Genomic DNA, 57,671 nt, shown 5'->3' with positions numbered 1-57,671 from the left:
TAATGATTCTCGACGGCCTTTTGGCGGCCTTGGGCATCAGCGGCCCCGAGATTCCCTTCGCCATCGACCATGATCAAGACGCTGGTAACGCCGTGGTCGCTGCATCGTTTTTTCAGGTCCGACAAATACTTCTCGTCGCGAGCCTTGTCCTTGAAGAACTGATTGACGTACTCGACCGCTTCGATGCCAAACTTTTCCCGAGTGATTCGTGGGAAGTCCAAGTTGGTAATTTCAGCGTCCTTGGCACGAAGAGCGCGGTGCAACGACCACTCCGCCAACGAAATCTTGAACGGCATGTCCGAGCCAGCTTTCGCCGCATCGGAAGCTTCGGCGGCTTGAGACGAACGACCGCTCACTGCGCTGGCCGATGCAATTGCTCCGGCGGCGGCGACGGTCTGTAGAAAATTTCGGCGGGACGGGGTAGGCATAGGTGGGTTCACTACTAGAAATCAGGTGGGGTAGATTGACTCGACGACCCATTCAGTCGCCCCGATATCTTACTTCGGAGCGGGCCGGTTTGCGACTAGCGAAGGAGGATCGACCCCACATTGTTGCAGTAGAGCATCGCGTCGAGACAGCAATTTTACCTGGGCTTCGGTAAGCGGCTTGCCGGACTTTTGGCTTGGACCGGCAAACTGGACACGCCCTAACGTCTTGATGGCCTCCCCCGGCTGATGAAGCACCTTCAACTGAATTTGAGCAATCCGGATGCGAGCATCCATCGCCATCGGGTCACCATGGGCGACAATCAGTTTCAGTGGGGCGAGGGCAGGAAGCCACTGTTGGTTGCTGGCGAGCAACGACACGTACTCGAAGAGTGTCTTGTCCGATAAGCCGATCGCGATTTCAGATTCCTTTAATCGAGTGAAATGCTGGCCCGCCATGACTAAGCTTTTCTGACCAATTGACTGTCGTAGCAGCATGGCTAAACGATTGAACTCCGGATGTGATTGAGCTGGCCGCTGCGGAGCATCTGCAACAGGCTCACCAGCTGACTTAGCAACCCTTCGCCGAGTCGCCTTCTTGTTCTTTTTCGCCGCGGCCAAGGTACCCGGCCGCGACGCCCCGTACGCTGATCCACTTGATGCCGAACCGCTTGCCTTCCGAGGACTCGAACTGGCCAGCGCCGCAGCGACCGGATCGTGCTTGACGTCTTCCTTCTCGGACAAGTGCGAACGACGTTCACGACTGCATAGCAACGGATAACTCTGCAGCCACGGGTTTCTCGAAACGATGTCCCAGTCCTCACAATCAACCCAGTTCAAGCGAAGCATCACCATCGCCAACGTGGCGCCCATCAACATCGAAAGCAGATGCAGACCAGCCTGCCAAATCACCAATCCAAGCAAGAAAAACATCACCATTTCGATAAACAGAAATCCTGTTGCCAGAGTCGCAATTTTGATTTCCGTGGTGATCATGGCGCCCATCTTGCCTATCCGCGGCACGATCACCAACAACACACAACTCATCTCGTTTTCAGGTGCCCAAATCATCGCCATCGCCAACAGAGCAAAGATCGCGTTGTTTGCACCGACGGCACTGAACTCGCCGTCCGCGATCATTTCGCCCACTGCGGGGATCCAGTGGCCCAGAGACACGAAGATTGTCTGTGCCAATGCAGCACAAATGACATGGGTGCCGAAATAGATGCCGATGAACCACCATGGACCCACCTTGCCTTCAATGACCATCCCAAAGCTCCATAAAAAGAGCATGTTGATGACAAGGTCCAAGGGATTGATATGCAGGAAGCTGTACGTGATCCACTGCAACGGATCGATCGCCTCAAAAGTCAGCGTCAGCCAGGCGAGCTGCTCCGTGTCCAGGTTCCCCATGTAAACCTGAAGAAACGAGCCACAGAACCCAACGATATTCAAGACGATCAGCACCACCGTCGCGAACGGCCAGTGGTAAATCGGAGCATCGGTCGAGTAAGGAAAGAAGAACAACAGCAAGTTCCCGACGAATGGTCAAAGCAAACCAACAAGTCGGCACCGCCACGTTGGTACCACCAGTCTAGCCGGGCAGGCTCAGCAACGGGACGTCATTCAGAAGGCTAAGTGTCGCCGTACTTAAGTGTCGCCATACTGAGGCGAGGTAGATTGGCTGCCAAGATGCGTAGGTGCTGGGATGCTAGGCGGTGGGATGCTAGGCGGTGGGATGCTAGGCGGTGGGATGCTGAGCATTGGGTTGCGAAGTAGCTGCCGAGTCCTCCGACTCGCTAGCGGGGGCAGAACTGGACCGCTGGGACGACAACCTGGCTGACGAAAGGCGGCCCGAATTCATCGAGGGTATCTCGGCAAGATCCAGAAGCTGTCGAAGCGACGTGCAGTGCGCGGTGCAGACCAAACGTCGCCGCAGCGTATTGGAAACTGCCCGCCCCCCGACTAACAGCGTGACATCATCCGAAAGTGATTCCGCCATTTCGTTTTGTGCCGCAATGAACGCGTCTGGATCTGACAACGTAGACACACTCAACCAAACCAACTGAGGAGCGTAGTCGTGAGCGGCGAGCTGAATGCTGTCCATCGGCAAACCGCATCCCAAACTGGTCGCATTCCAGCCCGCTTCGTGCAACACCAGTTCGACCATCGCGGTTGGCAACTGATAGGGATCACCCTCGGGTGCGGCACCGATCGCAATGGGAGCACAAACGTCCGGCTGGGGAAGGGATTGCCGAAGCTCATGGATCAACCCCAACACAATGTCACATCCCCGCCGCTCTTGATAAATGTCGATCTGATTGCACGCCCAAGCCTCGCCAAAGCCGTGCATCGTGCTAGTGATCATCGACTCGGCCACCTCACATCGAGTCTGTCCATTTTCGACCGACTCGAACACCAATTGGCGGCATTTCGACTCATCGCCTCGAACCAGAGCATCACAGAATTCTTGATTCCGGGGATTTTCCGAACTGCAAACACAGTGGGTGCGGGCGGGCGACAAATTTGGCAAACCAAGCAATTCGGGGTGTTCCATGCACTTTCCCGACTCGTGCAAGAACTGTTGAAGAGCCACCAGAGATATTTTTCGATGCCCACCATCAGTTTTGCTCATCACGATGGCACCAGAATCGCACCATCGCTTGACGGTTGACTCACCGACCGCCATGGCGCGGGCAACCTGCTTCGGCGAAAACTGGAGTTGTCGTGCTGCCACAAGTCGGTTCGTTGGGTTGAGAAGCGAAATTAAGTGAAAACGAAGTGGATTTGGAGCCGTCCAAAGGAACTCTACCTAGATGTCGAGCACAGCTCGGATTTTGGCAAATCTTTTGTGTCCAGAGTCTGGGAACTTGTATCGGTCCCAGGTGTTCAATCCAGACCAATCCCTTTGGCCTGAAACGCATGAACGTTTTCACCATTTTAATCAACCACAAAAGCCACCTAATGTGGGCGGACTTGAGAAACAAGAAGTAAATCGCTTGCCTTGTTTGGCTGACACCGATATACCTTGCAGAGCAAGTGGACGTTTTTTAAGAAAAAAACGTCCACGCGGATCAGAGGTAGTTTTGGCCATTCATTCAAGTGATTCCATCGTTTGACTTCAGTGGGCCTGATTTTTTCGGCGTTTCCCGCACTTAGGTATATCCATGAGTTCTTCAATCAAGGCCAAGAATCGCAAAGCGTCCATCGAGCGTGAGCCAGTTCTAGAGGGCGCGACCGCGTCCTCGATCCCACCTCGCCGTCCGGCTTGGCTGAGCTGCTCCGAGCTCGAATTGCCGCTCGCCGAGGTTTCCACTGTGTTATCGGACTGGTCGGCGATTCCCAATGAAGATTTGCGGGCCCTAACCCGTCGACGCTTGCGAGAAGAATTGGACTTCATTGGGAACGAGCTTTTCGTCTCTGCTCGAGAAGGCAAACGGATCTTCTCACAACCATTGGGGCTGGCCGAACGGCAGTCCGCGTTGGGGATCGCAGCGATTCGCCGCAGCGGTGTCGACTTGCCGATTCACCTGGGAAGGCTTTGTGAAGCACCGCTGCTCAAGCCCGAACAAGAAAAGATGCTTTTCGAGCGGATGAACTACCTGCGGCAACAAGCAGCGATCCACCGCAGCGTGCTGAACCCTGAGCGACCTTCACGTCAGCGTCTGGAACTGATCGAGACCTACGTCGCTCTGGCCGATTGGCATCGCGACCGGATTGTCGAAGCCAACCTGCGGCTGGTCTTTTCGATCGTCAAAAAGTTCGTTAACCCCAACAACAACTTCGATGAACTTTTGAGCGACGGAATCGTGGCGTTGATCCGAGGGGTGGAGAAATTCGACTTCGATCGAGGCTTCCGTTTCAGCACCTACGCAACTCAAGTTGTCCGCCGGAACTCCTACCGGACTGTGGTCACGAAGCAACAAGAACGCCAAAAGGTTCTTGGTGGCCTTCAGGACATGGACATCGATTTCAGCGAAGAGGAACGCGGTTCAGCAATCAGCGAAAAACGATGGCACGAGTTGCGAAGTCGCCTTGGCGTTATGATGGGTGACTTGGATCGCCGAGAGAAGTTCATTATCCGTGCTCGGTTTGCATTGGGTTCGCACCGGAAAGTTCACACGTTGCAAGCACTTGCGGATCGACTGGGCGTATCCAAAGAACGAGTTCGTCAACTCGAACGCCGTGCCATGGAAAAACTACGTGCAATGGCGGGCACTAACGAACTGACTGAACTGGAACATTAATGCAACCTGCGGCGACATCGGAAAGCTCTCAACCTATGGACATTCCCAAAACGCCGCAGGGAGCTTCTCGGTTCACCGCTAGCGTGGATCTACCGGTCCCTATCGACCAAGCGTTTGCCTACCACGAGCGACCGGGTTGCTTGAATCGTTTGATCCCTCCTTGGGAATCAGTTCAGATCGAACACAGCGATAATAGTTTGCAACCTGGCAGCAAAGTTATTCTGAAGACCAGCCTCGGCGGCATGCCTTTGCGATGGCATGCAAGACACACACTGTACGAACCGCCGAACCTGTTCGCCGACGTACAGGACTCCGGTCCGTTCGCGTATTGGCATCATCGCCACCGCTTTGAATCGCTAACGAACTCGCCGCAGGAATCTTACGGCGACAATCGACTGCCGGATCTCTCTCGATTAACTGATGATGTCGAGTATCAATCGCCTGGCGGCGTGATCGGCAAGAAGCTTGGCAGCCATTTTGTTGAACAAAATCTGCAAAGCATGTTTGCCTATCGCCACCGAATCACACGTGATGACCTGGACTTAATGGCCAGCTATCCATCGGAGCCTCTGTCCATCGCGGTATCTGGAGCGACCGGGATGGTGGGCTCGTCGTTATGCGACTTGTTGCAATTACTTGGACATCGAGTCATTACGATCACTCGCGGGGCGTCGAACAAAGATTCCGAGAGCAGCGGGGACACCATCGCCGCTTGGAGCGACGACGATACGGAGCTTAAGAAGTTCAACGATGTCGATGTCGTTGTCCACCTAGCCGGTAAACCAATCGCTGCCCAGCGATGGACCGATTCTGTAAAGCAAGAGATGCGAGACAGTCGCGTGATTAAAACGCGAGAACTTTGCCAACGGCTTGCAAAACTGGATAATCCGCCGCACACACTGATATGCGCATCGGCGACAGGAATCTTTGGCGACCGTGGCGAAGAAATCCTAAATGAGAGTTCGGCACACGGCGATGATTTCCTGGCCAGCGTGGCTGAACAATGGGAAGAGGCTTGCTCACCAGCGAAAGAGGCGGGCATTCGAGTGGTCAACACTCGCTTCGGAATTGTTCTCTCACCCAACGGCGGCGCACTGCAACAGATGCTGCTGCCCGCAAAATTGATGGGTGGAAAACTCGGTAGCGGGCGTCAGTACTGGAGCTGGATCGGGCTGGATGATGCACTTGGCAGCCTCGTCCACGCCATCCACACCAAGGAACTTTCTGGGCCGGTGAATGTCGTTTCTCCCACGCCGATCACGAACCGCGACTTTGCCAAAACGCTGGGACGAGTGATCGGCCGTCCCGCTTTGTTTCCCGCCCCCAAACTCGCATTGCGGCTCGCACTGGGCGAGATGGCCGATTCGCTACTATTGGCAAGTACCCGCGTCATTCCTGACCGGCTGTTGTCGACCGGTTATCAATTTCGGTTCACCGCCCTGGATGAACTCCTACGATACTGCCTAGGCAAAACGAAGTTGCCTAGCTGAAACTTGCATCGTATTCACACCAATCACTGCGAATCAGTCCAACGTCGAGTGTCTAGTCCGACGTCGACATGCCAAGCTGACGCATCTTGCGGTATAAGTTCGAACGGTGCAAACCAAGCGTCGCCGCAGCCTCGGTCATGTTGCCATGACAAAGCGAGATTGCTTTCTCGATATGGGCGACCTGAAATAGCCGAGTGGCTTCGTTCAGGTTCACCTCATCGCCGTGTTCTAATTCAGTAGCGGCATGGCTCATGAGAGCATGACCACTTTTGGTCGATGAGGTTTGCAGCATTAGATCATCGGCACTAACCGACGGGCCGCTGGTTAGATAGCAAATGCGTTCGACCGTGTTTCGAAGTTCACGCACATTGCCCGGCCAGGGGTGGCTCATGATCGCCTTGCATGCGGAGCGTTCAAGCTTAGGGACGACGCGGCCAATTTTTTCACAGAAGTGCTTCAGGAAGTGTTCCGCGAGCAAAATGATGTCGTCACCACGATTGGCCAGCGGCGGCAAAGTCAACGAAACAATGTTGAGGCGGAAGAACAAATCTTCGCGGAAACGTTTCTTAGCGATCAATTCTTGCAACGGTTGATTGGTTGCCGCCAACACGCGAACGTCCACAGGAATGGGCTGCGATCCGCCAACTCGCACGACCAAGTGATCTTCCAATACCCGCAAAAGCTTAGCTTGACCGCCTGGGCTCATGTCGCCAACTTCGTCCAGAAACAGCGTCCCGCCGTGAGCCATTTCGAACTTACCCGGTCGTGCACCTGATGCATCGGTAAAAGCACCTTTCTCATGCCCAAACAGTTCGCTCTCAAGCAACGACTCAACCAGAGCCGCACAGTTCACGGCGACGAACGGTCCGTTTCGGCGATCACTTTGATAATGGATGTGTTGCGCAAGCACCTCTTTACCGGTGCCATTTTGCCCGAGAATCAAAACACTTAAATCCGTCGTCGCAACTTTACCCGCGTTCACCCGCAGGTCGCGAATCGTTTCATGCTGGCCGATCAACGGATTGGACTGCTCAGCCTGATTAATCAAGCGGTCGCGCGATCGGGTCAGTTGAATCCGTGTTCGTTGGGAATCGATGGCAGCGGTCGCGTGAACAGCGAGATCCGCCAGCGTCCGAACATCCGACTCATTGAACGCACCATTGCGGTGATCCGATTCATTCGCGTTGATGCCTTCGAAAACACCGATCACTTGCCCGCGAGCATTCCGCATGGGGACAGCGAGCAGCGAGCGTGTTTTGAAGTTTTGTGCTTGGTCGATCCGCCGGTTCACGCGGTTCCCATCGATCCCGCCGGTGGACCACCATCGAGGTTCGCCGCTTTGCAGCACCTCACCGACAATGCCTGCGTCGTCTTCGACTTCTAAGACGCCACCGACGATGCCAATCGCGGGTCGCCCGACTAATCGGCGGCGAGCTTTATCGGCAAGAAAAATCGTTGCTCGTTCGCACTGCAGCACTTCGCAAGCACACTGGGCGATCGATTCGAGCAACGCATCGTCATCGTCGAGTTGTTGCCACATCGCCGCATGCTGCAACATCGTTGTTGCCTGCCAAAGTTGCCGAGCGTTGTCCTGGCGATCCCGATGGAGAGTCAGAAACCGCCCCATGTTGACCGCGAGTGTTCGAATAATGGGCCGCGGGGCAGGCCGGCCACCAAGGGAAAGCACCAAGGCGAAATTGCGGATATCGGGCATGACATCCTGATTAGGCAATTCCGATTCAGATTGATCGGCGGTGTCAAACAAGCTGATTGCGGCGAATTCACCTCGTTCGACGACGTCATCCCGGTCGACCGCTTCACTAGCAAGGCTGTGATTCAGCGCTTCCTCTTCCGGCGTTTTTTCTTCACCCGTCCAGTAAACCGTTTCCCAGCGGCTATCCACCTGACTGATAATGCCGCAGCGGATCGCGGGTTCACCGCAATCGGACGAATCTTCGCGTTCAAGAGACTCGGCCGAAAACCCGCTTAGGAGCCCTAGCAGCAACGGCATTCGCCTTCTTAGCACCTCATGGTCAGACAATTGAGGACCAGGAGAACGCACTGAAAGCATATCGGGCAGTTGCGGAACGGAAGCGGGCAAGTGGTTCACGGATGATTGTATAGAAGTAGGGCCAAACACGGGAAATCCAAACGATCAAACGAGGATGGCTTGTTCGACTGCCGACGTGTGGCGATGATGCACGCCCAAGTCAGACAACCGACACAAGCAATTAGCTCGATTAGAAAAGGTAAAAGATGCAATTTGAAGGTAAAAAAGGGCTTATTATCGGCGTCGCGAACGATCGTTCGATCGCCTGGGCGATCGCTCAACAAATCCTGAATAATGGTGGCAGATGCGGATTCACGCACTTGCCAGACCGAGCTGACGACGAAAAACAGAAAAACCGACGCCGTGTATCAAAATTGACGGATCAATTTGATAACGCCGAGTTCCTGTTACCTATGGACGCGAATAACGACGACGACATCCGCAGCGTTTTTGAACACACCGAAAAAACGTTTGGAAAAATCGATTTCCTGCTGCATTCGATCGCATTCGCCGACCGGGAAGACCTGGGTCGTCAAACCATGCACACCTCGCGAAATGGCTTCAAAATCGCTATGGAAGCCAGCGTTTTCTCGTTGATGGCGGTCACCGCCGCTGCTGAACACGTCATGAACCCAGGCGGCTCGATTTTGACGATGACCTATTACGGCGGCGAAAAATGTGTGCCGGGCTACAACGTCATGGGCGTTTGCAAAGCCGCTTTGGATGCCGCGATGCGATACCTGGCCTTCGACATGGGCGCCCATGGTGTTCGCGTCAACGCCTTGTCAGCTGGCCCGGTCCAAACGCTCGCTGGACGAGCCGCGGGTGTCGAACGCATGCTGAAAATGTACGAGCACATGGCACCACTGGGCCGAAACGTGACTCACGAAGAAGTGGGCAAGACCGGCGCCTTCCTCTTGAGCGATGCTAGCAACGGTGTTTCGGGCGAAATCCTGCACGTTGACGGTGGCTACCACGCGATGGGAAGTCCCGGTCGCTTGCTCGATGAGATCGAAAACGCCCAAAAATCGTAGTGCGCTAGCACAAGTTGACGATGACGTTTGTCGGCTGGTGACCTCGGTATCCATCCGACCTAAGCATCAAAAGATCAGATCGTGAAACCGCACGGTTCCGCGATCTCACTCGCCAACTTGGAACGCCGCTTTCGCCGAAGTTCCGGTGACAAATGCCCTTGGTGAATACCCCACTTCGGGCAGTTGGCTTCGATAGCAAACACGCGTCTGGACTGGACCTGGTTTTTTGGAGCCGGGTTTTTTGGAGCCGGGTTTTTTGGAGCCGGGTTTTTTGGAGCCCGCTTTTTTAGTAGGCCGGGTTTCTCACTGTGAAGCGGCGCATCGCGTTTGCTAAGTACGGCGTTCTTAATACAGCGATCTGAAAAATGGCGGATGCTGGGTACTGCCGACCGGCAGTGGACCTGGCGTTGTTCCCGCTTCGGCGGCCTCAAGTGATCAAATAAGGCTGACTTTGCCCATTGGATCCAAGTGTTCCCTTTCCGGAAATTCTCGCAATGACTTCCCGACCCGCGTCCCCATCATCATCCGTTGCTCCTTATTACTGGGGGATCGATATTGGTGGAACCAGTATCAAGTGCGGTTTGGTCGATCATCACGGTCAGACGATCGAATACCAAACGATCCCCACGCTTGAAAGCGAGGGTCCACAGGCCGCTGCCAACCGGATCGCCCAAGTTATTGCCGAAAGCGAAACGCGGCACGGTGTAGTGGGCCAGGTAAACCGAATTGGATTGGGAGCCCCCGGACCGATGGATCTCCCACGCGGTTATTTTGTCGCTCCGCCACAACTGCCCTCATGGTGGGATTTTCCCATTTGCGATGCCATCAAAGAAAAGACCGGGCGTGAAATCTCGTTTCTCAATGACGCGAATGCTGCGGCCTATGGCGAATTCTGGATTGGCAGCGGAGCCAAGCAAACTTCAATGGTCTTGTTAACGCTAGGGACCGGCGTGGGCGGCGGCGTGATCGTCGAAAGCGAATTGATCAACGGCGTGAACAGTTTCGGCAGCGAGTGTGGGCACATCCTGGTCGATTCGCACCCCGACGCCCAACTTTGTGCATGGGGCGGTGGCCGCGGGCAATTAGAGGCGTATGCCTCCGCGTCGGGCGTCGCGGTTTGTACGCGTAAAAAATTGCATGATCACCCTGACAGCAGCCTATACGGCCTCTTGTCAGAACCGGAAAATCATCTGACCAGCAAACGGGTTTACGATGCGGCCGTCGAGGGCGATGCGTTCGCATTGTCGATGGTCGACGAAACGGCGAGATGGCTCGGGATCGGCGTAGCGACCTTGGTGCACGTAATCGATCCAGGAAGCGTCGTGCTTGGCGGCGCGATGAATTTCGGTGGAGCCGATTGCCCGATCGGACAACGTTTCCTGGCTGGCATTCGTGAAGAATTCCGCACCCGCACATTCCCCAATGTCTTTGAAGGTACCGAGCTGTCGTTTGCCACACTGGGTGGCGACGCCGGATATTTAGGTGCTGCTGGCTACGCCCAAAAACAAGACCAAGATCTCCGCAACCCGGACTCCAATTAACGACTTCGATGGCTAAAACCCCCACCGCCCAGATCCGCAACTTTTGCATCATCGCGCACATCGATCACGGCAAAAGCACGCTGGCGGACCGCTTGCTTGAACAAACCGGGACCGTGACAACCCGTGAGATGAAGTCTCAGTTGCTCGATGACTTAGCACTGGAACGTCAACGCGGGATCACGATCAAGGCTCGTGCAGTGGCCATGCAGTGCGAACGAGACGGCGTTACCTATCAACTGAATTTGATCGACACACCCGGTCACGTTGACTTTCAATACGAAGTCTCCCGTTCACTGGCTTGTTGCGAGGGAGCGTTGTTGCTGGTCGACGCTTTCCAAGGTGTTGAGGCGCAAACCGTCGCCAACGCGTTCGCGGCAATGGAACACGAACTGAAAATCATTCCGGTGATCAACAAGATCGACCTGACCCACGCGCGTCCTGACGAGGTCGCTGAGGAGATGATGAATTCACTGGGAACCGATCCCAATGAATGCATGCGGGTGAGCGCCAAAACCGGATTGGGCGTCGACGAACTGGTGAACGCCATCATCGACCATGTCCCGCCGCCGACCGGCGATCCCGAAGGCACACTGCAAGCGATGGTCTTCGATTCCAATTACGACGACTTCCGCGGCGCGATCACCTACATCCGCGTGATGGAAGGCACCGTGCGAAAGGGCCAAAAGATTCAGTTCCTAAGCACCGGCTCGACCCATGAAGTCGTCGAACTAGGCCAGTTCGCTCCGTCGCGAGTTGCGACCGAAGAATTAGGCGCAGGCCAAGTCGGCTACCTAATTTGCAATATCAAAAGCCTGGGCGACGTTCATATCGGCGATACCGTCAGCATAGCTGGCGATCACGCGGCCGAACCGTTACCAGGCTACGATCGGCCACGCCGTATGGTTTACTGCGGATTGTTCCCCAGCGATGGCCAAGACTTTTCAGAACTGCGAGATGCACTGGAGCGTCTGTCGGTGAACGATCCTAGCTTCGAGTTCGAACCTGAAACCAGCGATGCATTGGGCTTCGGCTTCCGCTGTGGTTTTCTCGGACTTCTGCACATGGAAATCGTGCAGCAGCGGCTCGAACAAGAGTCCGATGTGGACCTCGTCCAAACGGCCCCCAACGTGACTTATGAGATCACCAACAAGCGAGGCGAGACTCGCATGATCCACAAGCCGCAAGACGTTCCGGACCCCGGTGACATCGACGTTTTCAGACAGCCGATCGTGCGGTGCAACATCATCGTGCCGGAAGACTACATCGGTGCCGTGATCAAGCTATGCCAAGAACGCCGCGGAATCCAGAAGAACCAAGAGTACCTCGGCGCCGGCCGTGCCATGATCACTTATGACATCCCTTTGGCTGAGGTGATCTACGACCTGCACGATAAGCTGAAAAGCTGCACGCGAGGCTATGGCACCCTCGACTACGAGATGGTCGGTTTCGAAGAGGCGGATCTATGCCGACTGGATATCTTGGTTAACGGCAGCCGTGTCGATGCGTTAAGCGTGGTTTGCAACAAGGCGGATGCCGACCGCCGAGGCCGCGCGGTTGCCAAAAAGCTGAAACAAGAAATTGAGCGACATATGTTTGAGGTCGCTGTTCAGGCTGCGATCGGCAGTCGCGTGATCGCCCGCGAGACAGTGCCTGCGATGCGAAAGAACGTGACCGCGAAGTGCTACGGCGGCGATATTTCTCGAAAGAAAAAGCTGCTGCAAAAACAGAAAGAAGGCAAGAAGCGAATGAAGGCAATTGGCAGTGTTGAGATCAGCCAGAAAGCCTTCATGGCCGTACTAAGTGGTGGCGACGAGGGCTAGAAATCCCTTCTGCATCACTATCACACAAATCGCTCATCGCGTTAAAAACTGACGCGTTTCGGATGGCCGAGCCAAGGCCCCAGCGTACCGACCATCCGAATCGCAGTCATGGCGACTGCCCCGTCTCGCTAACACTGTTAGCAAGATCTGTCGCCAGAACTATTATTCGGCGCTCAAGGCGTTACACAGGATGTGCATTTTGAGCCTCGGCGGCAAAAACTGGCTAGTCTTCCCCGGTGCCGGTATTTGGTTAACCACTTTCCAGTTGGAAAAACCCCAAAACACTGCAATTTACGCAGTGGATTCAATTTCGCCAAATAGGTGCGAAAGAACCTACTTAGCCGCTTTGTGCAGCCAATTGGTTAACGACCGAACCATGACGCCGGTCGCACCCGCATCCCGATGAGGCTTGGGTGAATCTGCGAATGCCGGACCCGCGATGTCGATGTGGACCCACGGTGTGTCGCCGACAAAGTTTTCCAGGAATTTCGCGGCGGTGATGGCACCGCCCCAGCGGCCTTCCCCCACATTCTTGATGTCAGCGACTTTGCTTTTGACTTTTTCGTCGTACAGCGAAAACATTGGCAGCTTCCAAACGGGCTCATCTTCGGACTGTGCCGCTGCCGTGATGTCATCGCACAATGCGTCATCGTTCGTCATCAATCCGGCTACTTCATTACCCAGAGCGACCATGCATGCACCGGTCAGGGTCGCCAAATCAACAATCGCGGTTGGATTGTGCTGCACTGCTACGTCCAACGTATCGGCTAAGACGACTCGGCCTTCGGCGTCAGTATTCAAAATCTCAATCGTCTTGCCGCTCCGTGTTTCGATCACGTCACCCAGCTTGTAGGCGTCGCCGCTGATCATGTTTTCAGCGAGACCACAAAGACCGATCACATTTCGCTTAAGACCCGATTTTGCGATCGCTCGCATGACACCGACCACTGTCGCTGCACCGGCCATATCACATTTCATGTCGACCATGCCTTCGCTCGGCTTAATCGACAAGCCGCCCGAATCGAACGTCACGCCCTTACCAACCAACGCAATCGGTGGCTCGCTGCCACCGCCATTGTGTTTCAGGATGACCAAACGTGGAGGACTCGTCGACGCTCGCCCGACCGCCAAGATTGCACGACAGCCTTCTTTTTCAAGACGGGTTTCGTCCCAAATTTCGCAGCCTAGGCCTTCTTTCTTTGCCATCGCAGCCGCTTGGTTGGCAAACTCAGACGGGTTCATGATCGTTGGTGGTTCATTGACCAGTCGCCGAGTCAGGTTAACGGAACTGCCCAGTTGTTCGCCCGTCGCAGCAGCTTGTTCCGACACACCGATGAAGACGAACTTAGTTGGAACGTACGTACTTGGCTCACTTTGATAGAGGTGTTGCCCCTCGCAAGCGGTGATGGCGCCGACAACGAGTCCATCGTGGTTTTCCGGTTTGATCGCGGGCCCCACCAAGAACGAAACTTCTTGTCGAGGCTTCTTGCTTAGCACACGCACAACCGAAGCGGCGGCCTCGATGGTACGTCCACGTGTCAATTCCGCTGGATCACCCAGCCCCACCACAACCATCAGCGGAGTGGCCGAGTTCCCCGTCCCGACGGTTACGATCTCGCCCGTCTTGCCTTCAATTTCGGAGGACTCGATGAGCTGCTTCAAAACAGTGCTCAGCGACGAATCCAGGTCCGCCGCACGATCGACCTCGACTGCACCTGACGATGCTTGCGTCGAGAAAGCGACCAGGACACCTGACGTCGATACTTTCTGGCTGGTGGCGACTTCGGGTGCTGGAAACGGAGTGCATTCGATCATGAGTCAATCTGTGTAGAGGGAAGTTTGGGGGCGAAGATTGTATAAAGCAGGTGGCAGGTTGGGCCAAATCACCAGCGATGCTAGGCGTTCTCTTTCGCAAACGCTCGCAGCGACTTGGGCAGCGGGAACTTGACGTCTTCCTTGCGAATCTCGCGAGATTCTAACGTGGCGTCGAAGTTGTCTTGAAGCCACCCGATCGTTTCCTGAACCACCGACTCCGGTGCACTTGCCCCCGCGGTGATCAAGACCGTGTCGTCGGGTTCGAAGAGGTCTTTGCTTAAACCTTCGGAACCATCGACCAGATAAGCACGCTGCCCTTTTTCGGCTGCCAGTTCACGAAGTCGCTGGCTATTGCTACTGTTTTGGCTTCCCAACACGACGACAACATCCGCGACTTCGCCCAGCAACTTGACCGCTTCCTGGCGGTTTTGCGTGGCGTAGCAAATGTCCTCCTTGGGTGGGCTGTCGATTTCGGGGAACCGTTCTCGCAATCGTTTGATAACACGATTGGCGTCGTCCACACTGAGCGTGGTTTGCGTCAGATAGGCGAGCTTAGTTCCGGCGGGGAACTCCAAGCGGTCGACGTCTGCTTCGTCCTCGACCAACACGATTGCCTCGGGGGCTTCCCCCATCGTGCCAAGCACTTCGTCATGCCCTTCGTGGCCAATCAGAATAATCGTATGGCCAGACTTGGCGTACTTGATGGCTTCCAAGTGCACTTTGGTAACCAGCGGACACGTTGCATCGATCGCGTGCAACTTTCGCCCCTGAGCGGCCTGACGGATGGCCGGGGACACACCATGAGCGGAAAACAGCAGCACGCTGCCTTCGGGAACTTCGTCGATTGTGTTGACGAAAACGGCACCTCGCCCTTGGAACTCGTTGACCACAAATTGGTTGTGAACGATTTCATGGTAGACGTACACAGGCGGCCCGAATTTATCGAGCGTGAGACTTAGCGAATCGATCGCCATATGTACGCCAGCACAGAATCCGCGAGGGGCCGCCAGAATGATCTTCATGAAATGGTTCGAATTCGGTCGAGGAGAACAGAAACTTGGCTAATGCGTTAGAATAACCGGAGGCCAAGCAATTCGTCCAACGGCCTATCCAATAGAGCTGTTTACTGGTTCGCATTGCTTTTCTAGTTTTCAGGCTCCACCGTTTCCACTGACACGATTTCCTCGTGAATCCCGCATCCCCCAAAAGCCTCGAAGTCGACATCGCTTCCGATCTTGACTCGCCAGAAGCCGGTAAGCGGGGCGACGGTCTAGGGGCCCCCCGGCCTAATGGCGATGACAAACCGGTATCGCAAAGGCTGCAAGAATCTCGAAATCAGTGCCGAAAAATTGCGACCTCGCACTATGAGAACTTTCTGGTCGCCAGCGTGCTTTTGCCCCAGTTCATGCGTCAACCGTTCTATGACGTGTACGCGTTTTGCCGCACTGCGGACGACCTTGCCGACGAATCGGATTCCAAAGAAGCCGCCACCAAGGGGCTGGATAGCTACCGCCAGCAAATCGCTGAGATTTATTCATCCGAGCCGATTGCCAGCGATCACGACGGACGCTCGGGACTCTTCATAGCGTTGGCTGACACGATCGCCCGGTTGGATTTGCCTCGCGAACCGTTTGATGCGTTACTGGACGCGTTCGAACAAGACCAGGTCACCGACCGTTACGACGACGAACAACAATTACTGAGCTATTGCCAGCGTTCAGCCAACCCGGTCGGCCGATTGGTGTTGGCGATGGCGGGGTGCAGAGATGAACGAAGCGTTGCGTTGAGCGATCAAATTTGCACCGCATTACAACTGACTAATTTCTGGCAAGATGTCGCTCGCGATTTCCAGATGGGACGGATCTATTTGCCCAAGTCAGTCATGAACGAGCATGGATTCGGGGAAGAACTACTGAAACAAACCCTCCGCGATCGGGCCGCAACTCCGGTCGAAGTTCGCCAAGCGATCAGCGAACTGTGCGATCAATCCCGCCAACTGTTTGAACAGGGCCGCGAACTAACACGGAGAGTACCGAAGTGGCTCGCTGCGGATGTCGAATTGTTCGTCCAGGGTGGATTGGCGACACTGGACGCGATCGGACGAGCCAAGTTCGACGTGCTGCGTAGACGTGTGAAGGTCAGTAAAACTCGCCAACTGTGGATGATGACGAAAGTGCTTATGGCTAGCCGGTTTTCAAAATTGCAATTGGGTTCGGGGATCACTCAATGACCGGTTCGATGAGTCAAGAAGTCGCTATGAGCTACGCGGCGGTGCGCCGGATTGCCCGTCGCAGCGGCAGTAGCTTTTACCGTTCGTTTTGGTTGCTACCCAAAAACCAACGTGACGCGATGTCCGCCTTGTATGCGTTCGCCAGAATCACGGACGACCTAGGTGATTGCGACGAGCCGGTCAGCATTCGGCGGCACTGGCTAGGCCTTTGGCGACAGGCTACAGCGATGAGCTTGTTGGGGGATCCCGATCAGCCAATCCGGTTAGCGCAAGCGATTGAAGAACTTTCAGACCCCAATTGCGAGCATCTGATCCGACACGCATCCAACATCATGCCAGCGCTGCGTCATGCTTCGGATCGATATTCAATTCCGTCGCGGTACCTGCTTGAAATCGTTGACGGAGTCCTAGCGGATCAGCAAAAGAATCGGTTCGACACATTCGAACAACTGGAACATTACTGCTATCTGGTTGCGTCCGCGGTCGGGATCGCTTGCTTGCATATATGGGGATTTCGATCACCGTTGCCGATGCAGGCGGCGGTGGACTGCGGTCTCGCGTTTCAATTGACTAACATCCTGCGAGATGTCACCGAAGACGCACAGCGGGGTCGGATCTATTTGCCGCGTCAACACTACGAACAACACGGCCTCGATGAGGACGATTTATTGCATCCTCGCCGTGATGCAAGATTACGGTGTTTGATTATTGATGAAACACGTCGCGCGGCCGAACTGTTTGATTCTGGATGGCAAGTATGGGACTCACTGGAGGCCCCTGGGCGACCGATGTTTAGCATGATTTGGCGTTCGTATCGCACGCTGCTGCGACGCATAGCAGAAGACCCTGACGCGATCGTCAATCGCCGCGTTTCACTGGGAATGCGAGAGCGATTGGGGATTGTTTCAAGTCATTTTGTCAAACCGCTCTATCGCCGCCTGCCCGTGCCTCCACTGGAACTGGGCCAGGGTCAACAACCGATGAGCCATTCGTGAACACGGATGGTAAGACCGCGAACCGAAACCACACGCCCCCGACCGCACGACGAATGCGAGTGGTTATCGTTGGCGGTGGCATCGCCGGCATGTCGGCCGCGTGGTCGCTCGCTTCACACGCTCGAAACCTTGATGTCACGGTTCTTGAATCGCGGCGAAACTATGGTGGCCGTGCGGGCTCGTTTGTCGATCCAGCCACATCCGAAACGGTCGACTATTGCCAACACGTGGCGATGGGATGCTGCACCAACCTGCTGGATTGGCTAAGCCAGACGGGGACCTTGGAACACTTCACGTGCTATCCCGATTTGCAGTTCTACTGCGCCGGCAATGGGCTCTCTACATTTCGGCCCAACTTGCGGTTACCCGCGCCGTTTCATCTCCACCAAGCGTTGTCGGGATTGAAGTACCTAAGCCGGCAAGAGAAGTCGCGAATCCGCATGGGGCTCTTTCGCCTGATGCGAACACCTGAGCAAGCCCTTACCAACACCACGGCAGCAGACTGGCTCGCTGGACAGAACCAAACCCAACCAGTTCGCGAAAAGTTCTGGGACGTGATCCTCGTCAGTGCACTCGGCGATGTGCCCGAAAGGGTCTCCATGGCCGCCGCTCGAAAGGTCCTCATTGATGGTTTTGCTGGTGCTCATCACGCCAGTGACGTTTGGGTGCCCCGTCGACCACTTGCCGAAATCTTTGGAGACAAGATGCCGGAAGTTTTGGCCAGCGTGGGCAAAGAAAACGATGTCCAAGTAACACTAAAAACCGGCGTTACGGTGGAATCGCTGGTCCCCGATAAGGAAAAGAACACCGTCGACGTTCGACTGGGAAAGGGCGATCATTTCCACGCCGACCACGTCATCCTCGCCACGGCATGGCGCCCCGCAAGCCGTTTACTCGAATCAATTGACTCAGCTCCGTGTCCGCTCGCTTCGCGATGGCAAACTAGCACGGCCAAATTTCTTCATTCAGTGCAATCATCACCTATTACGGGCATTCATCTTTGGTTCGATCAACCTTTGACCACTCATGCCCAGGTGGCGATGGTGGGTACAACGGCTCAGTGGTTGTTTCGCCAACCTATCCTGCCGCAGCATGATTCGACAAATGCCGAATCGGGACGAAACGGTGTCTACCATCAAGTTGTCATTAGTGGGCAACATGCCTTGCAAGACGCCCCCAAAGAGAAACTGGTGGATGCCGTCTGCGATGAATTGGGAGTGGCATTTCCCAACACATTCCAGGGGAACCACCCAGCCCAATTATTGCGATACCGTGTTGTGTCGGACCCGAACGCGGTCTACAGCGTAAGCCCCGAGTTCCAAGCATCGCGACCGACGTCGAAAACGCCGCTACCCTGGCTATCGCTGGCTGGTGACTATGTGCAAACCGGATGGCCGGCAACCATGGAAGGTGCCGTGATCAGCGGGCGTCTCGCCGCACAATCTTGCCTTGCAGAAATACAGCCAACCACCAATCAGGTGCAATCGTTGGTTACGCCAGGGTTGCGGCGTGGAAAGATTGCTCAATGGTGCATTGCCAACTAGCTGCTGGAGCGACCCAGGATGCGTCCGCCGATTTAAACACGGCCATCCCAGCAACAAAACGGCACGGCTTGTCAAAACGATTGAAATATTCCAACCTTCGATCCTCTTTCGCACGCGCGTGGTCACCCGCGGGAACGCATGCTGATTAGCCCCATTCACGCTATCGATTTGGATTCATGAGTCAACTTATCATCAGTGTCAGCGGACTCCGCGGGATCGTCGGTCAAACCTTGACACCGGATATCGCCTGTCGCTTCGTGGCCAGCTTTGCGGCTTCCGCTCTTCCGGGGCCGATCGTCATTGGACGCGATGGACGCACCACCGGCCCGATGCTTCGCGATGCGATCGTGGCGGGCTTAGCAGCATGTGGACGCGACTGCATTGACGCCGACGTCGCGGCGACGCCGACGATTGGGGTGCTTGTTCGCGAAAGCGGTGCAGCGGGCGGGGTGCAAATTTCGGCCAGTCACAATCCGCCGCCCTACAACGGAATCAAACTGTTTGGCGCCGATGGGCGAGTGCTGGATGCCGTGTCCGGCGCCAAAATCCGCGATGGATTCCTCAATGGACAAGCCGGATGGTGTGAATTCGATAAGGTCGGAACCGTCCGGCAGGCCGAGGATCCACACACGCCTCACCTCAACAAAGTTCTCGCCACGATCGACGTCGATGCGGTTCGAAAGCTCGGCTTCGACGTCCTTCTGGATAGCAACCACGGGGCCGGCGGGGTGCTAGGCGTGCGACTGTTGGAAGCGTTGGGATGTCACGTTGAGGCCGTTGGAGTGGAACCGACCGGACATTTCGCTCACGTTCCCGAACCCACCGCCGACAATCTGACCGAAATCGCGGCCCGCGTCGCGGAAGGGAACTGCGCGGTCGGATTCTGCCAAGATCCCGACGCCGATCGCCTCGCTTTGATCGATGAAAACGGCCGCTACATCGGCGAAGAAGCCACACTGGCCCTCTGCGTTCGCCGAGCCATGGAAGTAGGCCGCACCGACGGGCCGATTGTGATCAACGGAGCGACCAGTTCGATGAGCACGCTGGTCGCTAAATCGTTTGGCGTCGAGACTTTCCGCAGTTCGGTGGGGGAGGCAAACGTGGCCGACATGATGATCGCCCGCTCAGCCGCCTACGGTGGCGAAGGAAACGGCGGCCCGATTGACCCTAGCGTTGGCTATGTCCGCGACAGCTTTGTCGGAATGGCCCAAGTCCTCGATTTGATGGCACGAACCGGTAAAACCCTTGGCCAATTGGCCGACGAATTGCCTGTCCAGCACATTTACAAAGACAAAGCCACGGTGGCGGCGGACCGATTGCCAGCATTATTTGAAAAATTAACAGCCCACTTTCAGGACGCGGACGCGGATACTGGAGACGGTTTGCGACTTCAGTGGCCGGATGCATGGCTATTGGTGCGAGGAAGCAACACGGAACCGATCATTCGTATGATCGCGGAAGCCGAAACGGTCGAAAAAGCAAAAAAACTTTGCGACCAAGCACGGAATTTGCTGGGGTAGGCGTCAGCTCCTTAGGCGAAGCTACGGTGCCTCGCCGACCGCGTTACCCTGGGGGTACTGCGTTTACGTCATGTCCCTTGAGTTGATTGCTGGCTAAGCTGAATTCCATGACAACGCTGAATCCCACCACTCCCCAGGCCGAATATCGCATCGTCCACCGGACTTCGTATCAGTACAGCGAACCGGTGGCTTTGTGCCAAAATCAGCTACGAATGCGTCCCCGCAACCTTCCGCATCTCACCTGCCACGCATGTGAAGTGGAAATCACCCCGACGCCGACGTCGGCCGACACGCACCCGGATTATTACGGCAATGTGGTCGATTCTTTCTCGATCGAAGCCCTCCATCGCTCCCTCGAAGTGATCGTGCGCAGTCACGTGACCGTTTTCGGAACCGATACAGCGATCTTGGCTGGTGCGGCTGATTGGGGCCGGTTGGCCGAGCAGGTGCGTCGCGGTGATAATCCCGAGGATTGGCGGGCACGCGAATTCACCTTCGATTCCGCCCGAATCCCTCGCAGCGCACAATTCGAACAATACGCTCGCCAGGTCATGCAGCCGGGCATGTCGGTGATCGACGCGGTGAACGCGCTGACCCGTCACATCCATCAAGATTTTCGGTACGACGGCACCGCGACAGACGTCAACACCTCAACGACGTCCGCGTTTGAGATGAAAGCAGGGGTGTGCCAAGATTTTGCCCATGTGCAGATCGCTTGCCTGCGTAGTCTGGGACTACCGGCTCGTTATGTCAGTGGCTATTTGCGAACGTTTCCGCCGCCCGGCAAGCCGCGTTTGGTGGGTTGCGATGAATCTCACGCCTGGATCAGTGTCTACGCGGGAAGTGGTATCGGCTGGGTCGATTTTGACCCCACCAATGCAGTTCGAACAGGAACTGACCATATTCCGATTTGCCATGGACGTGATTATGACGACATTAGTCCCATGCGAGGAATCGTCTTGGGTGGCGGCTCAACGGCATTAAAGGTTAGTGTAGATGTCGCCCCAGTTGAAAAGCTGTCCCAGACCGCAACGCAGTCTCAAGTTCAGGTCTAGGGCGAGACAGGCCCAAGGCTTAACAAGCCAACCCACCTGAGTCGGTTTGGCGCGAGACGCCATGCCTCCTCACCCCCCGAAAACCGCTCCCTTGTCGGGTCCGGTTCATCCGCAGCTCGAAAAAACCTTCCATTCCCTTGCCCAGAAGGCCTTGTCTTCCTAGGGGTGGGTCGAGTACGCTCTGCGATTCAATTTTTTTGATGCCTCCCCGAGAAGAAGTGACCCCCCGTGGCTGTTCAGCGAACCTACATGGCCAAGCCTGGCGAAGTCCAAAAGCAATGGCACGTTGTCGATGCTTCGGACGAAGTACTGGGCCGTTTGGCCGGCGATATTGCCGTAATTCTGATGGGCAAACATCGCCCCGAATACACTCCGCACGTCGATTGCGGTGATTTTGTTGTCGTGACCAACGTCGACAAGATTGCGATGACCGGCAATAAAATGAATGACAGGCACTACACGTGGTACACAGGTCACCCTGGGTTGCGTCTAGAAAGCTACCAAGATCGTCAGGATCGTAAGCCTGAAGACTTGTTGCTTCACGCCGTTCGGCGGATGCTTCCAAAGAACAAACTCGCTCGCCACATGCTGAGCAAACTGAAAATGTACGCCGGCCCGGAACACCCTCACACGGCACAACAGCCGGTTGAGTTGGTCCGCAAGAGCAAGAAAGTTCACGCTTAAGGTATTCGTCCCATGATGGCAGTAAAAAAAGACAAGATTAATGGTGACGCCCTGGGAACAGGTCGTCGTAAGTCCAGTGTTGCTCGCGTCCGCGTCCGTCCCGGCAGTGGCAACATCACCGTCAACGGCAAGCCGTTGAAGGAATACTTCGTTAACGATCAAGACCAGTACTCGATCGTGCAAACATTAGAAGCAGCAGGCCTGGCGGATCAGCTTGATGTTTTGGTCCGAGTCTCCGGTGGCGGAACAACCGGACAAAGTGGTGCCGTTCGCATGGGCTTGGCCCGGGCACTTTGCAGCCACGATGAAGCGCTGCATGATCCTATGCGAGAAGGCAGCTTCCTGACGCGGGATTCCCGCATGAAGGAACGAAAGAAACCTGGTCTGCGCGGTGCTCGCCGTGGCGTCCAGTTCAGCAAACGATAAACAGGTTCAAGTTTTGAGTAAGAAAGAGGAAGCATTCGAAGTCGAAGGCACCGTCACACAGGCGTTGGCTAACACGCGATTTCGCGTCCAACTAGAAACCGGCAACGATGTCTTAGCGCACGTTGCCGGACGAATGCGAAAGCACTTCATCCGTATCGTTCCAGGCGACAAAGTTCGCGTGGAATTGTCTCCTTACGATTTGACCAAAGGTCGCATCGTCTATCGAGAACGTTAGGGCTTCCAATTCGGTGCCGAGCCATTTCGATGAGCTCGGCATCAATTTCTTGCACCTTTTCAACATCAATCATTTACTCCTTTTGGGCAACTAAACGTGGCTAAACCACACCGAAAGCTTAAGAAAGCCAACCACGGGGCTCGCCCCGCCAATGCGAAGGCACGTAAGGCCAAGCGAAAGAAACTTAAGACCTAATCAGTGGTTAAGAGCGACTTCATCATCGACCCCAGCCTGCTGGATTTTGATAACCCGATCGCCGATATTGAAGCGATCCGGAAGTTCAATCCCCAGCGGCATGAGATGGAACAACTGACTGCGATTCTGCATGAGGATCGCGAGATCAATGCCTGCGCGGCATATAAAGAGATCACAGACAAGGAATTTTGGGTTCGCGGCCATATGCCCGGCATGCCCTTAATGCCCGGTGTTGTGATGCTCGAAGCGGTTGCGCAGCTATCGAGTTACTTCACTCAAAAACACGATTTGCTCGGAGCCGCAATGGTTGGCTTCGGCGGAGTCGACGAAGTTCGGTTCCGTGGTGTCGTTGTGCCTGGCGATCGATTGATCGTGATGGTGCGACTGGACAAAGCTCGTCGTGGACGCATGATCGTGGCCAGCTTCCAAGGAGTTGTGAACAACAACATCGTGCTGGAAGGGTGCCTTCGAGGGATTCCGATCCCAATCGAAGCCGTCACCAGCCAACTTGCCGGCTCACCCAAATCCCATGCAGCGAAGTAAGCGTTCTCTTTCGAGGGACCGCACTTCTATCTCAACGGTTAGCCTGGGAATGCATCTGCAATTCCAGCGGCCCACCAGTTTCAGCGGCCAGCCAACGCCATTGGTCCACCAACTCTTTTGAGTTAAGCGACGCCAGTTGGAATGACCATGGGGCGTCCGTTGACGGGATGTGGGACCACAGTGACTTCGATCCCATAGGCCTGCTGAATCAACTCAGCGGTCAACACGGTTTGGCAATCTCCAAAAGCCAGAATGCCGCCGTGGCTGATCAGTGCGACACGATCGGCGAAGGTGGCTGTTTGCTGTAAATCGTGCAGCGACAATACCACGATCAACTCCTGGGACCGAGCCAGTTCGCGTATTGTCCCAAGACACTCGTACTGATGCCGCAGGTCCAGTCCACTGGTGGGTTCGTCCAACAACAAGACAGAGGCGTCCTGCGCCAGCGAGCGTGCAAGAATCGTCCGCTGCCATTGCCCGCCAGACAGAGTCGTGACCGCGCGACTTGCGATCGATTCCAAATCCATCGATGCGATCGCCTGGTCGACACGAATCTCATCGGCATCATCCAGCGGCACCCACCAACCGCGATGGGCCGAACGGCCGAGACGCACCACGTCGCGAACCGACAATGGCGTTTGCCGCAGTTCCGATTGAGGCATCAGTGCTAATTGCCGTGCAATAGCGCACCGCGCCATCGCGTTCATCGGGCGATCATTTAGCAGCACCTCGCCGGCGGTGGGCTGAAGCTGCCCGGCCAACGTCCGCAGCAGCGTTGTCTTGCCCGCACCGTTGGCTCCTAGCAACACGGTCACTTCACCCCGCTGCGGCTCAAAGAAAAGCTCCTTGAAGACCGGCGGATCTTTCGCATAAGCGAACGAGATCGATTTGGCTGACAAACGAGTCATGTGACCACGCCCAACCCGGCGTCACGACGCTGGCTTCGAAACAGCAACCAAAGGAAAAACGGACATCCCAAGATGGCGGTCACGATTCCAACGGGAAGCTCGACCGGTGCGATTACCGTTCGAGCAATCGCATCAGCGATCAGCATCATCGCCGCTCCGATGCACACACTCATGGGGATTAGCACTGCATGCCTCGGCCCGACCAAAGTCCGGGCAAGGTGCGGCGCGATCAGCCCAACGAATCCAATAACCCCCGATGCTGCCACCGCTCCCGCGGTCGCCAAACTGGACGCCACGATAACCGACCAACGGAACCACCTCAGGTCCAAACCTAGCGAAAGCGAGGCGGTATCCCCCAACGAATAGGCGTCTAGCTGGCGGGACATCGCCCCCATCGCCAAGACACCCACTCCGCCCACAACAGCCGCCATCATCGCAGTTCCCCAGTGGCTGCCCGCAAGAGACCCCATCAACCACGACATGATCACGATCGCCTTTTGATCGAACAAAAACATCAGTGCCGACACAATGGCGTTAACCAGGCTACCGATGACCACCCCCGCCAAAAGCAATGAGGTGGTCGAAATGGATTGCGACAACGAGCCGATCGCGAGCACGACCATGACAACGCAAAGCGATCCGATGATCGCTGCTAAAGTCGTCGCCCCCAACGACACAAACGAGAACTGCAGTCCGGCCACGATTGCAATCGCGACTCCCAAAGCGGCACCGCTAGATGCACCGATCACATAAGGCTCGGCAAGCGGATTGCGAAACAGGCTTTGAAACCCGACCCCGGCAGCGGCCAACGCACCACCGACTATCATGCCCGCAAACATTCTGGGCAAACGAAGTTCTACCAAGATCGTTCGCTCAACAGGATCGAGCGGCGTTTGGCCGGTCAAAAAAGACACCACCGTTTGAAACGAAATCGATGTCGCACCGCAAAGACTGCTGCCGATCGCCACCAGCACTAAGCCGCCAAACGCGATTGCGATGCGAGTGGTATTCGAAGTCACCGAGCCACGTCCTGGGGCGAGACTTCGGGATAGGCCGCTAGGATGACTTCCGCTAACGCATCGAGAAGCCGAGGCCCGCATCGCGATACTTCGTCGCCGGACAACAAGTGGACACGCTGGTTGCGCACCGCCGCGACTTGATCCCATCCGGGACGAGCCTCAATCGATTCCATGTCTAATTCAGAAAAGTCCGTCGTCGGCGCGAGAATCAAATCAGGATTTCCCCTCAAAACCGTTTCCGCACTGATCCGTGGATAACGAGTCGAGGAGTCCGGCAGGATGTTTTGCAGCCCCGCCAAACGCAGGATTTCGCCGATAAATGAATCCGGACCTGCCGACATCAATGGGTCGCTCCAGACCTCATAAAACACCTTCAGTTTGGGCCGTTTCTGACCATCGTCCGACTCTCGTGCTGAATCGACGACAGCAACCAAGTGATCCCGTCTCGCTTCCATTGATTCAACAAAGCGTTCGGCCTCGGCTTCGCGCCCCGTCATCTTGCCAAGCCAGCGTGCCTCTTCGAAAAGTTCGGAAAGACTCTGGGCACCGACGGCCATCGAACGCACATTCAAACGATCCAGCGAATCCACCAGCGGGGCATGGGCGTCCCACTTGCACAGGACCAGATCCGGCTGGGTGGCGATAATCGCTTCCGTACTAAGGCTTTCCATAATCCCGCCACCGACCCGCGGTATCGCGAGCGCCGCTTCGGGGTAATCACAATACTGGGTTGCACCGACAAGAAGCGGGCCCAGATCTAACGCAAAAAGCAATTCCGTCGTTTCAGGCGACAAACTCACAATCCGGGTCGCCTTCGGTTCCGCATCAACCACCCGGTCGAGCCGGTCCGTGATTGTGGCCGAACCGCTCGGTGTTTGGTGTACTGCCGAAAATGTCGTCGTCTTAGCTGTTGCTGGCTCAGCATCAATTGGCGAGGACCGTTCGCAGCCTCCCCAAAGGCATACCATCGCGATCAGCACACCACACGACCGAAGCCGAAAAGCCAAGCGACCGCGTTGATTGACTGGGCTCGCCGAGAGACCTTCGGGCATCGATTGCTTTCGTAAGTGGGGAATGGGCGGAGTCGAACGTGGGACGCCGGTGTCACAGGCTACCAGCGACTGCTCTTCAGCGAGTCTTTTTGCCAGCTGATCAAAGCATCTATTTTCCGGCGGCGGGCTGGATCGTACCAAACAAGCTTCCGCCTTTTTCATCGTGCTGCCAGGTGCCCGCGTACCGATTCTGATGGATCAGAACCCGCGACGAGAATGTTCCCAAGCCCGGGATCCAAACGGAATCGAGAGTAATCACCGGAGTCGCCCCCGCCCATAGGATTCTGAGATCCATCGGGAATTCGCCGTCCACGTTCCCGTAGCGAATCTTGACTTTCAAACGGTACAAGTCCTTGCCGTCGATCGGCTCGCACGAGCTGATCGTGTAGGACTCCGTCTTCAACTGGGGCTGCTTTGAATCAGTATCCTTCGGCTTGGCACCCTGATCGCTAGCACCTCGATCACTGGAAAATTGCCCCGTAAAAGTCGCTCCCGTCAGGTAGCGAGCGATTCGGGTTTGCCGCGAGGGCTCCTCATCTTCACCAGCGTCGGGTGAACCAGCCTGACCTTCCGCGTCGGTTGCCGGGGCCTCAATGGGGTCGGCAGTCGATCCATCCGCCCCACGCTCGTCTGCCAAAATACGGACCGGAACCCCGAGGGACGAAACGCTTGTCAGGGCGAAGCAGGCGGACAACAAGTAGGCGGGCCAGGCGGATCGAATTGAAATTTGCATCTTTTGTCTACCGGTGGGAAGTAGCGACGGGACGTTGAGGCTGATACAACGCCCGTTATGACAGTCCACGCCAGTTCCGAAAACCGCATTTCCGATTCAAGCGACGATCCCTTGCTGGAAGTTGCCGCAAAACAGTTGCCCTACCAGAGCAAAACGCTGCAGGTGGGGCCTCACCGTTTGCGGTACCTCGACGAGGGTTCGGCCGACGGTGGCCGGCCGACGATCCTGTGCATTCACGGCAACCCGACATGGAGTTTTTATTATCGCAAGGTCGTCGAGCGGTTTTCGCCGCACGCCCGCGTGGTCGCCATCGACCATATCGGTTGCGGGCGCAGCGAGAAACCAAGCAAGGACGATTTCGCGTACACGCTTGCCGCCCATCGTGACAATTTGATCGCCTTAATCGATCATCTCGATTTGAACAACATTGTGTTACTCGCTCACGACTGGGGTGGGGCAATCGGCCTGTCCGCCGCTCACGCCCGGCTGGAAAAACTCGCTGGCGTCGTGCTACTGAACACTGCCGCCTTCCCGCCTCCCTACATGCCACAGCGGATTGCCGCCTGCCGATGGCCAATCGTCGGCACGCCCGCAGTGCGTGGACTGAATCTGTTTGCGAAAGCCGCGATCACTATGGCGATGTCGCGAACGAAGCTATCAAACGATGCCAAGGCGGGACTACTGGCACCGTACGACAGTTGGGAAAACCGTGTTGCGATCGATCGGTTTGTCCGCGACATCCCGCTCCATCCAAGCCACCCGACCCACCAAACGCTCGTCGACTTAGAAGCCGGGCTGAAGGACTTTGCCGACCTGCCGATTCAATTGATCTGGGGCATGAAGGACTGGTGCTTCCGCCCGGAGTGTTTGCGTCGGTTCGAACAAGTTTGGCCCAACGCAAACGTGCTGGAATTGCCAACGACCGGGCACTATGTGCTGGAGGATTCTCCGGAAGAAACATTGGCGGCGATCGAAGCTTTCTTACCAAGCACGTCACGCTAAATCGGATGACGGACGCCTCGACCGACCAAGTCTGGCAGCAGACGATCCGCCCCCTTACAAGCCGCGCCGACTTCATTCGAGCGGCCTGTGTTCTGGAAGCCACCGCACCGAAGGTTGGCAACGTGCATCCCGGTGCCCGCTTTGATGACTTGACGTATGACCATTTTGTACAAGCGGCTGACTGCACGGCCAACGAACTAGCGAACATTCACAACTCGGATCAATTGGGGCCATCGATACTCTCGGCCGTTCGGGCCACTCGAGTCGCCACCCAAACGAATGTGAATCTGGGAATCGTCCTACTGCTCGGTCCACTGATCGCTAGCGAGCCTGTCAGCATCGACCCGAGTCAAACGCCAGTCCTTGATCTCAGTATTTGGCAATCGAAGCTCACACAGGTGCTCAATCGATTGACGCCAGTGCATGGTGGCTGGATCGCCGAAGCGATTGCGTTGGCGGATGCTGGCGGCTTGGATTCACCGGACGTCGCCCAGGAAGATCCGCTAAACCTAAACCAGTTGAACTCACCCCAGTTGGATCCCGAACTCGAAGACTCGGAAACCCCGCCTTCCGTTCCTGACGCCCCCGTTCCTTACGACATCATGACCGCGATGCAGCAAGCATCCGACCGTGATCGCATCGCCAAACAGTACGCGACTAGCTTCTCGGAATTGTTTGAAGTCGTCGTGCCTACGATCCAGACGAGCGTTCGAGATGCCGGCACAATCCTTCCCGGGATCGCCCTCGCTCACGTTCAACTACTTGCCCGATGGGGTGACAGCTTGATCGCTCGCAAGTGCGGCGCGGCCAAGTCGAAAGAGGTTCAAGACCGGGCCGCGGATTGCCTAAGGACTTACTCGCCCGATGCCATCAAGCGTCTCGACGATTTCCTACGCAGTGATGGCAACCGTCTGAACCCCGGCACGACAGCCGATCTGCTTGCCGCAGGGCTGTATGTTTGCTTGCGGTCGCAGCGACGCCAGACCGCTTAACCGCGAAACGTCGACTCAAGTCGCATGCAGCGGCTATTTGACCGACTGCAGGATCTCGATGCTTTTAAAATCGATTTCCATATCTTGGTTGCCATGTAGTTGAAGAGCAATCACGCCAGAATCAGCCAAGTCATCGACAACGCAATCCGCCGCCAAGCAATCGTTCAGGTGAGTGACGATGCGATTGCCTTTGACGTTCACAATCATCGTTTGCCAAGGTGCGTCTTCGATACTCGCTGGTTCTTCAGCGGCGTCCTTATCGGCGGGCTCCAGCTTGCCATTCAAGGAAATTCCTTTGCGGGCCTTTTCCCAACGCTTGCGAACGACATCGCGGCGGTCGGGTGGGAAGTTACTTTCCAGATAGTTCAGCGGCTGCGCAACCCAGCCCTTTCCGCCGGTCTGATACAGGCCACCCACTTGATCCGAGCCATCGATCTCGCACTGCACTCCTCGAATGAATGGATTCGATTTCGTGATGGTACTGCGGACGAACAACCCGCTGTCACCTTTGCGGCATCGGTAGACGACTCGGTAGGTACCGTCCGTGTATCGTTTGTTTGAATACAGCAAGCCGTTAGGCTCATTCGCTTCACTGCTGGCACGACCTTGCAGGATGCCATCCACAACAGCCCATGTACCGCCGCCGACCGATTTGAAACCGGGGATAATTTCGCCGTCCGAAACTTCTTGTTTCGCAATCTCACTATCGAACAAAGGCGTCCATTCATGCCGGCCAAGTTCTTTCACCGTCATGTTACGAAAGCGATACGTCTGGCCTTTTTCACCATGATGCTGGATTCCGATTCGACCTTTCATGTCGACGGGATCAAAGTAGTCGGTTGTTGGCACGTCGTTAACGAAGAACTGCAAGTGATGCCCTACACAACGAATGCGATAGCGGTTCCAGCGGTTGCGGTCAAACGCGTCTTGAGCCTCGGACGCCTTCCAAAGCGGGTTGAGCCATTGACGTCGTCCCTCGTCGTAAAGTCCGCCTGACCAGCGGCGGTCGGTGGGGTCCGCTTCCGCTTGATAACCAAACACTCGGTTTGGCTCGACTTGCCCCCGGGCCATGAAGCCACTGTTGGACATGCCTTCGGGAAGCTTCACTTCGCCTTCAAATTCGTAGTCATGAAATTCCTGCTCGGTCACCAGAAAGAACTTCTTGTCCGCGGTCAGATGAACCTCACCTTCAATAACTTCAACCTTGCCCCATTCATAAGGGTTGGTCCAACCGGCTAGTGACTTGCCGTCAAAAATCAGCCGTGCCTTTTCAGGAGCCTTCGCTTTGCCAGCGTCAGCGGGCGTGCCTGAGGGAGTTTCAACGGCAGCCTTTTCCGCTGCGGTGGTTTCGGCGGCTGGCTTTTCCGAAGCTGGCTTCGCGACGTTTTCCGGTTTGGCATCCGTCGCGGCGGAGCCAGCAGTTTCTGACTGAATCGTGGCGGTCGCCGCATCTGCCGGCGCCGCTGGCTGAGTCGTTGCTGGGGCACCGTCTTCGCCCATTGCGTTGGGAGCAGTCGCTGAAATCGAGCCTCCCAAACAGAGCACAGCCAACACGGTCATCGCCGAAAAACGTCGCCGATCGCGGCAGCGGCTCAGCTCAGATAATGGAACGGCCATAGGCAGCACACGCGGGCAAGCTAAAGCGGTAGGAGCAACACGAGACAACAGTGTATTCATATTTCGCGTAAGGCAGAGAACGGGTCATTCGGTCGGCTATTAGGGTGGCGACGCCGCCGCTTATCACTGAGCACGAAATGGACTGCCGGCGAACCTTTCACCCATCATGTGCACGAGGCTGTAGTATACTCGCAACGGCGATCAATTCCGAACGCCCCTCGCAATCACAGCCGAGATCCAACGCTGATTTGTCATCGTTCATGCCCGCATACTCCCATCTCATTGCCCGCCTAGTCAAAACGGCTGCCATCCATGCGGTTAAAGAACTACAAAAGCCATCCAGTACCAACTCCGAATCGCGGTCTGAACGAACCGACAAAACGTCGAGCCAAGCCTCACACGGATCGCAACCGTCCACCGCGCGTCCACTGCATCACCAGCCTGCCGATCGTCAACCAACAGCAAGAACCGGAGCCACCAGCCGTCACGATCAGCCAAACTACCGCCGCCTAACCGCTGGTGTGCTGGCGGCGTTGCTGTTAACCATCGCGGCGATCGGTGCGATGACGCCCTGGATGGAAAACTGGTTCGGTTCCCAATCGACTCGAGATTTTGCCATCGCCGCCATGACGCGAATCGGCCTGGTCCTTGGCGCGATTTGGTTGGCCTGGGACTCGATGAAGCGTCCCGCAAGATGGTTCCCGCCTGGACTGGCGATGGCCGGTGTCGTCGGCATCATCGTTGTTGCAGCCCAACCCAAATTGATCTTTGCCGTCATTCCTCTGCTCGGTGGATTAGCCGTGCTTAGCTCAGTGCTGAGGGCTTTTCGGGGTCGATAACGTGGGTCTGCATGCACCCCACGCCAAGCTGTATAATCGTCCACTCGATTTTACCTTGGTGCCTCGGGTGGTTCCGTCCTTGGTGCTGTTTTCAAAAACTTGCAAAAGGAAGTTCGATGCCGGATTATCTCGACAACGTTAAGAAGTACGTCGATTCGCCAAACGAAAACGCGATTGAAGCACTCGTCGGTCATCTCGGATTGGCTCTCCAGAGTCGCGACTCAGCAGTCGTCGCAGCAACCGACCCAGAAGAACTAGCAAGTATCAAAAGCGGATATTGTTCCAAGACCCTCGACTTGAATGACGACGAAGCAGACAAGGCACTTGCTTCGGTGTGCGAGATCATGAAGGGCGATCGAGCCAAATGCCGCGTCACTTTCTACTACTTGCTCGCACAAGAAAGCGGGTCTATGGATCGTTTGGCAGCCGAATAGTTTCGGGCCAACATCCCATTGCAACTGTCTTACGCGAGACTGGCTTAATAAGCGGCAGTGCACACGCTTCGCGAGGTCAGCGTTGACTGACCTAAGCGAATTAAATATCGCTGCAATCGATATCAGTTGCCTGATCCGACGCTACCAGCAAGAAAAGGCAACAGATTGTATCGATGGCATCGATTAACAACCACTTGAGTCGTTAAGCGGTCAACGACAACCGATAACAGGGGGGATTGGTCTCTATTGTCGGTTTTCCTCAGGACGCTCATCGATGCAACCCAGGTCCCAAGCTTCGCCGCGTCAGACTGAATTCTCCGGTGCGCGGCCTCACCGCGTTGGTGCAATCACCTCGCCGGGATTCCGTTCCAAAACCTTGGCGACCACCCAAGCCAACAGTGTTGCGCAGCGAGTCGACCAACTTGACGAGCGGGCACAAACGGTATCGCCATCCGCGACCACCCAATCAGCCTCGCCTCCCGCGATCCAGTCCGAAGTCGAAACGGCGGTCCGGCTGATCAGTGAAACCGCTCACGACTTACGTTCACCGTTGGCGAGCGTGGTGGCAACCCTGGAAATTGTCAGCGATGGTGAACTGGGGGTGGTTTCTGACGTTCAGGCCGATTGCCTGAAAGCTGCCCTGCGGCAATGCGAGTACCTCAACACACTCGTGGGCGAAATGCTGCACGCCGATGGCTTACTGCACGGCATGACCCGACTGCGACGCCGCTCGGTCACCTGCGAATCAGTGCAACGAATGGTTATCGACGCGACTTCCGCGGTCCTGGCCAGCAAACGGATCGAATTGCTCTTCGACGAAAGTGGACTGCGCAACCAGATTCTCTATGTCGATCCGGCGCTGCTGTGCAGATTGCTGGTGAATCTAATCGTCAATTCGTATCGAGCCAGTGCTGAAGGCAGTCACATTTTGGTCCGGATTTGGGATGATCCGGATGTCGGAGTTGCCCGCTGGTCGGTTAGCGATTGCGGAGCGGGCATGTCGGCTAGCCAAATCAAGGCACTCAGCAATCTAGGGCAACAACGTGTGTGCGATGGCGCCAACGGCACCGGACTGGGCCTGATGATCTGTCGCCAATTGGCGACGTTACAATTTTCCTGTCTCAATATTCAGTCACGCCAAGGCAGCGGAACCGACATCACTTTCGAAACCCCCTTGGCCCAGCCGACCGCGATCGCGACGGCATACGCTCACTTCCGCAGTCGCATTGCTCATCCGGAGTCCATCACGGATTCGGGTTCCCAAACTGCCCCCATTCGTCGTCCTGAATCCGCAACTTGGAATTCGGCAGCGTTGGGCTACGCGGGCGCAGGTCCAAGCCGACTCACTCAGGTGGCGATTGGCACCCTGCACATTGGCGATGACCTTTCCGCCGAGCAATCCGACGCAATTGACACGCTGATCCAGAGTCGACTGGGACGATTTGAGCTGAGCTACCGTTCCACTCGCAGTGGGTGGATTTGGGTTTTTGATGCCGACCACGACAGTCTCGAAAATCGAATCGCACAACTCGACAACATCATCCGAAACCAGTTCGGTCCGCTGGACGTCCGCTGGGGCGAAACCTCGATCGTGCCCGTCAACAATCGCACTTTGCAACGAACCTTGGTTGATCGCATCACCAAGCAGTCCCTCGCCGCGGCAACCGCGGCGGCGGGTGCGAGTGTGGATCACGATGAAGTTCGCCTTGGAACCCAACCGCTGTCGGATTCTCCGGTGGCGTCGATGCGTCTCGACCAGCAATTGCAAAGTCTCTCGTCACGGCTGAGAAGACAATCCAACCAACTGCAAGGAAACGCCCATTCTCTACGCCCACCGACAAGTATTCCTACGGCTCAATAGGTACAGTGACCTCTTCTCGGGTTGCTGTGGCGGATCTCGCAACCCAAACCAAAATTCTAAATTGGAGAATGGACATGGGTCGGGCATTGTTGGTCATTGATGTGCAACGCGAATATTTCGATGGCGCGTTACCTATTTCCTATCCGGTAGGTCACTTGGAAAAGATCCTTCAGGTAATGGACGAGGCGGCCAAGGCCGACGTGCCTACCGCCGTGGTTCGACATCATCAGGCTGATCCTGAATCACCCATCTTCCGACTGAACTCGGATATGTGGCAACTCCACAAGGAAGTCGAAGACCGCCCGCGAGACCTTTTGATCGACAAGCAACTGCCCGGAACGTTCACCGGCACCGATCTGGACAAGTGGCTCAAATCCATTGAAGCCGATACGGTTTGCGTCGCGGGCTACATGACCCACATGTGCTGTGACACAACGGCACGGCAAGCATTCCATCGGGGCTACAAAGTGGAATTCTTGAATGATGCGACGGGGACACTCGACGTGCAAAACGAGGCTGGATCGGCCAAAGCGGAAGAACTACAGAACTCGATTCTGGTTGCCCAGCAAATGTTCATCAGCGAAGTGATTGGCACCGATGATTGGCTAACGCGGATCAGGTAGCCGGACGAAGGGCTGCAGCACGCGATGCGTAGTGAATTGCGCGGTGAATATTGTTTCACGATTGATATGGATCTATCACCGACTGCGACACTACAAGAACGACTCGGTTGACGCCGACGATCTCGGTCGAGTTTTCGAGTTTCACTTGACCTCGCACGTTGTTGGCCGAGTCCAATCCCAGTTTCACGCTAGCATCGCATTGGTTCATGCAGATCGCACTTGCATTTTCAGGCGGCGGAGTCCGCGCCACGGTGTTTCACCTGGGCGTGCTCGCTCGATTGGCCCGCCAGAACCTGCTGGGTAATGTCAAGATTGTGTCGAGCGTGTCAGGCGGCAGCCTAGCTGCAGGCCTCGTTTTTGCAGCCGGTGGCTATCGATGGCCTGGTAGCGAAGAATACCTCCGTGAAATTGTGCCACGGTGCCAGTCCTTGCTAACCAAGCGGAACGTGCAGTCAACGTACGTCATGAAATCGCTACTACTGCCGTGGCGACTCGCTTCGGGCCGTGCCAGCGTATTGGGTGACGCGATCGAACGTGACTGGGGCATCCAGGGTTCGCTTGCCGATCTTCCCATCTCACCCCGCTGGATCATCAATGCGACCTGCTACCAAACGGGTAAAAACTGGCGATTTCAACGCGACTTGATGGGCGATTATCAAACCAAATACATCACCGATCCCGACTTTCGTTTGTCGCAAGCCTTGGCCGCATCCGCAGCGGTCCCAGGACTGATTGGACCGCTGCTGCTTCGGTCTCGTCACTACCGCTGGAGCGAGCATCACAACGACCAATGGCAATCCATTTCACCCAAGTACAAACGACTGCATTTGTGGGATGGCGGTGTGTACGACAACTTAGGTGTGGAATCCCTGTTCAAACCCGGTGAAGGGTTACGAGACGGAACCGACTTTTTAATCGTGTGTGACGCATCGCGTGCCCTATCAAGCGAAGCAAGACAATCCCGCTGGCGTCCCGGTTACTTGAAAGCGTCGATGCGATTGGTCGATGTCGCCACTGATCAAGTCCGCAGCTTACGAGCCCGGATGCTGATGGAATATTTCAAACAGAATCCCGGTACCGGCGCCTATTTGCGACTAGGACGCTCGACCAAGAAGGCATACTCTCGTCAGCCCAGTCTTGGCAAACCGGAGCTAACTGATCGCGAGGTCAGCTTTGTTTCCCGAATGGAAACCACCTTGCGCCGGCTGTCCCATCACGAGTTCAGCTTGCTATTCCGCCACGGTTACGAAGTTGCCGACGCAACACTGTCCACCTATGCCAAGGACGCCTTAGCCGGCATACCAAAGCCTCGCGTCACTGAGCCTCGCGTCGCAACAGAAACCGTAGCCGAAGCGGCCTAGTTTCAGTGGCAGAATCAGTTGCGACAACGCCCCAACTTTTAGTGCCCCAATTCCGATAGTGTTTCTTGGCGTTGTCGAATTTGCGTATCACAAAATTCGACCATGTGCTGAAGAATGACATAAGAGTGGTCGGCGTCGAGTCGCTCGTCAATCAACTCATCGCAAGCAGCCGCGTCGATGCGTTTTAGTTCTGATTTCATGGCAACAAGCTCTGCCAAATCAGTGACCCCATCAATTCGCTGCACCAGATCTTGAACGCGACGGTAATAGGTGTCGACGTGATTCTTGCGACTTTGTGCGTACCAGCGATGCAGGCTATGCAGTGCACTGGCCACCAGCAACAGCACCGTGATGATCAGCCCGATCGCCTCCGCATTCTCGGCCAGAAAGCCAGGTTCGTTGCGACGAAAATAGGATTCCGCCCCCGGATGCAGTGGATACTGCAGCGACGCCTGAGCGAAGCTTTCATCTAACTGACTTAGCAACGTGAGCTCTCGTCCCAGTACGGCCCGTTGAGCAAAGAGCGTTTCTACAAACCATTTCGCGTCAGCATCGGGCAAATCAGCACGACACACCAAAACCGCCTGCACTCCCACCGATGCAATCGGCTCGCTGGGCAATCCCGAGTACGACATCATCGGGATCTCGACGAATGAAGCGAACGGATAGTGAACCTGAAAGCCGTCGATCAACTTCGCCGGCTGGACGAGTTGCGTGGGATCGCCCACCGCATGAATTTGAATGGAGACCAGCTCGACGTTACCGTTTTGCAACACCTGGTCAATCGCTTCGGCACCGATACCCACCAACAAGAATGCAGCATCGATTTCCTCTCCGCGCAGCCCACGAGCGGACTCTTCAAAAGAGAGATACTGCACGTTGTCTGGATTGATTTGAATCCGTGCGAATTGCAAAAGCTCGTTGGTAAGCTGCGCCGTGCCGCTATCCTTGGCACCCAGGCTCACTCGTTTACCGACAAGATCATTCAAACAGCGAATTTTGCTTTCTTTGCGACATACCAGATGCAGGACTTCGGGATACAAAGCAGCTAGACTCCGCAGACGGCTGCCACCGACGGAGTCGTTTTGAACGATTGCCAGATCCGCGACGCCCGTTTCCAGCCGCGATATGTTTTCCTGACTTCCTGAACTTGTTTGCAGCTCAATCTCGACGCCAGAATTGGACTGCTGCAACGCCTCGCAAACACGTCCGGCAACCCGATGGTAGATCCCGACTTCCGATCCGGTTGCGACAGTGAGCTTTTGTGAACCATCGGACCACAAGAAAATCGACGCAGCACAAGCAGCAAGCCCCGCCAGAAGTATCAACAGAACGCGTGTCCAACGCAGAGACTCCGGCAATTGACGCTCGTTCATGATTGATTCCCAGACTGGATCGGTTGTGCAGCCAGTCTTTTGCATTCAACGATGGACTCAGCGAACGGCATCGCGACTAGGACAGCTAAGTTTGATTAGCAGAATCCGTCGAACGGCGAAATGCGATCGTGAAACAATCCGGATGCGTGCGATCTCATCCGCTACACTCCAACCCACGACGCAATGGGGCGGATGAACCTAGTGCTTCATCCATATTCAACTTTGGGGTGTAGTGGGCGAGGCGACGAGCCCGTCTGGTTGGTGAGTGGATGGGATTCGTCGCCTCATCCACTACGATCAACCCCAAAATGAAATGTAGCCGAAGCACTAGTCTGGCGTTCCCACTGGCGAGCAAATTTCAACCAGATAGCCGTTATTGTCTCGCACGTAACTGACCGTTTGCCCCCATGGTTTTTGGGTAGGCGTGCTAATCGAAACGGCGCCCGCAAGGACCGCTTTATCGAACGCGGTCTCAACATCATCACTGACCAAGGCGATCTCAACACTAGGCGCGTCGCTGGACGGTGTGGTTCGGCGGTAGGCGAAACCATGCGAGTCAGCTAACGTTTCCGATGCGAAGGCAAGCACGGTATCGCCAGTCTCCATCTCGGCATAATCCCCTTCCTCTCCACCATGACGAAACCGGCACGTCATGCCGAATGCGCTCTCGTAAAACGCAACCGCATCCGCGACTTTGGGGACGTACAGAATGATGTAGCCGAGTTTCATAACTTTGATGACGTCAATGGAGCCGGATGACAATGGAGCTAGATGATTTCGATGACTAGCTTTTCTGCTCATCACGAACTGGCAGTACCCAGTGGTGACGAACGTAGTGACAGGTGTAACCATTGGGAACCCGTTCCAAATAGTCCTGGTGTTCTGGTTCGGCTTCCCAAAAGTCGCCAACCGGTTCCACTTCGGTGACCACCTTCCCCGGCCAGATTTCTGCTGCGTTGACGTCTTCAATCGTCTGCATCGCAATCTCTTTCTGGTCTTCGCTCGTGTAATAGATCGCCGAGCGATAAGACGTCCCACGATCGTTGCCCTGTCGGTTGGGCGTGGTGGGGTCGTGAATCTGAAAGAAAAACTCGAGCAAACGCCGATAGCTGGTCACTTCGGGGTCATAGGAAATTTCAATCGCCTCGGCATGGGTACCGTGGTTGCGATAGGTGGCATTGGGCACATCGCCCCCGGTGTAGCCCACACGTGTAGCGATGACGCCGGGCTGCTTTCGTATCAAGTCCTGCATGCCCCAAAAGCAACCGCCAGCAAGTACAGCTCGTTCACTCATTTTACTTTCTCCGTTTTAATTGCCGGTACATCTTTGATTGCCCACGCACCGCTTTATCGCGGAAGTGTTGGCGATCGTGTTTATTGAGATCGTGTATGGCTTCCCACGCAACGAAACTGGTGCCTCAGTAACTCGTGCCTCAGTATAGGGGGGCGGCGAGTAGGGGCGGCGTTCTAAAACGCTGCCAACCGTTGAACGCGGTGGTTATTGCTATCCAACACGTGAACCCGCTGACGTGAATCGATCACCACGCCCCACGGTTGATAAAGTTGACCGGGTGCGTGGCCCGGACTTCCCCACTGCGACAATAACTTCCCCTCAGGGGTGAACCGTTGCAAGCGCTGGTTGCCGTACTCACAAACGATAACGCTGCCGTCCTGATCGATGGCTAAATCGTACGGATAGTGCAACTGACCAGGACCATCTCCCTCGATCCCCCACAAATCGACCAGTTTCGGTGTGGTGTGATTCAGATCATATCGAGCGATACGGTGGTTGCATGCATCAGCGACCCACAACGTTGACTGATCCACAACAAGGCTTTGCGGACGCAAAAATTGGCCAGGCTGCGAACCGGTCCCGCCCCACTGGGCAATGAACTCGCCGCTGCGATCAAATTTCTGAATTCGATCCGATGCACCGTACTCGCCGATGTAGTGGTTACCGTCGGAATCGATCACCGCGTCAGTGACAAAGGCGAATTGTCCGGGTTGGAAACCGCTTTCGCCACCAATTTGCTGCTCGGGCTGAAGTTGCCCGTCAGGACTGTAAACGAGCATGCGGTAATAGTGGGTATCGGCAACCAACAATCGCGACGATTGCGGGTTTGTGTTGTCAAATGCGAGTCCGGTGGGTCGACCGTTAGCGGTATCCAACGTTTTCCAGGTTCGCAAATGATTGCCATCAGCATCAAACACCTGGATCCGACCGGTCGTGTCCACAATGTACAGTTGGTCCAATGGATCGATCGTAATCGCCCGGGGTTTTAAAAACCGACCGTCGGTGAATCCTCGTCGTCCCCAAACCAGGTCCACATCACTCGGTCCTGTCGTGGCAACACACCCTTTTGACACTGACAACGCGAGGCCACCGGACAACGCTTGTAGGGCGGCCCGTCGGCTCAATCGAAGATTGCGTACTGGATCATGGATTCGCATCCCCTTAGGATAGCGATGAATGATCTACGACCTACAGCAAACCGACGACCCGCGAGACATTGTGCATCGCAGCGTGCAAACGCTGGTCGAGGGGGGTGTTATCGGTCTGCCCAGCGAGACGGTTTATGGCGTCGTCGCCAGTGCCTTATGCGTTGACGCGGTAAAACAGCTTGTCGAGATCATTTCGGGTGGCAATTCCCCCGACAATTTGCAGTGGGGCCAGATCGCTTTGTGCGTCCGCAGCAGCGAATCAGCAGGCGATTTCATTCTGCCTCAAACTCTTTTGGCTCGCCGATTAACGGAGAGATGCTTTCCAGGTCCGCTCACCTTGGTCAGCGATTGCTCCGGTGAAGGCTCGGCGATGTCCATGTTGCCGCAAGAAGTGCAACAATTCCTGCGAAAACCGACCGAACAAGCTGGCAGGGTAGGGAAATTAGGAAGCGAGGCAGCCTTCCGAGTTTCCAAGCATCGATTGCTTAGCCACATTCACCGTTATCTCTCGGCACCCTTAATTTGGGGGGAATTCGCTACGGAATCTGGATCGTCCAGCTCCAGCGGGCCAATTGATCGGGGTGCGACTACAATCACTGCCCTAACTGAACAAATCAACAGATCCGCACCGGCAGCTAATTTGCCACTGCTGCTCGACGACGGCGTGAGTCGTTATGGTGGAGTAGGCACGGTTGTTCGAGCGGCGGGCAATACGTGGCAGATTCTGCGAGAAGGTGTGATTCAACGAGCAGCCATGAACCAGTTCGTCAAACCTGTCATTGCGATTGTTTGTACCGGCAACACCTGTCGCAGTCCGATGGCGGAAACTTTGTTGCGTGACTTGTTACACAAGAAATTCGGACGCGAAGACGTAGTTCGCGTGATTTCCGCCGGTGTTGCGGCGGGCCGTGGCAGTGGTGCCGCTCCTCAATCGGTCGAGGTCATGGGACGTTTAGGCTTGGATCTGACGGGACACTGCAGCCAACCGTTGGACGATCCTTTGATGTCGATGTCCGATCTGGTACTGACGATGACCCGTCGACACCGAGACGCCATTTTGGCCGCTTGGCCGGATCGGAAGGATCGCGTTTTCACGCTTCGCCGCGACGGTGGGGACATTAGCGATCCAGTCGGCATGCCCGTGGAAATTTACGAACAATGTGCCCAGCAAATGCGTGGAGAGCTGGAACAGTGGATCGAAGCATTAGATGACGACTTTTTCCCAAACACGTCTGACAATGCGGCATTAGAACGTCATAATGCTGGCGAAGCCCCCAGTCTTGCGGATGATGACTCAACTTCGCAAAACGATCCGGATGGGGACGATACAGATGACCCGCATCATCACGGAGACCTCACTTGAAAGTCGGTATTGCCAGCGATCATCGTGGTATTCATATCAAGGCACGTTTGTGCCAATGTTTGACCCATGAAGGATTTGAAGTCGTCGACGAAGGCACTGATTCGGCCGATGCGGTGGACTACCCCGACTATGCCAAGAAGGTCGCTCGCAAAATCGCTGCTGGCGAACTCGATCGAGGCATCCTGATTTGTGGTACAGGGATTGGTATGTCGATCGTCGCCAACAAATTCCCTGGCGTCCGAGCAGCTCCCTGCTATGACGAAGTGATGGTCGAAATGTCGCGGCGTCATAACGACATTAATGTGCTTTGCTTGCCTGGCGATTTAATCGGCGAACGTTCGATCGACGAGATGGTGTTGATGTGGCTGCGAACGGAATTTGAATCTGGCCGGCATACCACTCGCGTCGACAAAATCACGGCGGTCGAGTTGGAAGTGATGACGTCGAAGCAATCGACCTAGCAAAGCACGAGTCTTTTCGTTGGCAAAATCATCCTCCCCTCCTCCACCTGCGTTCCCGGCAACCTGGGATCAATTGGTCGGTCACGACTGGATCCAAACCGCGCTGAAGATAGCGATCGGGAAAGGCCGATTGGGCGGCAGCTTGTTGTTTGTCGGTTCACCAGGAATCGGCAAAACAGCAACCGCGATGCTGGTGGCGCAAACCGTCTTATGCCCCAAGAACCAATCGTCGGACATGAACCCGTGCGGGACGTGTCACGATTGTGTTCAAGTACGTGCGGGTACCCATCCCGATTTGATTCAGGTCAGCAAGCCGGCCGACCGAACATTGATTCCGCTGGAAGCTCTGATCGGCCCTGTGGACGCCCGACTGCAAGAAGGCTTCTGCCACGATGTTCACCTGCGTCCGATGCAAGGTGCTCGCAAAGTTGCCATTTTGCATGACGCCGACTTTTTAAACGAAGAAGGCGCGAACTGTCTGCTGAAGACACTGGAGGAACCGCCCTCCAACGCTTTGATCATCTTGATCGGCACCAGCGAGCAGAAACAGCTTCCGACGATTCGTTCGCGATGCCAAACGATGCGTTTCGTCAGCCCGACTGGTGAACACGGCCGGACATTGTTACGCCAGCATCTGGCTCGCTTTAACGAAGACGTCGACGATCCGCCAACCTACAGTGATGCAACGCTCGACGACGCTCTAGAACTTTCCGCTGGTGACTTGCATGTCGCAACACGGTTGGCCAGCGGGCAAAGTGGCGAGCTTCGCAAGAAGTTGTTGGCCCAACTCTCCGCCTCCGTACCGGATCCGGTGGTGGTCGCACGCTGCATCAACGAACACCTCGATAGCGTCAGCAAAAAAGAGGCTCCCCTGCGTCGTGCGGCGATGCGTGATTTGTGTGCGATCGCGGTTCAACATTATCGCGGCGTGCTTCGGAGTTCCGCCCAGCAGGGATACTTTGACGAAGCAACGCGAAATCGGCTCGATCGAACCCTGCGTGTTTTTAGAGAAATTGATCGCAGCGCGAACATGAACACACTGGTGGACTGTTACGCGACCGACCTGACGCTTGCCACAACCGGCGATCGTGGCGGGATTGGATAGTCATGTCTGCACTCGCACCCGTTGTCCAAAATCGTCAGCCGCTTGAACCCATCGCGACATCGGTTACACCGCAACTGAAAACACTGCCGGACGTTCAAGCGGTCATTATTGACATCTATGGCACGCTCGTAATCAGCGGCAGTGGCGAGGTTGGCACCGCGGATTGCGCCGACAATGACAATCAAGCTATCCGCCAGCGAATCGAACAGGTCAACTCGGCTCGCTTGAGCGAGTCCAACCCTCGCCCGGAAGTGGAACTGCTGGATATTTGGCAAGATGTGCTGATCCAGTCCGGCCGAACGGAAACGGCCAGCGATCCACATTCGATCGCGAAACTGATGGCGGAGCTTGAAGCGAAGAATAATCCAACCTGGCCGATGCCGGGGGCCAAATCTGCCCTGGATGAAATCTCTCGTTCGGGCCGAAAGCTAGGCATCGTCAGCAACGCTCAGGCCTACACGATCCCGATTGTCGAAGATCTGATCGGTGGCCCGCTGGAAACAAAATTTGAGTTGGACCTTTGCCATTTTTCCAACCGCTACCTGGCGTCCAAGCCGGGAACGCTGATGTTTGACTGCCTCGTCGCCTCGCTCGATCGCATCGGGCTGCGTCCTAATCAGGCGGTTTATGTTGGCAACGACATGCTAAATGATGTTTACGCCGCAAATAATGCAGGCCTACAAACGGCTTTGTTCGCGGCTGACTCCCGTAGTTTGCGTTTACGGGAAGATCACACAGCATGCGAAAACTTATTCCCAGATGTGGTACTCACCGCCTGGGATCAGCTAGTACAGTGTTTTGAGTAGTCAGGAACAAGCAACCAGCATTTCACGCGTTAAGAGCCAGCCAACATTACGGGCCAGCCTGTGACGTCGACTAACAACGCTGGTGGCTTGTGCCACGTCGAACGACGACTTTCACCTTGAGGAATGGCAACCGCGATGGGCGTTCAAATCGGTTTTGTGGGAACGCGATTCGCCGGGACCGATGGTGTCTCGCTCGAGAGTGCCAAATGGGCCAAGGTGCTATGGGACCATCGGCATGTCAGCCACTGGTACAGCGGCAAGAGCGACCGCGATCCATCAGTATCGATGGTTGTGCCACACGCCTTCTTTGACCATCCCGATATCCAGTGGATCAATCGACGTGCCTTCGGTACGCGAACTCGAACGCCTGACGTGACTCAGCGAATCTACACACTGGCTGATTATCTCAAAGGCACCCTTTACGAATTCACACGGCGTTTTGATCTGGACCTGTTGATCGTTCAAAACGCTTTGTGCATTCCGATGAACCTTCCGCTCGGTGTAGCGTTGACCAACTTCATCGCCGAAACGGGGTTCCCCACGATCGCTCACCATCACGATTTCTATTGGGAACGAGATCGATTCAGTGTCAGTGCGGTCACCGACATGTTGTGGATGGCTTTCCCACCGGCACTGCCGCAAATCCAAAACGTGACGATTAATTCGTTCGCCCAAGAAGACCTTTCGCATCGCCGCGGCGTCTCGTCGATGCTGGTGCCCAACGTCCTTGACTTTGAAACCCCGCCACCCGAGGCGGATGAGTATGCAAGGCATTTCCGCAAAGACATTGGTCTAGAAGAAAACGACATCCTGTTCTTGCAACCAACCCGTGTCGTACCACGCAAAGGCATCGAACACGCAATCGCATTGGTCGCGGCACTCAAGGACGATCGCTGCAAATTGGTGATTTCGCACGCCAGTGGTGACGAGGGCGATGAGTACCTACAAGTCCTGAAAGATCTAGCCGAAGCGAGCGGTGTAGACTTGCGTTTAGTCGACGAACAGGTTGGCGACAAACGCGGCAAAGACGCCAAAGGAAATCGCATCTACACATTGGCGGACGCTTACTCACAAGCCGACTTCATTACCTATCCCAGTATCTATGAAGGGTTCGGCAATGCATTGTTGGAAGCGTTCTATTACCGCAAACCGTTATTGGTGAATCGCTATTCGATCTACGTCGCCGACATTGAACCCAAGGGAGCCAGGGTTATTTCAATGGACGGCTATTTGACCAAGGACGTTGTCTCCAAGGTCGAACGAATCATTCACGACAAGGCCTTTCGTGACGAAATGGTTGACTTCAATTATGAAATCGGCCGCGCGTTTTTCTCCTACGGCGTGTTGCGGCGAAAACTGCGATCGCTGGTCACCCACTTCACCGGACAGGATAACTTGTGAGCCAGTACCTCGACGAGAAAGCGGAATTACAACAAACACGTGAGCGAATTGCAGACGTTTACGGAAGCGTTCCCGACCTTCTCGCCGATGGACTAGAGCGACTGATCGAACGTTGTCGCGAAACAACAACCGATAAAGGCCAAGACAACGCCCCCTCCAGTGCTTCGCATGGCAAACCACTCTGGGATCACAACGATGTTGTGTTGATTACCTACGCGGATCAAGTTCGCGACGAAAACACGGCCCCACTGAATGCACAGCATGACTTTCTAGTTCGGCATGAACTCGACAAACGCATTCGCTGCGTCCACCTGCTGCCGTTTTGCCCTTCGACTAGCGACGATGGTTTTTCGGTCGCAGATTATCTAGCCGTCGATCCGGCGTATGGAACCTGGGATGATATCCAAAGCCTAGGTGAAGACTTTGACTTGATGTACGACCTGGTCCTCAACCACTCTTCCCAGAAACACGAGTGGTTTCAAAAGTTCTTGGCCGGCGACGATGAATACGCCGACTTTTACTGCACCGCCGACCCGACCACGGACCTGTCTTCAGTCATCCGGCCACGCAGCCTGCCGCTACTGACACGTTTTGATGGGGAATCAGGCGAGCTAAGTGTTTGGACCACGTTCAGTGCCGATCAAGTGGATCTGAACTACTCCAATCCCGAGGTCATGTTGCGTATGATCGAAACGTTGGTTGAGTATGCACTCCGCGGTGCTCGCATCATTCGGTTGGATGCGATCGCTTTTTTGTGGAAGGAAATTGGCACCACCTGTTTACATCTTCCGCAAACCCATGCCGCCGTCCGGTTGATGCGGCATGTACTGGATCAAGCCGTTCCCGGCACGATCATTCTGACTGAAACCAACGTGCCTCACGCTGAAAACATCAGCTACTTTGGCAACGGTGATGACGAAGCCCAGATGGTCTACCAGTTCAGTCTGCCACCGCTTTTGCTGGATGCGATCCATAGTGGCGACAGCGGCGTCCTGGCGGACTGGATGCGTTCATTGAATCTTCCATCAGACCAAACCACCTATTTCAACTTTACCGCTTCACATGACGGAATCGGCGTTCGACCGGCCGAAGGCCTCGTGCCGCCTGAGCGAATCAATGCACTTGCTGAACTGGTACTCGACCGTGGCGGCAAGGTCGGCATGCGTGCCAACGGCGACGGCACCGAGAGTCCCTACGAACTGAACATCACCTATCTGGATGCGGTCGCGGATCGCCGATCAGTCTCGCCAGCGGAACACTCCCGGCGTTTTCTGGCGACTCAAGCCGTGATGTTGTCGATGCGTGGCATCCCCGCGATCTACTTCCATTCTTTAGTGGGTTCTCCAAGCGATATCGAGGGCATGGAATCGTCTGGCATTCCACGGCGCATTAACCGCCACAAATACACGACCGATGAATTGGAAGCGGCACTTCAACCCGCTGACTCACTGCAACGACGTGTCTTTGAAGGCTACCAACGTTTGCTCGATGTGCGTCGTGAACAGGTGGCGTTTGATCCCATTGCAACCCAAGACGTCTTAGATCTACCTCGTGATGGCTTGGTTGGATTCGTTCGGCGACATCCGGACGGCCCCACCTTGACGATGATCGCCAACCTAAGCGACCAACCTCGTTCCGTAGGCCCGGAACAGGTGGGAATCGCCTACCAGCAAGACGTCCTAGCGGAAGAACAACTCGATCCCACTGAGAACCTGAACCTCCGTCCGTTCCAAGTACGCTGGCTGGTCTAACACACCGCACATCTTGCCCACCGCACATCCCGCTTATCAGCATCGCACATCGGCAAGGCACAGGTTCGCTCGGAAGTGGTACCACGGGCGATTTCTTGGTCACTCCGCTTGTTGCACGGATGAGTCAAAGCACGGCGACGCAAAGATAGAGTGTGGCTCTGATACATCTCCGTTGATCACTTGCGTCGTCTACAACTCCGCACAGCTTCCCCGGGAGTGACCTGGAACGATTGCTTTTGATCGCCGTGAATCTCTGAGCGGTCGCTTTCTTCAGGAATGTTTTGCATTGCAAAGACTGAAGGATGTGTTCAATATGCTAGTCATGCAATTCGCGGTGGGACGAGGTGAAAGAGACGGCGACCACTGGGTAGCGATATTGAGATCCGTCTCGACGAGCGCACCCGGTCAACGGAACCGGCCATTGATAACTATCTTGCTGCCGAAATGATTCAGCAATGATGACTGCGGGAAGGTATTTTGTCGAAGGATAAACAGGAAGCGGATTTAGACGGCGCGACGCAGCGTTCGCTCGACAGTGGCGAGTTGAAAGCGGAAGCTGCGACGACGGAAGCTTCAGTGGGCAACGATCCGCGAAAGCGTTCCTTTCTGGATACGCCTGCACTCACTGGCGGCTTGCTAGGCAACATCGGCCGGTACCAACTCGTGCGAGAAATCGGCCGTGGAGGCTATGGAATCGTCTTCCTCGCAAATGATTCGGGCCTCAACCGCGAGGTGGCGATCAAGGTCGCTCGGCCGGAGATCACTGACAGCCCCGAGGGTGTGGATCGATTTCTTCGAGAGGCTCGGATCGCCGGAACGCTGCAGCACCCCGGAATCGTTCCCGTCTACGACTGCGGTGTTGACGGGCAACTGCACTATTACGTGATGCCCTATATCGATTCACAGCACCTCGGTAAATGGCTCGATCAACGCGAAGAGCCGGTCGACGAAAAAGTTGCCGCTGAGTTGGTGCGTGACATCGCGTTGGCGATTCACTACGGACACGAACAAGGCATCGTCCACCGAGATATCAAACCTCAGAACATTCTTTTAAGTCAATCTTCGAAGACGCTTTCTCGGTTCGATCCCGTGGTATTGGATTTTGGATTGTGTGGCGTCGAGCAGTCGGCTTCCGTGTCGACTAGCGTGCTCGCGGGCACACCGAACTTCATGTCACCCGAGCAAGCCATGTTCGGACGAAAAAAGATCAGCAAACAATCCGACATTTATTCACTCGGTGCAGTTCTGTATCGAATTTTGACCGGCGACACACCACATCCGGCAACGACGCTTCCTGAAGCGATCTTAATGCTGCACAACGCGCCGGTCCGGCCTCCACGTGGACTACGGTCGGATCTTTCCGAGAATCTCGAAACGATCTGCATGAAGTGTTTGCGGAAGGAGCCAGAACGCCGATACGATTCGGCGAAAGAGCTTGCGGACGATCTGGACCGGTTTCTCGAAGGGAAGACATTATCGGCCAAGCCGGAAAGCCACTGGGAACGGATGCAATTCTCGTTGCGGTACCGTGACTGGGAGCCGCGGTTAGGGTGGGCGGCGATCGCGATCAGTGTCGGCAGTTTCGTTTGGGCGTTCGTTGGAGCCTTGTTGATTGTTGTGCGTGACGGCAACAATCCTTTGGTGGTCGAGCACATGCCGGCGCTGCTGATGTTTGAAACGTTGGTCGTTTTACCGGTCCACAGTTACGTGGTGTATCAAGGGTGGCTGATGGTGAGACGTACGAAGAAGTATGTCCAGTTGGCGGCCTCAACGCTTGTCTGCACGGCGTGGGCTTTGTTCCATTGGAACGGTTTGTTTCAAGGAAGCACGAGCCTGAAGATCTACGAGGGGCAGGAGTATGCCCACTTGATGGTGTTCTTGCTGATCTCGGCTGCGTTTACGGTAATCAGCGTGGTTTTCGCCATCGGTTGGTGGCTCGCTCGCAGTCGGTCTCTCGCCGAATGAGAAACGACTTCCACGGCTGCGAAGGAAGGTGGGGCGAACAAAGGTTCCCGGTACCTGTGGGCCAGGTTCGCGCCCCCGAACTGACGAAGGCCCGCAATGTCTCGGCGAACCGCGTTACCGACGTCGAGTAATGCGGCCGGTGCTTCGACCGTTCGAGAACAGTGGGGTCGCTAATTGGTGTACCGGAAGACTGGTCAGTAGATTGCGTAGCGTTCAACGATGTTTAGTGTAGAGCGATTGTCTTAATTGCTTGGGGTTTGCACGCAGCAGTGTGTACCAAACGATCAAGGACAATTGTTTTACTCTGATAGATGGAATGGTTGGCGCATTCATGGGGGTTAGCTTTCACGTCAATAATCTTATAGGTTTGCCAGCCTGTTGAGTGTGGTTCATCGCAGGCTGATATCGCTAGGATGCGGGACCCGCTTTTATATTTAATGCACATCCGTGGCGGTTATAAAATGTTAAGTTTTCTTGTGTCTAAGTTTACTGTTCTCACGTCCGGATTGAGGCGACTTGCTTGCGAAAGGACATGTCTGATTTTCGGTGGTTTGATCACGTCCATCGCTATTGCTGGAATGGCTCCGGCCGGTGATTACGGCGACCTCACGGCCCAGCAACAAGCCGATCTGTCTCGTTTCTTGGGGTGGGTTTGGGCCGACGGCAAACCATTGAATACCGATCAAGTAACCGGAATTCGCTCGGAGGTGCGTCATGCAAAATACAAAGCTGTCGTTGAACGACTATCGGCCATTCCCGATCTTGGCATGCAATTAGGGAACACGGATGGCGAACCCGATAAACAGAAGATCAAAGCTCCTTGGAACTTTTGGAACAATTCGCTGCCAGGGGGAAACCCTGGAGATCCACAGCTCCTGCGAGACGCGATTCGCAATCCTAATTTCTTAGCCGGAGTGATCGAGGGAGAGGGGGGTAGGAGCAAAAAGGGCCAGCTCTACTACATCGACGATCATTTCCATGGACCGGCTCGCCAAGACAAACTTTATGGTCTGGCTCACTTTGGACCCGAAAGAATCCTGCAGCTTTTCGGACTGCTTGGCGAAACCTACGGTTTCACACGCACCAGCCTGCGAATTGGCGGAGAGAACCCATCTTCACCAATCTACACCTACGCCCAAATTGATGAAGCTCGCGCAGATCTGCATCGGCGATTCGTCGCCGCAAAAGCCCATAATGAGGCAGTGAATCAGGAAAGAGGGAGCGACTATCAAAAGTTAATTCCCACCCATCTCTTTGTTCATTCGGACGACTGGGACACGCTGCGAAGCTACGGATTTTTCTTCGCGGGACGGATCCCGAGCTCTCCAACCGGAACGCCGCATCGCAGCGTGGCGGATAACATGTTTCCTGCCAGCGATTTGCCGTTGGCGAAAGGTACCATGAGCTTCTTTGGACGAGCGAAAAATTAGGGCATCCAAAAACGCATTTAGAAAACCGTTTTATGGTTTTGTTAGCGGCACGGAGCTGGCCGCTGGTTGATCTACTAGCCCGCTTTGCTAGAGCGTTTTCGAAAAGTGTGCAGCCGGTGTCTCCACACTCCAGTGCTCTGAATTCTGTCGAATCCAGCTACAAAAACCAATCACGTAACGACCCAAAGTAGGCCGGATGAAGGAGGCTTTGCGACGCCCATCCGGCGGTCGTGTGATTGCCGGAACGTCGCTGCGTTTGGTCCGGCTTACGAACCACAAACTGAATTCTGGCGAACCCAGATACCGGGATTGGGCACGTCAAATTTCAAAATATGCTAGTAGGGGATTGTTTTGGGGCGTTCTCGTTTTCCGGTGGTGCGGTACGTTGCAGCGACCACCGGCTACCCTCTTAAGTCCCTGTCGGGATATAAATTCGAGTGCACGAAACAGAAATGAAAATGAAGGATTACGTGTAAACGCCTAGCATGTAGCATCCCACGACTAGCGCCTTGAGGCTCACGTTTGCTAACACCTTCCAAGCGACGCGATCGTCTAATTGGAGAATTGTCCGCTCTGTGTGGACGCGACATGCGCTAGGTTCATTTCGGCGAGTTGCTCTTCGATATCTTTATAGGAAGGCTTGCCCGAGAGATTGGTTTGCTCGAGCGGATCGGATTGGTAATCGTACAGTTCGGTGAATTGTGGCTTTGGGTTGAGACGCACTCCGCTGCGTTTCTTGTTCATAACGCCTTTGTACCAAGCGATGTATCGATAACGTTCTGTGCGAATCGCGACTCCCCAATGATTGTCATGAGGGAAGATGGTCGCGGCGAATTCGTTTACTGAGTCTCGACGGTTCTGCAAAATCGGAGCGAGACTGTTTCCTTCGATCCCCGGCGGTGATTCCAAGTCGGTCAATTCACACAGCGTCGGAAAGATGTCAATCAGATTGACGGGTGATGGGTTGCTGCCACCACCGGTCAGGTTCGGGCTCACGATGATCAATGGAGTGCGAGTCGATTGCTCGTAATTGGTGTGTTTGCCCCAAAGTTGCTTGTCGCCAAGGTGGAATCCGTGATCACCCCAAAGCACGATGATCGTGTCATCCTGCATCCCCGTCTCTTTCAGCTTCGCGATCAAGCGACCAATCTGAGCGTCGATATAGGACACGCAGGCGAGATAGCCGTGGATGAGTTCTCTTTGGGTGGCCGGTGAGATGGGGCCGGTCGTTGGCACGCCACTGTACGTGCGAGCTTCAACGTATTTGGTTTCGGCGCATTTCGGCGAGTCTTGTGGGTATCGTTGGTAGGCAGCGAGTTCGAGGGTTTCGCGATCGTAGAGGTCCCAGTACTTTTTTGGCGCGACAAACGGAAGGTGCGGTTTGACAAAACCGATCGCCAAAAAGAATGGGTGGTTCGTGTTTTCGAGCGTTTCCAGTTGTTCGATTCCGCGATTGGCGATCGCACCATCTTGGTAGGCGTCGTCGGGAACGTCATAGCATTCCACGGCCGGCCCTCCACCGTGATCGCGTACGTATTGCTGCAGCTTCTTTTCCCTTGCGGCCTAATGCGGAACCTTTCTCTTTCAGCTCTGCAACGAAATCCTTCAAGGCGGGGTTGTGATAGCGACCGCTGACGATTGGTCCACCGACGTTCGCGTTGTAAGGATTGCGTCCGAAGAAATTGGTCCAAGAATCCGCGTCCTGTGGTCCGTTCCAATCGCCTTCCAGGTTGCGTGGGTCGAATACTTTGCCGGTCCCGATGGTCACATAACCATTGTTTTTGAAATGCTGGGGCAGTGTGACCAGGTCAGGAAATCGAGGGCGAAACTTGTATCGTTCCGGGCCCATCCCATAGATGCCGAGCGTGTCGGGATAGTATCCCGTCAGTAGGCTCATCCGAGATGGTCCGCACAGCGCCTGTTGGCAGTGTGCGTTTTGAAAGACCATGCCGGATGAGGCAAGAGCATCGATATTGGGCGAGTGAACGTGTTCATGACCGTAGCAATTCAGCAGCGGTTTCAGGTCGTCCACCGCAATGAACAACACGTTCTTTTGCTTAGCCTGAACTGGATAGCAGGCAAGGACAACAAGCACCATTGGTAGCCATCGTTTCCACGTGGCTGCTTTAAGTGAAGGCATCATGGTCTATCTGTTTATGAGATTTCGATTTGGGGAGTCCGCGTCTGTGACGTTGTCCAGCGCTTTACCGGTAAGCACTTTGGAGGCCTCCGATTTCGGTAGCCACTTTTCGGCAAGGTCACGTTTCATCGGTTCGTATTCCGGATTGCTCGCCAAATTAGTCCATTCATTAGGGTCTCTTGAGTGGTCATAAAGCTCTTCAGAGCCGTCGAAATAGCGGGTGTAACGCCAATTCTTCGTTCGCAATGTGTAGTTGCCGCGTCCCCAAGTGGTCATCGCCGGCCTTTCGATCGGTTTATTGGGATCTTGCAACCACGGCACCAAACTGATGCCGTCGACGTATTCCGGTGGCGCGAGCCCCGCCAAGTCGCACAGTGTTCGATAAACATTGATGAGCCCTACCGGCTCGGAGCATCTTTTCCCGTTACCCTCCTGGCCCCGTGGGTCCCAAATGATAAACGGGACCCTTGTCGATTCTTCCCACAATGAGAATTTGGTGTAGGACCGTTTTTCACCAAGGTGGAATCCATGGTCCGACCAGAGGACCACGATTGTGTTGTCGAGGTACGTGCTTTCTTCGAGCGCGGCCATCACGCGACCGATGTTGTCATCGGTAAAGGAAATGCACGAGAGATAGCCACGCCTGACTTCGTTCCAGCAGTCGTGCTGATCAAAACTGTTGACTACGGATTGAATTGCCATCGACTGACCGACCTTGGGAATGTCTTCCAGATCTGACTGCGCCATCGGCGGTGGTGCGATCTTGTTTGGGAAGCGGTCGTAGTTTTCTTCGGGCGTGATGAATTCGATATGCGGACGAATGAACCCAACGGCCAGGAAGAACGGCTTTTCGTGCTGTTTTTGAAGGAACCCGACCGCATGCGAAGCAGTCCGATAGTCAACAAAATGGTCTAGCGGATTGGTCGCCGGACAAACTCGCAGGTAGCGATTCTTCCTGTTCTTATTGTCAGCCATGAAGCCTTTCCCTTCGGCTCCCTTGATTTTGATGTCACCGAAGGAAGCGTATTCGTCCCACGTTTCCTTCTCTTCGTAGGTGTTATCAGGATTGTGAAACACCTTGGCCACGCCACAGGTGGTGTAGCCGTTCTCTTTGAAGTGACGGGGAAGGTTGGTGTAGCGATCCAGCACTTTGCGATCGACCTTCTTCAGTTTGTAAAACGGATAGAGCCCCGATTTATGAGGCTCAACACCCAGGAGGAGGGCGTTGCGACTGGGAGAGCATCCGGGCGCCGTGCAATGTGCGTTGGTGAACGTCACTCCTTTTGCAGCAAGCCTGTCCATGTGCGGTGTCTGTGCATCGGGGTGACCGCCCAGAAATCCGCACCAGTCGTTCATGTCATCAATGCAGATCATCAAGATGTTGGGGCGTTCTTCTTTGGCGTCTGCGGCGGATGTCGACAATAGGCAGACGGCCAAAGACATGGCGATGGTGTGTTTTGAAATCACTTGGTTTGGTTTCCGAGGATGGTCCGGATAGGTTGGTGGCGTGGACGCTGCGGTTGCGACTGGTGAGTCTTGTGAAGTACGTTTGAACGCTAGTGCTTCATCCAGATTCAAGTTGGGAGTAGTGGGCGAGGCGACGAGCCCGACTGGTCGGTGAGTGGATAGGATTCGTCGCCTCATCCACTACGATCAACCCCAAAATGAAATGTAGATGAAGCACTAGTGCTTCAAAGTGAACTCAAGTTTCGGTTCGCTGGCTTCTGGATGCGGGACGCCCGCAAAGGCGTGGCACGGAACGTCGTTGGTCTTCAGTGGGAGGTTCTGTCGTTCGATGACGAAGGTCACTTCGGTACCTTCGCGTTCCGTCAAGAATTGAAGTAACTTCTCGTTGCTAACTTCAAAACTTCCGTGCTGTTGGCTTCGTGGTACGTCAAAGGTTCCGAGAATCACACCATCGCCGGGCCCCGGAGAATCTTGCCAACGACATTCGACTTCCCAGCCAGCCTTCTCCGGGTTCGTAATTCCGTAGACTGCATATCGATTCAATTCCGGCAGGCTGCTGAATAGGCCGTAGGGAAAGGGGACAAGGTTGAGTCGAAGTAGCACGGAATCGACCTCATCGAAATTGACGTTGGAGAGATCGAAGGCAAAGAACGACCGCCGATCCCATTGCTTCTTCATCAGGCGGTTGACGGTTAGGTATTTGGGCTGGATGAATTCGCGTCTGTCATTGCGGATCGCAGTGCCTTCACGACCGCCCGTGCCGACGATGAGCATTTGGGGGCCGGGGGCAGGGCCGAGTTCCGATTCGGTCAGTCTTCCTTCGACGAGTGCGTTTGACTCAACCGTGATCGCCTTGCCTACCCCGCTCAAACGCGTGTTTTCCCCGGTCGATGCAACGTAGACAGAAATCTCTCCGTCGAGGACTTTGAAACTGGAACTGTTCTTGGATGGGTCAACGCTGACTGAGAATTCAGTGCCGTGGTCAACTGCGTAGCCATTCGGGGTTTCCATGATGAAGCCGATGGCGGACTTTGGGACATCGATTCTCGCCCTGCCGGACAAGATTCTGCCCCGCATTGGCGTAATCAGTTCCAGTCGGGCTGGTCCTTGGAGCGAAACGTCAACACCTGATCGGAATTGGATGGTCGCCATTCCTGTTTTAAGATCCAAAAGACCTGCGGCAAGGTCTGACCCCGTGGTGGTGGGTAGAGCACTTTCCCAGGAAGCGTTCTCTCCCGAAATCAATGTAGCGACCGGGGACGCAGCAAACAAACGAGGCAGAAACAAGATCGCCAGCAGAATGGATGCTGCCAATCCCGATTGTGCGGCAAGGAATATCCACCTCGACTTAAACCACTTGAGTGAAGCGATCGCAGCAGCGGATTTCAATCGAAACTCAGGATTGGGAGCGTTTTGACCGTGTTCATGAATCAAACCTGCCAGCAATCGAATATCATTGAATTGCGTCACTCGCTGCTGACAACCGCTCAGTTCGTAGCCGAGTATTTCGAGTTCACTCTCATCGAGCACACCTTCGAGGTAGCGTGTTGTCAGTTGTTGAAATGCTTCTTCTGTCATAGTGTGATGTCTCCGCGTTCCACGCACCTATACGGTCTTGAACACACTCGCCCAGCGTGCTGTAAATTCGGTGCAACGTTTTATAAACCGTGTTGGGGGTGCGTCCCAATTTTTCCGCTACTTCAACGCCGCTCAATCCTTCCGAAAAGCGAAGCCGAACCACATCCCGGCAATGAACTGTTAGGTTTGCTAGGCATTGGTGAAGTGCGTCGACACGCTGGCTAATTTCGTCGGCGTCGCGGCACTCGAGATCCGCGTCTACCAAATCTAAAATCGATTCATCTAAGAGCGATGGTCGATAATTTTGGCGGCGTATGAACTCATAGCAACGACGACGTAGGACCTTCCATGACCAGTCACGAAGGTGACGCGGGCCTTCGAAAACATTTTCATTCTCAAAGACTTTCACCAGCATGTCCTGGTAGGCATCTTCGGCTAGTTGAGACTGACGCAAGATCGACCAAGCAAGTGCGACCTGCTTGGTTCTTTCTTGCATCAGAATACCGAGGATTTCACTTCGATCCATCATCGTGGCCTAGGTGCTGATTTCGTTTCGTTTGCTGACTGCTCAGCCGATTTTTTGTCGCGAGCATCTCGCTCGGCTTGAATGTTGGCAGCCGTCTGCAGGTCGACGATGACCTTGGGCTCTGAACTACCACTGCAACCGACCGCAGTGATAAAAAGTGTGCAAGCAATAGCGCTGCTGATGGCGAACTTAAACATTAGAGTTCCTAGTGATCGATGCGATGGGCATTTAGCGCAGCGCTGTTGTAAAGTGGTGATGGTTGAGTGAACCTGTGCTGCTCGGTCGCCGTGAATTGCGTCACGGTTTGATACATCATTCAGCAGCATTTGCGAGGACGGTGGCACTGGATCTCCGTGCGGAAATCCAGTGTGAACGGTTGTTTAAAACTAGAGGGACAACCCATATGTAACAAACTTGAAAAACAACTTGGTGAACTAGAATTCGGAGTCGATGACTTCTCTTGACGCGCGAGTTCCGAGTGCTCCCCAAATTCCGAATGGACTCATCGCGCCAGCATTCGATGGCGATGAATTGATGGCGCGAACGGTCTTCGCTGATTGGTTGCCGGCATCGATAGAGTCGGTGATGAACTTCACTGCTCCGTCCCCCATCAATACATGGGCTCCGCCTTGATGGCGACTGCCAACCGAAGCCAGGGCTTCCATTTGCACGGACTTCAACGAGTTGGGTTTCTGGTTATTGTCGACGCAAAATTCGCCATTCGGAGGCAGGATTGCTTGGAAACCAGTGTGGAGCAAGTAACCCGAGGCCCACTGGAATCCACGTGCCCGATCGGGGGCTGACGCGTTTTGTAGATCACTGTTCACGTCGGAATCCCAGAACTGAGGGCGATCTGAATCACGGAACTGGTCACAATAGCTTGGGTTGTTCATGACAGCGGCCCATGCTTTTTTGCCGATATGAGGCTGCGTACGAACATCGTTGTCACCTAGGTCCGTCGGAATTTCACCGCACATGAGCGTGTTGGATAGCCCGTCGAGAACGTCACGGAATTGCGTCTTTTCCATCGGCACAAACATCCCCCGCTGAGACGCTCGCAGTCTTTCCATACGCGAACTGTCGGGCGGTGTTAGATCCCAGTCGTAAGCTCCTGAATTGATTTTCTCAATTGCGTCGCCCATGCACGCGGCATAGTTCGTTCTTCCGTTCGCTGGCAAGCCCGTTCCCGGATCACTGGGGCAGCGGAATGCTGGTATCTCAGTCACCCAAGGAACAAACGTTGCCTGATTCGGAGTTGGCCCCATCGGTGGGTAGAAATTCGGTGCAACCGGAAGTGTTGGATCACCGTTGCTGATGTGTTCCCAAAGCGCTGTTTGCTCGATGAAAGGAGTAAGCCCCACCAAGAAACTCAGTTGAAGCCGATTGTCGACGACGGAACTCGCGTAGTGACCACCCAGGTAACCACCACCATCGGTACCGCCTCGCTGCACGGGCAGCTGGTTGTATGCCGAGTGATAGTTGTGGAGCGCGAGCCCAATTTGTTTGAAATTGTTTGCACAACTCATACGGCGAGCGGCTTCGCGAGCGGCCTGAACAGCGGGAAGCAGCA

Annotated in this window: 52 protein-coding genes (2 of these 52 cut by a window edge); 30 read left to right on the top strand and 22 right to left on the bottom strand. The window is 55.1% G+C overall.

The window, feature by feature from the left end:
• From ACR3ZL_RS03540 to ACR3ZL_RS03530, 3 genes are all read right to left on the bottom strand, one after another.
• A protein-coding gene (locus ACR3ZL_RS03540; protein WP_486173210.1) for a sugar phosphate isomerase/epimerase family protein crosses the window boundary here: on the bottom strand, positions 1-428 show its beginning. 532 nt of this gene lie to the left of the window's left edge; the window shows 428 of its 960 coding nt (coding positions 1-428); its start codon is at positions 426-428; its stop codon lies beyond the left edge, outside the window.
• 69 nt (positions 429-497) lie between these two features.
• Positions 498-1,952 carry a rhomboid family intramembrane serine protease gene (locus ACR3ZL_RS03535; RefSeq protein ID WP_473649269.1) on the bottom strand — a complete coding sequence of 485 codons (1,455 nt, stop codon included), beginning with the start codon at positions 1,950-1,952 and terminating at the stop codon, positions 498-500.
• Positions 1,953-2,166: 214 nt separating this feature from the next.
• Positions 2,167-3,162 carry a MerR family transcriptional regulator gene (locus ACR3ZL_RS03530; RefSeq protein ID WP_473649270.1) on the bottom strand — a complete coding sequence of 332 codons (996 nt, stop codon included), beginning with the start codon at positions 3,160-3,162 and terminating at the stop codon, positions 2,167-2,169.
• Positions 3,163-3,592: 430 nt separating this feature from the next.
• On the opposite strand from ACR3ZL_RS03530, the gene ACR3ZL_RS03525 reads away from it, so the two are divergent.
• Both ACR3ZL_RS03525 and ACR3ZL_RS03520 read left to right on the top strand, forming a co-directional pair.
• On the top strand, positions 3,593-4,672 hold the full coding sequence (locus ACR3ZL_RS03525) for a sigma-70 family RNA polymerase sigma factor (protein WP_473649271.1): 1,080 nt from the start codon (positions 3,593-3,595) through the stop codon (positions 4,670-4,672).
• Positions 4,673-4,707: 35 nt separating this feature from the next.
• Complete coding sequence (locus ACR3ZL_RS03520) at positions 4,708-6,162, top strand: TIGR01777 family oxidoreductase (protein ID WP_473649272.1); 1,455 nt, start codon at positions 4,708-4,710, stop codon at positions 6,160-6,162.
• A 52-nt stretch (positions 6,163-6,214) separates the two neighbouring features.
• On the opposite strand, the gene ACR3ZL_RS03515 is transcribed toward ACR3ZL_RS03520, so the two are convergent.
• Positions 6,215-8,233 (bottom strand): sigma-54 interaction domain-containing protein, encoded by a 2,019-nt coding sequence (locus ACR3ZL_RS03515; RefSeq protein WP_473653412.1) that lies wholly within the window; start codon positions 8,231-8,233, stop codon positions 6,215-6,217.
• 185 nt (positions 8,234-8,418) lie between these two features.
• Between ACR3ZL_RS03515 and ACR3ZL_RS03510 the strand changes: the two genes are divergently transcribed.
• The 3 genes from ACR3ZL_RS03510 to lepA all read left to right on the top strand — a co-directional run bounded on the left by ACR3ZL_RS03510 (position 8,419) and on the right by lepA (position 12,607).
• Complete coding sequence (locus tag ACR3ZL_RS03510) at positions 8,419-9,246, top strand: enoyl-ACP reductase FabI (protein ID WP_486173209.1); 828 nt, start codon at positions 8,419-8,421, stop codon at positions 9,244-9,246.
• Positions 9,247-9,740: 494 nt separating this feature from the next.
• Positions 9,741-10,787, top strand: coding sequence for an ROK family protein (locus ACR3ZL_RS03505; protein WP_473649274.1), 1,047 nt, complete (start codon positions 9,741-9,743; stop codon positions 10,785-10,787).
• 8 nt (positions 10,788-10,795) lie between these two features.
• Entirely contained in the window at positions 10,796-12,607 is a 1,812-nt protein-coding gene (gene lepA / locus ACR3ZL_RS03500) for a translation elongation factor 4 (RefSeq protein WP_473649275.1), read from the top strand.
• Positions 12,608-12,940: 333 nt separating this feature from the next.
• Here lepA and ACR3ZL_RS03495 read toward each other — a convergent pair whose 3' ends face one another.
• Positions 12,941-14,422, bottom strand: a complete 1,482-nt coding sequence (locus tag ACR3ZL_RS03495; protein ID WP_486173208.1) for a leucyl aminopeptidase — start codon at positions 14,420-14,422, stop codon at positions 12,941-12,943.
• Between the two features lie 80 nt (positions 14,423-14,502).
• The gene (ispH, locus tag ACR3ZL_RS03490) at positions 14,503-15,444 is read right to left on the bottom strand and encodes a 4-hydroxy-3-methylbut-2-enyl diphosphate reductase (RefSeq protein ID WP_473649277.1); all 942 of its coding nucleotides are present in this window, start codon (positions 15,442-15,444) and stop codon (positions 14,503-14,505) included.
• A gap of 164 nt (positions 15,445-15,608) precedes the next feature.
• Between ispH and hpnC the strand changes: the two genes are divergently transcribed.
• The 10 genes from hpnC to ACR3ZL_RS03440 all read left to right on the top strand — a co-directional run bounded on the left by hpnC (position 15,609) and on the right by ACR3ZL_RS03440 (position 23,849).
• Positions 15,609-16,652: a squalene synthase HpnC gene (gene hpnC, locus ACR3ZL_RS03485; RefSeq protein ID WP_473649278.1), complete on the top strand. Its 1,044-nt coding sequence runs from the start codon at positions 15,609-15,611 to the stop codon at positions 16,650-16,652.
• A gap of 8 nt (positions 16,653-16,660) precedes the next feature.
• The gene (locus ACR3ZL_RS03480; RefSeq protein ID WP_473649279.1) at positions 16,661-17,647 is read left to right on the top strand and encodes a phytoene/squalene synthase family protein; all 987 of its coding nucleotides are present in this window, start codon (positions 16,661-16,663) and stop codon (positions 17,645-17,647) included.
• The gene (gene hpnE / locus ACR3ZL_RS03475) at positions 17,644-19,191 is read left to right on the top strand and encodes a hydroxysqualene dehydroxylase HpnE (RefSeq protein ID WP_473649280.1); all 1,548 of its coding nucleotides are present in this window, start codon (positions 17,644-17,646) and stop codon (positions 19,189-19,191) included. Before ACR3ZL_RS03480 ends, hpnE begins: the two co-directional genes overlap by 4 nt.
• Before the next feature lie 176 nt (positions 19,192-19,367).
• Entirely contained in the window at positions 19,368-20,711 is a 1,344-nt protein-coding gene (glmM, locus tag ACR3ZL_RS03470; protein ID WP_473649281.1) for a phosphoglucosamine mutase, read from the top strand.
• A 107-nt stretch (positions 20,712-20,818) separates the two neighbouring features.
• Positions 20,819-21,766 carry a transglutaminase family protein gene (locus ACR3ZL_RS03465; RefSeq protein ID WP_473649282.1) on the top strand — a complete coding sequence of 316 codons (948 nt, stop codon included), beginning with the start codon at positions 20,819-20,821 and terminating at the stop codon, positions 21,764-21,766.
• Between the two features lie 228 nt (positions 21,767-21,994).
• The gene (gene rplM / locus ACR3ZL_RS03460) at positions 21,995-22,450 is read left to right on the top strand and encodes a 50S ribosomal protein L13 (protein WP_473649283.1); all 456 of its coding nucleotides are present in this window, start codon (positions 21,995-21,997) and stop codon (positions 22,448-22,450) included.
• A gap of 12 nt (positions 22,451-22,462) precedes the next feature.
• Positions 22,463-22,876: a 30S ribosomal protein S9 gene (rpsI, locus tag ACR3ZL_RS03455; RefSeq protein WP_473649284.1), complete on the top strand. Its 414-nt coding sequence runs from the start codon at positions 22,463-22,465 to the stop codon at positions 22,874-22,876.
• Positions 22,877-22,889: 13 nt separating this feature from the next.
• Positions 22,890-23,111, top strand: coding sequence for a translation initiation factor IF-1 (infA, locus tag ACR3ZL_RS03450; protein ID WP_008681989.1), 222 nt, complete (start codon positions 22,890-22,892; stop codon positions 23,109-23,111).
• Positions 23,112-23,207: 96 nt separating this feature from the next.
• Positions 23,208-23,306, top strand: a complete 99-nt coding sequence (locus tag ACR3ZL_RS03445; protein WP_404305021.1) for a 50S ribosomal protein bL37 — start codon at positions 23,208-23,210, stop codon at positions 23,304-23,306.
• Positions 23,307-23,309: 3 nt separating this feature from the next.
• Positions 23,310-23,849: a 3-hydroxyacyl-ACP dehydratase FabZ family protein gene (locus tag ACR3ZL_RS03440; RefSeq protein WP_473649285.1), complete on the top strand. Its 540-nt coding sequence runs from the start codon at positions 23,310-23,312 to the stop codon at positions 23,847-23,849.
• Between the two features lie 122 nt (positions 23,850-23,971).
• Here ACR3ZL_RS03440 and ACR3ZL_RS03435 read toward each other — a convergent pair whose 3' ends face one another.
• The 4 genes from ACR3ZL_RS03435 to ACR3ZL_RS03420 form a co-directional block, all read right to left on the bottom strand.
• Positions 23,972-24,757, bottom strand: a complete 786-nt coding sequence (locus ACR3ZL_RS03435) for an ABC transporter ATP-binding protein (protein WP_486173207.1) — start codon at positions 24,755-24,757, stop codon at positions 23,972-23,974.
• Entirely contained in the window at positions 24,754-25,776 is a 1,023-nt protein-coding gene (locus ACR3ZL_RS03430) for a FecCD family ABC transporter permease (protein WP_473649288.1), read from the bottom strand. The genes ACR3ZL_RS03435 and ACR3ZL_RS03430 overlap by 4 nt, the downstream gene beginning before the upstream one ends.
• Positions 25,773-26,828, bottom strand: coding sequence for an ABC transporter substrate-binding protein (locus ACR3ZL_RS03425; protein WP_473649289.1), 1,056 nt, complete (start codon positions 26,826-26,828; stop codon positions 25,773-25,775). Before ACR3ZL_RS03425 ends, ACR3ZL_RS03430 begins: the two co-directional genes overlap by 4 nt.
• Before the next feature lie 109 nt (positions 26,829-26,937).
• On the bottom strand, positions 26,938-27,561 hold the full coding sequence (locus tag ACR3ZL_RS03420) for a hypothetical protein (protein WP_473649290.1): 624 nt from the start codon (positions 27,559-27,561) through the stop codon (positions 26,938-26,940).
• A gap of 111 nt (positions 27,562-27,672) precedes the next feature.
• Between ACR3ZL_RS03420 and ACR3ZL_RS03415 the strand changes: the two genes are divergently transcribed.
• Positions 27,673-28,563: an alpha/beta fold hydrolase gene (locus ACR3ZL_RS03415; RefSeq protein ID WP_473653413.1), complete on the top strand. Its 891-nt coding sequence runs from the start codon at positions 27,673-27,675 to the stop codon at positions 28,561-28,563.
• A gap of 5 nt (positions 28,564-28,568) precedes the next feature.
• Positions 28,569-29,555 carry a triphosphoribosyl-dephospho-CoA synthase gene (locus ACR3ZL_RS03410; protein ID WP_473649291.1) on the top strand — a complete coding sequence of 329 codons (987 nt, stop codon included), beginning with the start codon at positions 28,569-28,571 and terminating at the stop codon, positions 29,553-29,555.
• A gap of 33 nt (positions 29,556-29,588) precedes the next feature.
• On the opposite strand, the gene ACR3ZL_RS03405 is transcribed toward ACR3ZL_RS03410, so the two are convergent.
• Complete coding sequence (locus tag ACR3ZL_RS03405) at positions 29,589-31,232, bottom strand: 3-keto-disaccharide hydrolase (protein ID WP_473649292.1); 1,644 nt, start codon at positions 31,230-31,232, stop codon at positions 29,589-29,591.
• Positions 31,233-31,432: 200 nt separating this feature from the next.
• Between ACR3ZL_RS03405 and ACR3ZL_RS03400 the strand changes: the two genes are divergently transcribed.
• The 5 genes from ACR3ZL_RS03400 (at position 31,433) to ACR3ZL_RS03380 (ending at position 36,290) form a co-directional block, all read left to right on the top strand.
• Positions 31,433-32,011, top strand: a complete 579-nt coding sequence (locus tag ACR3ZL_RS03400; protein ID WP_473649293.1) for a hypothetical protein — start codon at positions 31,433-31,435, stop codon at positions 32,009-32,011.
• A 116-nt stretch (positions 32,012-32,127) separates the two neighbouring features.
• Positions 32,128-32,445, top strand: a complete 318-nt coding sequence (locus ACR3ZL_RS03395) for a DUF2853 family protein (protein ID WP_473649294.1) — start codon at positions 32,128-32,130, stop codon at positions 32,443-32,445.
• A gap of 274 nt (positions 32,446-32,719) precedes the next feature.
• Complete coding sequence (locus ACR3ZL_RS03390) at positions 32,720-34,306, top strand: sensor histidine kinase (protein WP_473649295.1); 1,587 nt, start codon at positions 32,720-32,722, stop codon at positions 34,304-34,306.
• 74 nt (positions 34,307-34,380) lie between these two features.
• On the top strand, positions 34,381-34,929 hold the full coding sequence (locus tag ACR3ZL_RS03385; RefSeq protein ID WP_473649296.1) for a cysteine hydrolase family protein: 549 nt from the start codon (positions 34,381-34,383) through the stop codon (positions 34,927-34,929).
• A gap of 206 nt (positions 34,930-35,135) precedes the next feature.
• On the top strand, positions 35,136-36,290 hold the full coding sequence (locus ACR3ZL_RS03380) for a patatin-like phospholipase family protein (RefSeq protein ID WP_486173206.1): 1,155 nt from the start codon (positions 35,136-35,138) through the stop codon (positions 36,288-36,290).
• Between the two features lie 38 nt (positions 36,291-36,328).
• Here the strand turns inward: ACR3ZL_RS03380 and ACR3ZL_RS03375 are convergent, their stop codons facing one another.
• The 4 genes from ACR3ZL_RS03375 to ACR3ZL_RS03360 all read right to left on the bottom strand — a co-directional run bounded on the left by ACR3ZL_RS03375 (position 36,329) and on the right by ACR3ZL_RS03360 (position 40,117).
• Positions 36,329-37,666: a TAXI family TRAP transporter solute-binding subunit gene (locus tag ACR3ZL_RS03375; protein WP_473649297.1), complete on the bottom strand. Its 1,338-nt coding sequence runs from the start codon at positions 37,664-37,666 to the stop codon at positions 36,329-36,331.
• A 327-nt stretch (positions 37,667-37,993) separates the two neighbouring features.
• Positions 37,994-38,395: a VOC family protein gene (locus tag ACR3ZL_RS03370; RefSeq protein WP_486173205.1), complete on the bottom strand. Its 402-nt coding sequence runs from the start codon at positions 38,393-38,395 to the stop codon at positions 37,994-37,996.
• A gap of 55 nt (positions 38,396-38,450) precedes the next feature.
• Positions 38,451-38,960: a peptide-methionine (S)-S-oxide reductase MsrA gene (msrA, locus tag ACR3ZL_RS03365; protein WP_473649299.1), complete on the bottom strand. Its 510-nt coding sequence runs from the start codon at positions 38,958-38,960 to the stop codon at positions 38,451-38,453.
• Positions 38,961-39,133: 173 nt separating this feature from the next.
• Positions 39,134-40,117, bottom strand: a complete 984-nt coding sequence (locus tag ACR3ZL_RS03360; RefSeq protein WP_473649300.1) for an NHL repeat-containing protein — start codon at positions 40,115-40,117, stop codon at positions 39,134-39,136.
• A gap of 19 nt (positions 40,118-40,136) precedes the next feature.
• Here ACR3ZL_RS03360 and ACR3ZL_RS03355 point away from each other — a divergent pair, with 19 nt between their 5' ends.
• The 8 genes from ACR3ZL_RS03355 to ACR3ZL_RS03320 all read left to right on the top strand — a co-directional run bounded on the left by ACR3ZL_RS03355 (position 40,137) and on the right by ACR3ZL_RS03320 (position 50,390).
• Positions 40,137-41,471 (top strand): arsenate reductase/protein-tyrosine-phosphatase family protein, encoded by a 1,335-nt coding sequence (locus tag ACR3ZL_RS03355; protein WP_473649301.1) that lies wholly within the window; start codon positions 40,137-40,139, stop codon positions 41,469-41,471.
• A complete protein-coding gene (rpiB, locus tag ACR3ZL_RS03350) occupies positions 41,468-41,932 on the top strand; it encodes a ribose 5-phosphate isomerase B (RefSeq protein WP_473649302.1) in 465 nt (154 codons plus the stop codon). The genes ACR3ZL_RS03355 and rpiB overlap by 4 nt, the downstream gene beginning before the upstream one ends.
• A 19-nt stretch (positions 41,933-41,951) precedes the next feature.
• The gene (locus tag ACR3ZL_RS03345) at positions 41,952-43,037 is read left to right on the top strand and encodes a DNA polymerase III subunit (RefSeq protein ID WP_486173204.1); all 1,086 of its coding nucleotides are present in this window, start codon (positions 41,952-41,954) and stop codon (positions 43,035-43,037) included.
• A gap of 2 nt (positions 43,038-43,039) precedes the next feature.
• Positions 43,040-43,843 carry an HAD family hydrolase gene (locus ACR3ZL_RS03340; RefSeq protein ID WP_473649304.1) on the top strand — a complete coding sequence of 268 codons (804 nt, stop codon included), beginning with the start codon at positions 43,040-43,042 and terminating at the stop codon, positions 43,841-43,843.
• Between the two features lie 135 nt (positions 43,844-43,978).
• Positions 43,979-45,244, top strand: a complete 1,266-nt coding sequence (locus ACR3ZL_RS03335) for a glycosyltransferase (protein ID WP_473649305.1) — start codon at positions 43,979-43,981, stop codon at positions 45,242-45,244.
• Positions 45,241-46,995, top strand: a complete 1,755-nt coding sequence (locus ACR3ZL_RS03330) for a sugar phosphorylase (protein WP_473649306.1) — start codon at positions 45,241-45,243, stop codon at positions 46,993-46,995. Before ACR3ZL_RS03335 ends, ACR3ZL_RS03330 begins: the two co-directional genes overlap by 4 nt.
• A gap of 477 nt (positions 46,996-47,472) precedes the next feature.
• Entirely contained in the window at positions 47,473-48,960 is a 1,488-nt protein-coding gene (locus ACR3ZL_RS03325; RefSeq protein ID WP_473649307.1) for a serine/threonine-protein kinase, read from the top strand.
• Positions 48,961-49,436: 476 nt separating this feature from the next.
• Positions 49,437-50,390: a hypothetical protein gene (locus ACR3ZL_RS03320; protein WP_486173203.1), complete on the top strand. Its 954-nt coding sequence runs from the start codon at positions 49,437-49,439 to the stop codon at positions 50,388-50,390.
• A gap of 552 nt (positions 50,391-50,942) precedes the next feature.
• Here ACR3ZL_RS03320 and ACR3ZL_RS03315 read toward each other — a convergent pair.
• From ACR3ZL_RS03315 to ACR3ZL_RS03285, 7 genes are all read right to left on the bottom strand, one after another.
• On the bottom strand, positions 50,943-51,896 hold the full coding sequence (locus ACR3ZL_RS03315) for a sulfatase (RefSeq protein WP_473649309.1): 954 nt from the start codon (positions 51,894-51,896) through the stop codon (positions 50,943-50,945).
• Positions 51,883-52,533, bottom strand: coding sequence for a sulfatase-like hydrolase/transferase (locus ACR3ZL_RS03310; RefSeq protein WP_473649310.1), 651 nt, complete (start codon positions 52,531-52,533; stop codon positions 51,883-51,885). Before ACR3ZL_RS03310 ends, ACR3ZL_RS03315 begins: the two co-directional genes overlap by 14 nt.
• 3 nt (positions 52,534-52,536) lie before the next feature.
• Entirely contained in the window at positions 52,537-53,973 is a 1,437-nt protein-coding gene (locus tag ACR3ZL_RS03305; protein ID WP_473649311.1) for a sulfatase, read from the bottom strand.
• A 240-nt stretch (positions 53,974-54,213) separates the two neighbouring features.
• Positions 54,214-55,575, bottom strand: coding sequence for a FecR domain-containing protein (locus tag ACR3ZL_RS03300; protein ID WP_473649312.1), 1,362 nt, complete (start codon positions 55,573-55,575; stop codon positions 54,214-54,216).
• A complete protein-coding gene (locus ACR3ZL_RS03295; protein ID WP_486173202.1) occupies positions 55,517-56,071 on the bottom strand; it encodes an RNA polymerase sigma factor in 555 nt (184 codons plus the stop codon). Before ACR3ZL_RS03295 ends, ACR3ZL_RS03300 begins: the two co-directional genes overlap by 59 nt.
• 29 nt (positions 56,072-56,100) lie before the next feature.
• Positions 56,101-56,298, bottom strand: a complete 198-nt coding sequence (locus ACR3ZL_RS03290) for a hypothetical protein (protein ID WP_473649314.1) — start codon at positions 56,296-56,298, stop codon at positions 56,101-56,103.
• Positions 56,299-56,535: 237 nt separating this feature from the next.
• On the bottom strand, positions 56,536-57,671 hold the 3' portion of the coding sequence (locus tag ACR3ZL_RS03285) for a DUF1559 family PulG-like putative transporter (protein WP_473649315.1). Its footprint extends 85 nt past the window's final position; only the last 1,136 of its 1,221 coding nucleotides appear in the window; its start codon lies off the right edge, out of view; it ends in the stop codon at positions 56,536-56,538.

This window comes from Rhodopirellula sp. J20-39, assembly GCF_057365095.1.
Note: the sequence above shows the minus strand (reverse complement) of the source record. Positions and strands in the feature narration are given on the sequence as shown.

Coding starts and splice junctions, on each gene's coding strand:
- ACR3ZL_RS03525 (WP_473649271.1), top strand. CDS start 3,593: ATGAGTTCTTCAATCAAGGCCAAGAATCGCAAAGCGTCCATCGAGCGT.
- ACR3ZL_RS03520 (WP_473649272.1), top strand. CDS start 4,708: ATGGACATTCCCAAAACGCCGCAGGGAGCTTCTCGGTTCACCGCTAGC.
- ACR3ZL_RS03515 (WP_473653412.1), bottom strand. CDS start 8,233: ATGCTTTCAGTGCGTTCTCCTGGTCCTCAATTGTCTGACCATGAGGTG.
- ACR3ZL_RS03510 (WP_486173209.1), top strand. CDS start 8,419: ATGCAATTTGAAGGTAAAAAAGGGCTTATTATCGGCGTCGCGAACGAT.
- ACR3ZL_RS03505 (WP_473649274.1), top strand. CDS start 9,741: ATGACTTCCCGACCCGCGTCCCCATCATCATCCGTTGCTCCTTATTAC.
- lepA (WP_473649275.1), top strand. CDS start 10,796: ATGGCTAAAACCCCCACCGCCCAGATCCGCAACTTTTGCATCATCGCG.
- ACR3ZL_RS03495 (WP_486173208.1), bottom strand. CDS start 14,422: ATGATCGAATGCACTCCGTTTCCAGCACCCGAAGTCGCCACCAGCCAG.
- ispH (WP_473649277.1), bottom strand. CDS start 15,444: ATGAAGATCATTCTGGCGGCCCCTCGCGGATTCTGTGCTGGCGTACAT.
- ACR3ZL_RS03480 (WP_473649279.1), top strand. CDS start 16,661: ATGAGTCAAGAAGTCGCTATGAGCTACGCGGCGGTGCGCCGGATTGCC.
- glmM (WP_473649281.1), top strand. CDS start 19,368: ATGAGTCAACTTATCATCAGTGTCAGCGGACTCCGCGGGATCGTCGGT.
- ACR3ZL_RS03465 (WP_473649282.1), top strand. CDS start 20,819: ATGACAACGCTGAATCCCACCACTCCCCAGGCCGAATATCGCATCGTC.
- rpsI (WP_473649284.1), top strand. CDS start 22,463: ATGATGGCAGTAAAAAAAGACAAGATTAATGGTGACGCCCTGGGAACA.
- ACR3ZL_RS03435 (WP_486173207.1), bottom strand. CDS start 24,757: ATGACTCGTTTGTCAGCCAAATCGATCTCGTTCGCTTATGCGAAAGAT.
- ACR3ZL_RS03425 (WP_473649289.1), bottom strand. CDS start 26,828: ATGCCCGAAGGTCTCTCGGCGAGCCCAGTCAATCAACGCGGTCGCTTG.
- ACR3ZL_RS03420 (WP_473649290.1), bottom strand. CDS start 27,561: ATGCAAATTTCAATTCGATCCGCCTGGCCCGCCTACTTGTTGTCCGCC.
- ACR3ZL_RS03410 (WP_473649291.1), top strand. CDS start 28,569: ATGACGGACGCCTCGACCGACCAAGTCTGGCAGCAGACGATCCGCCCC.
- ACR3ZL_RS03405 (WP_473649292.1), bottom strand. CDS start 31,232: ATGAATACACTGTTGTCTCGTGTTGCTCCTACCGCTTTAGCTTGCCCG.
- ACR3ZL_RS03400 (WP_473649293.1), top strand. CDS start 31,433: ATGCCCGCATACTCCCATCTCATTGCCCGCCTAGTCAAAACGGCTGCC.
- ACR3ZL_RS03395 (WP_473649294.1), top strand. CDS start 32,128: ATGCCGGATTATCTCGACAACGTTAAGAAGTACGTCGATTCGCCAAAC.
- ACR3ZL_RS03390 (WP_473649295.1), top strand. CDS start 32,720: ATGCAACCCAGGTCCCAAGCTTCGCCGCGTCAGACTGAATTCTCCGGT.
- ACR3ZL_RS03385 (WP_473649296.1), top strand. CDS start 34,381: ATGGGTCGGGCATTGTTGGTCATTGATGTGCAACGCGAATATTTCGAT.
- ACR3ZL_RS03380 (WP_486173206.1), top strand. CDS start 35,136: ATGCAGATCGCACTTGCATTTTCAGGCGGCGGAGTCCGCGCCACGGTG.
- ACR3ZL_RS03375 (WP_473649297.1), bottom strand. CDS start 37,666: ATGAACGAGCGTCAATTGCCGGAGTCTCTGCGTTGGACACGCGTTCTG.
- ACR3ZL_RS03370 (WP_486173205.1), bottom strand. CDS start 38,395: ATGAAACTCGGCTACATCATTCTGTACGTCCCCAAAGTCGCGGATGCG.
- msrA (WP_473649299.1), bottom strand. CDS start 38,960: ATGAGTGAACGAGCTGTACTTGCTGGCGGTTGCTTTTGGGGCATGCAG.
- ACR3ZL_RS03360 (WP_473649300.1), bottom strand. CDS start 40,117: ATGCGAATCCATGATCCAGTACGCAATCTTCGATTGAGCCGACGGGCC.
- ACR3ZL_RS03355 (WP_473649301.1), top strand. CDS start 40,137: ATGATCTACGACCTACAGCAAACCGACGACCCGCGAGACATTGTGCAT.
- ACR3ZL_RS03340 (WP_473649304.1), top strand. CDS start 43,040: ATGTCTGCACTCGCACCCGTTGTCCAAAATCGTCAGCCGCTTGAACCC.
- ACR3ZL_RS03335 (WP_473649305.1), top strand. CDS start 43,979: ATGGGCGTTCAAATCGGTTTTGTGGGAACGCGATTCGCCGGGACCGAT.
- ACR3ZL_RS03310 (WP_473649310.1), bottom strand. CDS start 52,533: ATGATGCCTTCACTTAAAGCAGCCACGTGGAAACGATGGCTACCAATG.
- ACR3ZL_RS03305 (WP_473649311.1), bottom strand. CDS start 53,973: ATGTCTTTGGCCGTCTGCCTATTGTCGACATCCGCCGCAGACGCCAAA.
- ACR3ZL_RS03300 (WP_473649312.1), bottom strand. CDS start 55,575: ATGACAGAAGAAGCATTTCAACAACTGACAACACGCTACCTCGAAGGT.
- ACR3ZL_RS03295 (WP_486173202.1), bottom strand. CDS start 56,071: ATGCAAGAAAGAACCAAGCAGGTCGCACTTGCTTGGTCGATCTTGCGT.
- ACR3ZL_RS03290 (WP_473649314.1), bottom strand. CDS start 56,298: ATGTTTAAGTTCGCCATCAGCAGCGCTATTGCTTGCACACTTTTTATC.